General features: G+C 62.4%; 53 protein-coding genes and 1 riboswitch (1 of these 54 cut by a window edge). Of the genes, 28 read left to right on the forward strand and 25 right to left on the reverse strand.

What is annotated here, in order from left to right:
- The first annotated feature begins 338 nt into the window (after nt 1-338).
- From Q0894_RS02745 to Q0894_RS02805, 13 genes are all read left to right on the forward strand, one after another.
- Nucleotides 339-1103, forward strand: a complete 765-nt coding sequence (locus Q0894_RS02745) for an SDR family oxidoreductase (RefSeq protein WP_299231269.1) — start codon at nt 339-341, stop codon at nt 1101-1103.
- Nucleotides 1104-1141: 38 nt separating this feature from the next.
- Entirely contained in the window at nt 1142-2392 is a 1251-nt protein-coding gene (locus tag Q0894_RS02750) for a D-arabinono-1,4-lactone oxidase (RefSeq protein ID WP_299231271.1), read from the forward strand.
- A gap of 65 nt (nt 2393-2457) precedes the next feature.
- The gene (gene eutH, locus Q0894_RS02755; protein ID WP_299231273.1) at nt 2458-3702 is read left to right on the forward strand and encodes an ethanolamine utilization protein EutH; all 1245 of its coding nucleotides are present in this window, start codon (nt 2458-2460) and stop codon (nt 3700-3702) included.
- Nucleotides 3703-3852: 150 nt separating this feature from the next.
- Nucleotides 3853-3984: a hypothetical protein gene (locus Q0894_RS02760; protein ID WP_299231275.1), complete on the forward strand. Its 132-nt coding sequence runs from the start codon at nt 3853-3855 to the stop codon at nt 3982-3984.
- Between the two features lie 186 nt (nt 3985-4170).
- Nucleotides 4171-5208 carry a GlxA family transcriptional regulator gene (locus Q0894_RS02765; RefSeq protein WP_299231277.1) on the forward strand — a complete coding sequence of 346 codons (1038 nt, stop codon included), beginning with the start codon at nt 4171-4173 and terminating at the stop codon, nt 5206-5208.
- 286 nt (nt 5209-5494) lie between these two features.
- Nucleotides 5495-6814, forward strand: coding sequence for a serine hydroxymethyltransferase (glyA, locus tag Q0894_RS02770; protein ID WP_299231278.1), 1320 nt, complete (start codon nt 5495-5497; stop codon nt 6812-6814).
- Between the two features lie 38 nt (nt 6815-6852).
- Nucleotides 6853-8103 carry a sarcosine oxidase subunit beta family protein gene (locus Q0894_RS02775; protein ID WP_299231279.1) on the forward strand — a complete coding sequence of 417 codons (1251 nt, stop codon included), beginning with the start codon at nt 6853-6855 and terminating at the stop codon, nt 8101-8103.
- A gap of 11 nt (nt 8104-8114) precedes the next feature.
- Complete coding sequence (locus Q0894_RS02780) at nt 8115-8489, forward strand: sarcosine oxidase subunit delta (protein ID WP_299231280.1); 375 nt, start codon at nt 8115-8117, stop codon at nt 8487-8489.
- A complete protein-coding gene (locus Q0894_RS02785) occupies nt 8486-11533 on the forward strand; it encodes a sarcosine oxidase subunit alpha family protein (protein WP_299231283.1) in 3048 nt (1015 codons plus the stop codon). The genes Q0894_RS02780 and Q0894_RS02785 overlap by 4 nt, the downstream gene beginning before the upstream one ends.
- Complete coding sequence (gene soxG / locus Q0894_RS02790; RefSeq protein ID WP_299231286.1) at nt 11526-12176, forward strand: sarcosine oxidase subunit gamma family protein; 651 nt, start codon at nt 11526-11528, stop codon at nt 12174-12176. The genes Q0894_RS02785 and soxG overlap by 8 nt, the downstream gene beginning before the upstream one ends.
- A 165-nt stretch (nt 12177-12341) precedes the next feature.
- Nucleotides 12342-12686 carry a cupin domain-containing protein gene (locus tag Q0894_RS02795; protein ID WP_132041705.1) on the forward strand — a complete coding sequence of 115 codons (345 nt, stop codon included), beginning with the start codon at nt 12342-12344 and terminating at the stop codon, nt 12684-12686.
- A gap of 133 nt (nt 12687-12819) precedes the next feature.
- Nucleotides 12820-13686, forward strand: a complete 867-nt coding sequence (purU, locus tag Q0894_RS02800) for a formyltetrahydrofolate deformylase (protein ID WP_299231290.1) — start codon at nt 12820-12822, stop codon at nt 13684-13686.
- Between the two features lie 144 nt (nt 13687-13830).
- Nucleotides 13831-15210, forward strand: a complete 1380-nt coding sequence (locus Q0894_RS02805) for an L-serine ammonia-lyase (RefSeq protein WP_299231292.1) — start codon at nt 13831-13833, stop codon at nt 15208-15210.
- A 34-nt stretch (nt 15211-15244) separates the two neighbouring features.
- Here Q0894_RS02805 and Q0894_RS02810 read toward each other — a convergent pair whose 3' ends face one another.
- Both Q0894_RS02810 and Q0894_RS02815 read right to left on the reverse strand, forming a co-directional pair.
- Nucleotides 15245-16606, reverse strand: coding sequence for a VOC family protein (locus Q0894_RS02810; RefSeq protein WP_299231294.1), 1362 nt, complete (start codon nt 16604-16606; stop codon nt 15245-15247).
- A 169-nt stretch (nt 16607-16775) separates the two neighbouring features.
- Nucleotides 16776-17696 carry a LysR family transcriptional regulator gene (locus Q0894_RS02815; RefSeq protein ID WP_299231296.1) on the reverse strand — a complete coding sequence of 307 codons (921 nt, stop codon included), beginning with the start codon at nt 17694-17696 and terminating at the stop codon, nt 16776-16778.
- Between the two features lie 244 nt (nt 17697-17940).
- Here Q0894_RS02815 and Q0894_RS02820 point away from each other — a divergent pair, with 244 nt between their 5' ends.
- The 5 genes from Q0894_RS02820 (at nt 17941) to Q0894_RS02840 (ending at nt 23188) form a co-directional block, all read left to right on the forward strand.
- A complete protein-coding gene (locus tag Q0894_RS02820) occupies nt 17941-19284 on the forward strand; it encodes an aspartate aminotransferase family protein (RefSeq protein ID WP_299231298.1) in 1344 nt (447 codons plus the stop codon).
- Between the two features lie 53 nt (nt 19285-19337).
- Nucleotides 19338-20828, forward strand: a complete 1491-nt coding sequence (locus Q0894_RS02825; protein ID WP_299231300.1) for a CoA-acylating methylmalonate-semialdehyde dehydrogenase — start codon at nt 19338-19340, stop codon at nt 20826-20828.
- Between the two features lie 97 nt (nt 20829-20925).
- Nucleotides 20926-21057, forward strand: a complete 132-nt coding sequence (locus Q0894_RS02830) for a hypothetical protein (protein ID WP_267491317.1) — start codon at nt 20926-20928, stop codon at nt 21055-21057.
- A gap of 50 nt (nt 21058-21107) precedes the next feature.
- On the forward strand, nt 21108-22670 hold the full coding sequence (locus tag Q0894_RS02835) for a sodium/proline symporter (protein ID WP_299231306.1): 1563 nt from the start codon (nt 21108-21110) through the stop codon (nt 22668-22670).
- The gene (locus tag Q0894_RS02840; protein WP_299231308.1) at nt 22667-23188 is read left to right on the forward strand and encodes a hypothetical protein; all 522 of its coding nucleotides are present in this window, start codon (nt 22667-22669) and stop codon (nt 23186-23188) included. Before Q0894_RS02835 ends, Q0894_RS02840 begins: the two co-directional genes overlap by 4 nt.
- A 190-nt stretch (nt 23189-23378) precedes the next feature.
- Here Q0894_RS02840 and Q0894_RS02845 read toward each other — a convergent pair whose 3' ends face one another.
- From Q0894_RS02845 to Q0894_RS02865, 5 genes are all read right to left on the reverse strand, one after another.
- Nucleotides 23379-24794: an amidase gene (locus Q0894_RS02845; protein WP_299231310.1), complete on the reverse strand. Its 1416-nt coding sequence runs from the start codon at nt 24792-24794 to the stop codon at nt 23379-23381.
- 3 nt (nt 24795-24797) lie between these two features.
- Entirely contained in the window at nt 24798-26066 is a 1269-nt protein-coding gene (locus tag Q0894_RS02850; RefSeq protein WP_299231312.1) for a Zn-dependent hydrolase, read from the reverse strand.
- A gap of 108 nt (nt 26067-26174) precedes the next feature.
- Nucleotides 26175-26987, reverse strand: coding sequence for an FCD domain-containing protein (locus Q0894_RS02855; RefSeq protein ID WP_299231314.1), 813 nt, complete (start codon nt 26985-26987; stop codon nt 26175-26177).
- Nucleotides 26988-27037: 50 nt separating this feature from the next.
- The gene (locus Q0894_RS02860) at nt 27038-28564 is read right to left on the reverse strand and encodes a sodium:solute symporter family protein (RefSeq protein ID WP_299231316.1); all 1527 of its coding nucleotides are present in this window, start codon (nt 28562-28564) and stop codon (nt 27038-27040) included.
- A 12-nt stretch (nt 28565-28576) separates the two neighbouring features.
- Nucleotides 28577-28816 carry a hypothetical protein gene (locus Q0894_RS02865; protein ID WP_299231318.1) on the reverse strand — a complete coding sequence of 80 codons (240 nt, stop codon included), beginning with the start codon at nt 28814-28816 and terminating at the stop codon, nt 28577-28579.
- Between the two features lie 344 nt (nt 28817-29160).
- On the opposite strand from Q0894_RS02865, the gene Q0894_RS02870 reads away from it, so the two are divergent.
- On the forward strand, nt 29161-30093 hold the full coding sequence (locus tag Q0894_RS02870) for an ABC transporter substrate-binding protein (RefSeq protein ID WP_299231319.1): 933 nt from the start codon (nt 29161-29163) through the stop codon (nt 30091-30093).
- Between the two features lie 11 nt (nt 30094-30104).
- Here Q0894_RS02870 and Q0894_RS02875 read toward each other — a convergent pair whose 3' ends face one another.
- The 3 genes from Q0894_RS02875 to Q0894_RS02885 form a co-directional block, all read right to left on the reverse strand.
- A complete protein-coding gene (locus Q0894_RS02875) occupies nt 30105-30929 on the reverse strand; it encodes an alpha/beta hydrolase fold domain-containing protein (protein WP_366130962.1) in 825 nt (274 codons plus the stop codon).
- Nucleotides 30930-30936: 7 nt separating this feature from the next.
- On the reverse strand, nt 30937-32172 hold the full coding sequence (locus Q0894_RS02880; protein ID WP_299231320.1) for a TauD/TfdA family dioxygenase: 1236 nt from the start codon (nt 32170-32172) through the stop codon (nt 30937-30939).
- A gap of 80 nt (nt 32173-32252) precedes the next feature.
- Nucleotides 32253-33221, reverse strand: a complete 969-nt coding sequence (locus Q0894_RS02885) for a GlxA family transcriptional regulator (RefSeq protein WP_299231321.1) — start codon at nt 33219-33221, stop codon at nt 32253-32255.
- A gap of 291 nt (nt 33222-33512) precedes the next feature.
- Here Q0894_RS02885 and Q0894_RS02890 point away from each other — a divergent pair, with 291 nt between their 5' ends.
- Nucleotides 33513-33875, forward strand: coding sequence for a GreA/GreB family elongation factor (locus Q0894_RS02890; protein WP_299231323.1), 363 nt, complete (start codon nt 33513-33515; stop codon nt 33873-33875).
- 350 nt (nt 33876-34225) lie between these two features.
- Here Q0894_RS02890 and Q0894_RS02895 read toward each other — a convergent pair whose 3' ends face one another.
- The gene (locus Q0894_RS02895; RefSeq protein WP_299231325.1) at nt 34226-34900 is read right to left on the reverse strand and encodes a Fe2+-dependent dioxygenase; all 675 of its coding nucleotides are present in this window, start codon (nt 34898-34900) and stop codon (nt 34226-34228) included.
- A gap of 164 nt (nt 34901-35064) precedes the next feature.
- Here Q0894_RS02895 and Q0894_RS02900 point away from each other — a divergent pair, with 164 nt between their 5' ends.
- On the forward strand, nt 35065-36165 hold the full coding sequence (locus Q0894_RS02900; RefSeq protein WP_299231327.1) for a hypothetical protein: 1101 nt from the start codon (nt 35065-35067) through the stop codon (nt 36163-36165).
- Between the two features lie 109 nt (nt 36166-36274).
- Here the strand turns inward: Q0894_RS02900 and Q0894_RS02905 are convergent, their stop codons facing one another.
- From Q0894_RS02905 to Q0894_RS02920, 4 genes are all read right to left on the reverse strand, one after another.
- Complete coding sequence (locus Q0894_RS02905) at nt 36275-37882, reverse strand: BCCT family transporter (RefSeq protein WP_299231329.1); 1608 nt, start codon at nt 37880-37882, stop codon at nt 36275-36277.
- Between the two features lie 166 nt (nt 37883-38048).
- Nucleotides 38049-38504 (reverse strand): thioesterase family protein, encoded by a 456-nt coding sequence (locus Q0894_RS02910; RefSeq protein ID WP_299231331.1) that lies wholly within the window; start codon nt 38502-38504, stop codon nt 38049-38051.
- The gene (locus tag Q0894_RS02915) at nt 38504-39460 is read right to left on the reverse strand and encodes an L-carnitine dehydrogenase (RefSeq protein ID WP_299231332.1); all 957 of its coding nucleotides are present in this window, start codon (nt 39458-39460) and stop codon (nt 38504-38506) included. The genes Q0894_RS02910 and Q0894_RS02915 overlap by 1 nt, the downstream gene beginning before the upstream one ends.
- Nucleotides 39457-40365: a 3-keto-5-aminohexanoate cleavage protein gene (locus Q0894_RS02920; RefSeq protein WP_027960706.1), complete on the reverse strand. Its 909-nt coding sequence runs from the start codon at nt 40363-40365 to the stop codon at nt 39457-39459. The genes Q0894_RS02915 and Q0894_RS02920 overlap by 4 nt, the downstream gene beginning before the upstream one ends.
- 199 nt (nt 40366-40564) lie before the next feature.
- Here Q0894_RS02920 and Q0894_RS02925 point away from each other — a divergent pair, with 199 nt between their 5' ends.
- The 3 genes from Q0894_RS02925 (at nt 40565) to Q0894_RS02935 (ending at nt 43848) form a co-directional block, all read left to right on the forward strand.
- Nucleotides 40565-41326: a sulfite exporter TauE/SafE family protein gene (locus Q0894_RS02925; protein WP_299231335.1), complete on the forward strand. Its 762-nt coding sequence runs from the start codon at nt 40565-40567 to the stop codon at nt 41324-41326.
- 115 nt (nt 41327-41441) lie between these two features.
- Nucleotides 41442-42860, forward strand: a complete 1419-nt coding sequence (locus tag Q0894_RS02930) for a serine hydrolase (RefSeq protein ID WP_299231337.1) — start codon at nt 41442-41444, stop codon at nt 42858-42860.
- Nucleotides 42861-42972: 112 nt separating this feature from the next.
- A complete protein-coding gene (locus Q0894_RS02935; RefSeq protein ID WP_132041677.1) occupies nt 42973-43848 on the forward strand; it encodes a DMT family transporter in 876 nt (291 codons plus the stop codon).
- 40 nt (nt 43849-43888) lie between these two features.
- On the opposite strand, the gene thiE is transcribed toward Q0894_RS02935, so the two are convergent.
- From thiE to nhaD, 3 genes are all read right to left on the reverse strand, one after another.
- Nucleotides 43889-44503, reverse strand: coding sequence for a thiamine phosphate synthase (thiE, locus tag Q0894_RS02940; protein WP_299231340.1), 615 nt, complete (start codon nt 44501-44503; stop codon nt 43889-43891).
- Entirely contained in the window at nt 44493-45317 is an 825-nt protein-coding gene (gene thiM / locus Q0894_RS02945) for a hydroxyethylthiazole kinase (protein WP_299231342.1), read from the reverse strand. Before thiM ends, thiE begins: the two co-directional genes overlap by 11 nt.
- A 29-nt stretch (nt 45318-45346) precedes the next feature.
- Nucleotides 45347-45445, reverse strand: a riboswitch (TPP riboswitch).
- Nucleotides 45446-45512: 67 nt separating this feature from the next.
- A complete protein-coding gene (gene nhaD / locus Q0894_RS02950) occupies nt 45513-46898 on the reverse strand; it encodes a sodium:proton antiporter NhaD (protein ID WP_299231344.1) in 1386 nt (461 codons plus the stop codon).
- Between the two features lie 220 nt (nt 46899-47118).
- Here nhaD and Q0894_RS02955 point away from each other — a divergent pair, with 220 nt between their 5' ends.
- Nucleotides 47119-47718: a CBS domain-containing protein gene (locus Q0894_RS02955; RefSeq protein WP_299231346.1), complete on the forward strand. Its 600-nt coding sequence runs from the start codon at nt 47119-47121 to the stop codon at nt 47716-47718.
- Nucleotides 47719-47896: 178 nt separating this feature from the next.
- Complete coding sequence (locus Q0894_RS02960; RefSeq protein WP_299231348.1) at nt 47897-48049, forward strand: hypothetical protein; 153 nt, start codon at nt 47897-47899, stop codon at nt 48047-48049.
- Nucleotides 48050-48154: 105 nt separating this feature from the next.
- Here Q0894_RS02960 and Q0894_RS02965 read toward each other — a convergent pair whose 3' ends face one another.
- Nucleotides 48155-48433 (reverse strand): hypothetical protein, encoded by a 279-nt coding sequence (locus Q0894_RS02965; RefSeq protein WP_299231350.1) that lies wholly within the window; start codon nt 48431-48433, stop codon nt 48155-48157.
- 179 nt (nt 48434-48612) lie between these two features.
- Here Q0894_RS02965 and Q0894_RS02970 point away from each other — a divergent pair, with 179 nt between their 5' ends.
- Both Q0894_RS02970 and Q0894_RS02975 read left to right on the forward strand, forming a co-directional pair.
- Nucleotides 48613-50454, forward strand: a complete 1842-nt coding sequence (locus Q0894_RS02970) for a DUF3413 domain-containing protein (RefSeq protein WP_299231352.1) — start codon at nt 48613-48615, stop codon at nt 50452-50454.
- Nucleotides 50455-50562: 108 nt separating this feature from the next.
- Entirely contained in the window at nt 50563-51081 is a 519-nt protein-coding gene (locus Q0894_RS02975; protein WP_299231355.1) for a cytochrome b/b6 domain-containing protein, read from the forward strand.
- A gap of 8 nt (nt 51082-51089) precedes the next feature.
- Here Q0894_RS02975 and Q0894_RS02980 read toward each other — a convergent pair whose 3' ends face one another.
- The 6 genes from Q0894_RS02980 to Q0894_RS03005 all read right to left on the reverse strand — a co-directional run.
- Nucleotides 51090-52781 carry a phosphoethanolamine--lipid A transferase gene (locus Q0894_RS02980; protein ID WP_299231356.1) on the reverse strand — a complete coding sequence of 564 codons (1692 nt, stop codon included), beginning with the start codon at nt 52779-52781 and terminating at the stop codon, nt 51090-51092.
- Entirely contained in the window at nt 52774-53550 is a 777-nt protein-coding gene (locus Q0894_RS02985; RefSeq protein WP_299231358.1) for a phosphatase PAP2 family protein, read from the reverse strand. Before Q0894_RS02985 ends, Q0894_RS02980 begins: the two co-directional genes overlap by 8 nt.
- 94 nt (nt 53551-53644) lie before the next feature.
- Nucleotides 53645-55030 carry an ATP-binding protein gene (locus tag Q0894_RS02990; RefSeq protein ID WP_299231360.1) on the reverse strand — a complete coding sequence of 462 codons (1386 nt, stop codon included), beginning with the start codon at nt 55028-55030 and terminating at the stop codon, nt 53645-53647.
- Nucleotides 55027-55707, reverse strand: a complete 681-nt coding sequence (locus tag Q0894_RS02995) for a response regulator transcription factor (RefSeq protein WP_299231362.1) — start codon at nt 55705-55707, stop codon at nt 55027-55029. The genes Q0894_RS02990 and Q0894_RS02995 overlap by 4 nt, the downstream gene beginning before the upstream one ends.
- A 7-nt stretch (nt 55708-55714) precedes the next feature.
- Nucleotides 55715-56398 carry a hypothetical protein gene (locus tag Q0894_RS03000; RefSeq protein ID WP_299231364.1) on the reverse strand — a complete coding sequence of 228 codons (684 nt, stop codon included), beginning with the start codon at nt 56396-56398 and terminating at the stop codon, nt 55715-55717.
- A protein-coding gene (locus tag Q0894_RS03005) for an SDR family oxidoreductase (RefSeq protein ID WP_299231366.1) crosses the window boundary here: on the reverse strand, nt 56395-56485 show its 3' end. It continues 752 nt past the right edge of the window; the window shows 91 of its 843 coding nt (coding positions 753-843); its start codon lies beyond the right edge, outside the window; it ends in the stop codon at nt 56395-56397. Before Q0894_RS03005 ends, Q0894_RS03000 begins: the two co-directional genes overlap by 4 nt.

The raw sequence follows: 56485 nt of genomic DNA on the forward strand, positions 1-56485 counted from the left end.
AGGTGCATATCGCTTGGAAGTGTTCATGGCTCCATCCTCTCAAGGTTTGGAGCCTCCGGGAATCCCGGTACGGTTCACGTCACGGCACGAGCGATGGCCTGTCACCCGTCGAGTACGAACGGCGTTATATCCAGAGCCTGACGGGTGTCTAGAAGACCCGGGGCGATTCAAGCATGCCCACTGGGTACGCCTTGAGCCTTCCAGCAGAGTTTCAAGCCCACTCAAAGATATACCCTTCAGCATACAGACGACCCTGAAAGGCGTGTACTAACTTTAAATGGCAACAATAAAAAAAACACAAATCCATCAATCTCATCAATATAAGACAAAGAGGAATTATGGATAGGTTGAAGAATAAAGTGGCCATTGTCACAGGTGGAGCAGGTGGCTGCGGGTTGGCTGCTGCAGAGCTTTTTGCGAGTGAGGGCGCGAAGGTAGGAATTATTGATCTTCCTTCCAGTTCCGGGCATGAAGAAGCTCGTCGAATAATTGATAATGGCGGCGAAGCCATGTTTTCTCCGGCTGATGTTTCTGACTCGTCTCAAGTCAATAAGGCGGTAAAGGAGATCGAAGACCGCTTTGGAGCAATTACTGTTCTCATGAACCATGCTGGGACTCTTTCAGCAGGCCCCTTCTTGGAGACAGCCGAGGAGGATTGGGACAGACTTATGGAAGTCAATGTAAAAAGCATGTTCCTTGTTACGAAGGCGGTTCTTCCTGGTATGATAAAGTCGGGCGGGGGGAGTATTATCTGCACTTCTTCTATTTCCGGTGTAGTTGGAACTCCCATGGAAGTTCTTTATTGTACCAGTAAAGGCGCTTGTCACATGTTTGCTAGGGCGATTGCTGTGGAGTACAGAGATTCCAACATACGAAGCAATGCAATCTGCCCTGGGTTTATCGCCACGGCTCACGGCAGAAAAGAACTTGAACTTCTAAGAAGCTTCGGGGTCGATGCATCTGAGGATGATATTAAAAACATGCAAGGTCGTCTGTGCGAGCCCCGAGAAGTCGCTTCTGCCGCGCTATTCCTGGCAAGTGATGAATCCAGTTTCGTGAATGGTGCGCACCTCTTCGCAGACAATGGCTATACGGCGCTGTAGAGACAACCTAATGCAAAAAGTTGATGCGAGGTGAAAAGATGAAAAACAAAAACATTCTTCAGGAAGGTGGTCACTGGCGGAATTGGGTAGGTAACCAGGATTGTGTCGCTGCTGCGAAAGGACTGCCGTTAAGTGAGGAAGAGCTGTGCGAAATGGTAAGTACGGCCACGTCAATGGACATGAATGTTCGCTGCTCGGGTTCCGGTCATTCCTTCACGTCTGTTGTGCCGACCAGTGGGTTGCTGCTCAGCCTTTCTGAAATGAAGGGCATTAATAGCATTGACCATGAAAAGAAAAGAGCAACGGTAGCTGCAGGTACCACAATCAATGAGCTTGGTCGTCATCTGAAGGAGAACAACCTCTCCATGATCAACCAAGGTGATATCGATACACAAGCCTTGGCTGGTGCTTTTTCGACCGGTACGCATGGTACGGGCGCAAGGTTACCCAACCTTGCATCAGCAATCGTTGGAATGAAGATTGTTCAGCCCAATGGAGATATCCTCACGGTTGATGAGTCTAAGCCGGATCTGCTGCGTGCTTCGCGAGTCTCTCTTGGGACCCTCGGGATTATTTCTGAGATGACACTGCAGCTTATGGATTCTTATAATCTTCATGAGCGCATCTGGAGAGAGGATTTTGATGCATGTATGGAGATGCATGATGAATTAGCAGAAAAGCATCGTCATTTTGGATTTTTCTGGTGCCCGACTGAGAAGAGTCGACATTGTTACTGCCTCCCTGATACCTCTGCTACTTCAAAAACAGGGCGCACGGCCGATGTCTGTGAGATGAAAGTCATGGATATTACAGACCGCCCCCCTATGACAGCAGAGTTTGAGAAGATAGCTTATAGCTCGGATATTTACCCAATTGAATATGTGCCAAATTTTCACGAGCTGGAGTACGCAGTGCCAGTGGCTCACGGAAAAGATGCAGCCAAGGCGGTCAGAAAGCTGATATTGGAAAAATATCCAGAATGTTATTACCCGCTTGAGTACCGGTTTACTTCTGGAGACGATGCGTGGTTGAGCCCATTTTTCGAACAAGATAGTGTCACTGTGTCAGTTTCCGGTGAGCCAGGAACAGATTACTGGAATTTTCTGCGCGATGTACACACTATTTTGAGGGGGTTCGGAGCTCGTCCTCACTGGGGTAAACTCCACTTTTTAACACAGAAGGATGTAGAAGAGATATATCCAAAGATAAATGATTTCAAGAAGCTGCGTCGTGAGCTGGACCCGAAAGGCTACTTCCTGAATGAACATCTATCACAGCTTTTGAAATGATTGGGAATGGGGGGCAGCCTCCCCCCTTTCTCTCTCTTTAAAAGATAACAAAAAGAGGAAAGGAAATGGAGAATATCGGCGATTATGTCATATATGTAATAATGGTTTGCGCAGTTCTGGGAGGGGTTGCTGCGATATATAAGCCTGACGAGGGCTTGGGTAAGGAATTTATTGCTGGCCTGCATAGTATTGGACCGATATTTATCCCTGTCGCTGGGATTATGGCATCCATACCGTATCTTTCGCACTTTATAGTGATTGCCATTGGGCCGTTGTTTAGTTATATAGGAGCTGATCCTGCAATGGCAGGTACAGCGGTCATTGCCTCGGATATGGGTGGCTATCAACTGGCCAAGTCTCTGGCTGAGTCAGCTGAAGGGTGGATAATGGCAATGGTAGTAGGGTTCATGGCTGGTGCCACCATTATCTTTTCAATACCAGTTGGGCTGGCCATGTTGGAGAAAAAAGACCATAAATACATGGCTCTAGGAATGATGGCAGGCCTCTTAAGTATTCCTTTTGCGGTGATCATTACATCCACACTGATTGGTGCCTTCGGTGTAGATGTTCGTCCTGAGATTGTCGCAAGCGGAGCTGCCACGAAAGATTTGAATCTTTCTTTTACGGTGATTCTTGAAAACTCGCTTCCTATTATTATTCTATGTACTGCCTTGGCCGTGGGTTTGAAGTTTTTCCCGAACGCCATGATCTCCGGATTCCTATGGTTCGGTCGGATCATGTATGCGGCCATTACCTTGGTGCTGGTGGCTTCAATAGTGGAGTACTTTACATCGTTATTCAGCAATGTACTGGGTGGTTGGGGGTTTGATCCCATAATTGCTGATAGTGAAGATCAGTTCAGAGCGTTAGAAATTGCTGGTTATATTGGGATCATGCTTTGCGGTGCTTTTCCGATGGTTTATCTCTTGACAAAGTTTCTTGCCAGACCAATGGAGGCAGTTGGTTCTAGGTTCGGGATTTCACCCGCGGGCGCTGCCGGAATTCTCGCGGCATCTGCTAATATCATAGCGATGTTCAGGCTGATTTCGTATATGCCGCCAAAGGATAAAGTTCTTGCCATTTCCTTTGCGGTATGTGCAGCCTTCACTTTTGGTGATCACCTAGCATTTTCTGCAAACTTCCAGCCATCCATCATTGCACCCTTGATCTTGGGTAAGCTCTTGGGGGGGGGGATTGGCCTTTGCCTGGCGATGTGGCTCTCTGTTCCCAAGGCCATTGAGTTGAGCAAAAGCGATGATGACGACGAGATCGCCGCAGGTCGTCGAAAACAGCCATTGGCTGATGCTTGACACCTTGCTAGGGGTTGGGGTGACTGCGATGAGCAAGTGCAATGCTAGGCCGGATGGGTCAAGTGTTGCACTTGCTCACCTGAATTTAAGCAATAAGCGCAGCACCTGAGGTATGCAGCCCTGCTGGCCGGTTTCGGCACCAGCGGCTACATGATGCTGTTCGCCGATGTGGGCTGGTTGATCGGGCCGCTGACAGGCTGCGTGGTCTCCTCGATCTGCTACGTGGGTGTGTCGCTGATGACACCCCGTACCCGGCTGAATGGTTCGGCGGCTCGCATCTAAGCTTGCTTGTCCCAAGCCATGGCGGCGCCCGCAGACTCTGCGGGCGCCGCTGTTTGTGGTGTATTTGTGATGTGGATGCGGGTAGGGCTGCCTGGATGGTTGCCTCGTGATCTGGCGGGGTAGAGTGGAGCCTGAGCCTTGATCATCCTGGCGGCTTGTTTCACCACCCGGACCTGGACATAGCTAATGAGCACACACCTGGCAGACGAGCCCCTCACCATCGGCTTCGTTCTGCTGCACCGCTTTACCCTGATGCCCTTCGCCGCCTTCGTCGACTGCCTTCGCCTGGCCGCCGATGAGGGCGACCGAAGCCGGCAGCTGCGCTGTCGCTGGACCTTCATGGCCAGCAACAGCGAGGCGGTGCTCTCCAGCAGCGGTGCAGCCATTTCGCCCTGTGAGCCTTTCAGCAACCCGAGAGAGTTCGACTATATCGTGGTCGTGGGGGGCGTTCAGGCAGAGGGCGACCGGCAGGATAGTGCTGCCCTGGCCTACCTGCGTGAGGCGGCCGGTGCCGGGGTTCCACTGGTGGGGCTGTGTACCGGGGTGTTTGCGCTGATCCAGGCCGGCCTCATGAAGGGGCGGCGCTGCTGCGTCAGCTGGTATCACCATCGTGACCTGGTCCAGCGCTTTCCGGCCATCGAGCCGGTGGCCGACCGACTGTTCATCGATGACGGAGACCGGCTCACCTGTGCCGGCGGTGCGGCGGCAGCCGACCTGGCGGCCTATCTGATCGAGCGTCATCAGGGCAAGGCCTGGGCCATGAAGAGCCTGAATATCATGCTCCTCGATGAGGCGCGAGCCGGTACCCACCCTCAGCCTCAGCCGGTGGTGTTCGGCAAGATCGAGGATCGCCTGGTTCGCCGCGCCATTGCGGTGCTCGAGCAGCACCTGGGGGAAGCGCTGTCGATGGAGGCGCTGGCCGAGCGGGTGGGCACCTCGCGCCGTAATCTGGAGCGGCGGTTTCGCGATACGCTTGGGGTCAGTCCGCTCAAGTTCTCCCGGGACCTGCGTCTGCGTTACGGCCTCTGGCTGCTGCACTACACCGGCAAGAGCATCACCGAGATCGGCGAGCGCTGCGGCTTTGCCGATACCGCCCACTTCTCGCGCCACTTCCGCACGGCCTTCGACGCGACGCCGTCGGAGATGCGCAAACGTGCCGGTGAGCCGGGTAGTAACCGGGTCGACCCCTTCTTTCTGCATATCGACGGCCGGCCTGTGCCTTGAGCCCTCGGCCACCCTCCAGGTTTTTCGCCCCCTCACGCTTTCAGTAAACACACTGCAGCCTGCTGTTTCCCCGTTGCTCGAGTGGTGGCCAGCCTGCCTCGGCGTACAGGAATCCTGTCGCATCTGTTCAATCCCTCCCCGTCGCGGTCGTCTTTAATCGAGTGGTATGCCAGACGCGCAGCGTGGTGGTTATCCACGCATAAGGATTTCAAATTTTTCCTTCTGATGGGTAGGCGATAGATTCGAGGTACACCCTGCCCGACATCGATAACAACAGGAGCCACTCATGAACCAGGTAGGTCTCGCCAATTTCGACTCCCAGATCGCCGCCGCCATCGCCGACGAGGTGGCCCGCCAGGAGGCTCATGTCGAACTGATCGCCTCCGAAAACTATGCCAGCCGTGCGGTAATGGAAGCCCAGGGCACCCAGCTGACCAACAAGTATGCCGAAGGCTATCCCGGCAAGCGTTACTACGGCGGCTGCGAGCATGTCGATGTGGTCGAGCAGCTGGCCATCGACCGCGCCTGTGACCTGTTCGGTGCCGACTACGCCAACGTTCAGCCGCACTCCGGCGCTCAGGCCAATGCCGCGGCGTTCATGGCGATGGTCAAGCCGGGCGACACCATCCTCGGCATGAGCCTGGCCCACGGTGGCCACCTGACCCACGGCGCCGCGCCGAACTTCTCGGGCAAGCATTACCATGCCGTGCAGTATGGCCTGAATCCGGAGACCGGCGAGATCGACTACGAGGAGGTCGAGCGCCTGGCACGCAGCCACAAGCCCAAGCTGATCATCGCCGGCTTCTCCGCCTATGCGCGTGTCGTCGACTGGCGCCGCTTCCGCGCCATCGCCGACGAGGTGGGCGCCTGGTTCATGGTCGACATGGCCCACGTGGCCGGCCTGATTGCCGCGGGTCATTATCCGAGCCCGGTTCCCCACGCCCATGTGGTCACCACCACCACTCACAAGACCCTGCGCGGCCCGCGCGGTGGCCTGATCCTCTCCGCCACCGGCGATGCGGATCTCTACAAGAAGCTCAACGGTGCGGTCTTCCCGGGCCAGCAGGGCGGCCCGCTGATGCATGTCATCGCCGCCAAGGCGGTGGCCTTCAAGGAGGCCATGAGCCAGGAGTTCGTGCAGTACCAGCAGCGCGTCATCGACAACGCCCGTGCCATGGCCGGCGTGTTCCTGGAGCGTGGCTACGATGTCGTCTCCGGCGGTACCGACGACCACCTCTTCCTGGTCTCGCTGATCAAGCAGGGCGTCACCGGCAAGGACGCCGATGCGGCACTCGGCCGTGCCCACATCACCGTCAACAAGAACGCCGTGCCCAACGATCCCCAGAGCCCCTTCGTTACCTCCGGCCTGCGCATCGGCACCCCGGCGGTGACCAGCCGTGGCTTCGACGAGAACGAGTGCGCCGAACTGGCCGGCTGGATCTGCGACATCCTCGACGTGCTGGCCGACCAGGAGTCTACGGAGTCCGTGGAGGCGCAGGTGCGCGATAAGGTGGCCAAGCTCTGTGGACGCCACCCGGTCTATGGCGACTCTGCCGCCACGGATCACCAGACTCCCGCCCAGGCCGATGCCGCGTCAGCGGTCTGATCGCCTCAACGAATCAGCAGCGGATTCAGGAGAGAGACATGCAACGCTATTCAGGCTTCGGGCTGGCCAAGCACGCGCTCAGCCACCACGAGAACTGGCAGCGCCAGTGGCGCAACCCGACCCCCAAGAAAAAGTACGACGTCATCGTCGTCGGTGGCGGCGGCCATGGCCTGGCCACCGCCTACTACCTGGCCAAGAACCACGGCATCACCAACGTGGCAGTGCTGGAGAAGGGCTGGCTGGGGGGTGGCAATACCGCGCGTAATACCACCATCGTTCGCTCCAACTATCTGTGGGACGAGGCGGCACGTCTCTATGACCACTCGCTGGATCTGTGGAAGGGGCTGTCCCAGGACCTCAACTACAACGTGATGTTCTCCCAGCGTGGGGTGATGAACCTGGGACACACCCTGCAGGACATGCGCGATATCCAGCGCCGGGTGCATGCCAACCGGCTGAACGGCGTCGACAGTGAGGTGATCTACCCCGACCAGATCAAGGAGATCGTGCCGGTCATCGACACCTCCAAGCGCGCCCGCTATCCGATCCTCGGCGCCTCCTGGCAGAAGAGCGCCGGCGTCGCTCGCCACGATGCGGTGGCCTGGGGCTACGCCCGGGCGGCGGATGCCCTGGGGGTGGATATCCTGCAGAACACCGAGGTCACGGGGTTCAAGATTCGCGATGGTCAGGTGTATGGCGTGCACACCAATCGCGGCGATATCGAATCCAAGACCATCGGCTGCGTCACGGCGGGCAACTCCGGCGTAGTGGCCAAGATGGCCGGCCTCACACTGCCGCTGGAATCGCATCCGCTGCAGGCGCTGGTCTCCGAGCCGCTCAAGCCGGTGCTCGACACCGTGGTGATGTCCAATCATGTACATGGCTATATCAGCCAGTCCGACAAGGGTGACCTGGTCATCGGCGCCGGTATCAACGGCTACCTTGGCTACGGCCAGCGCGGCAGTTACACCACCGTGGAGCACACCCTGCAGGCCATCGTCGAGATGTTCCCGATCTTCTCGCGGGTGCGCATGAATCGTCAGTGGGGCGGCATCGTCGACACCTGTGCGGATGCCTGTCCGATCCTCTCCAAGACCAAGGTCAAGGGGCTGTTCTTCAACTGCGGCTGGGGCACCGGCGGCTTCAAGGCCACTCCGGGTTCCGGTCATGTCTTTGCGGCGAGCCTCGCCAAGGGCGAGATGCATCCCATCGCTGCGCCGTTCTCGATCGACCGCTTCAACACCGGTGCCCTGATCGATGAACATGGCGCCGCCGGCGTCGCGCACTAAGGAGAAATACGATGTTCTATATCCATTGCCCTTATTGCGACGAATACCGCGATGAAGAGGAGTTCGCCCCCAAGGGCCAGGCGCATATCGCCCGTCCCGAGGACCCCGAGTCCTGCAGCGATGATCAGTGGGGTGCTTACCTGTTCTTCCGTGACAACCCGCGCGGCATCCACCATGAGTTGTGGGTGCACGCGATCGGCTGCCGCAAGTTCTTCAACATCACACGTAATTCGGCGAGCTACGAGATCCTCGAGACCTATCGAATGGGTGAGCAGCCTCGCTTCAGCGCCGAGCATCCCGAGGGCAAGTCCGCCGAAACAGTGGCGGCCGAAAAGGTTGCCGCCGAGGCGGGAATGGTCGCAGGTCAGGAAGGAGTCAAGGCATGAGTCAGTCGAATCAGCCGAATCGTCTTCGCCAGGGTGGACGCATCGACCGCGCCCGCACCCTGAGTTTCACCTTCAACGGCAAGCGCTATCAGGGCCATGCCGGTGACACCCTGGCCTCGGCACTGCTGGCCAATGGGGTGGATCTCGTCAACCGCAGCTTCAAGTATTCCCGTCCGCGCGGCATCGTCGCCGCCGGCGCTGAGGAGCCCAATGCGCTGGTCCAGCTGGGCAGCACCGAGGCGGCCCAGGTGCCCAACGTGCGTGCCACCCAGCAAGCGCTGTTCGAGGGCCTCACGGCACAGAGCACCAACGGCTGGCCCAACGTGCAGCGTGATGTCATGAGCCTGGTCGGCAAGCTGGGCGGGCGCTTCATGCCGCCGGGCTTCTACTACAAGACCTTCATGGCGCCGGCCTCCATGTGGATGACCTATGAGAAATACATCCGCAAGGGAGCGGGTCTGGGTCGCAGCCCGATGGAGAACGACCCCGATAGCTACGACCACCTCAACCAGCATTGCGAACTGCTGGTGGTCGGTGCCGGCCCCGCGGGTCTGGCCGCCGCGCTTACCGCCGCTCGTGCCGGCGCTCGAGTGATCCTCTGCGATGAGCAGGAGGAGATGGGTGGCTCGCTGCTTGCCAGCCGTGAGCTGCTCGACGATCAGCCGGCCGCCCAGTGGGCCGAACAGGTGATCAGCGAGCTGGCCGAGAACGACAATGTCACCCTGCTGCCGCGCACCACGGCCAACGGCTACCATGACCATAATTTCGTGACCCTGCACGAGCGGCGCACCGAGCATCTCGGTGAGGCCGCGCCGACGGTCGACGGTTACCGGCTCACGCGCTCACGCATGCATCGAGTGCGGGCGGGGCAGGTGCTGCTGGCCACGGGAGCCCATGAGCGCCCGCTGGTCTATGGCAACAATGATGTGCCGGGCAACCTGGTGGCCGGTGCGGTCTCCACCTATATCCGCCGCTACGGTGTGGTACCGGGTAACAAGCTGGTGCTCTCCGTCAGCAACGATCATGCCTATCGTGCCGCCCTGGACTGGGATGAAGCCGGTCGTGACGTGGTGGCCATCGTCGATGCGCGCCGTCATCCGGATGGTGAACTGGTCGAGCAGGCTCGGGCCCGTGGCATCCGCATCATCGAAGGCTCGGCGGTGCTCGAGGCCAAGGGCGACAAGCGCGTCAGCGGCGCCCGTGTGGCGACCATCGATGCCGCGGCCTTCAAGGTCACCGGTCAGGCCGAACTCCTGGAGTGCGACACCATCGCCAGCTCCGGCGGCTACAGCCCGGTGATCCACCTGGCCTCTCATACCGGTGCGCGGCCCACCTGGGACGAAGAGATCCTCGGTTTCGTGCCCAGCCTGGTGAAAGGGGTGCACGCCGCCGGCAGCGCTCGCGGCGTACATGACCTGGCCGAGGGCCTGGCCGATGGTGCGGCCAAGGCGACTGAGGCGCTTGCCGCGCTGGGCAAGTCTGCCAGCGCCATCGAGCCGCCCCGAGCCGAGACCATTCGCGAAGGCGAGGCCTGTGCTCTCTATCAGGTGCCCCACGAGAAGCCGACCCTGCGTGCGCCCAAGCAGTTCGTTGACATGCAGAACGACGTCACCGCGGCGGCCATCGAGCTGGCCACCCGCGAGGGCTTCGAGTCCATCGAGCACGTCAAGCGCTACACCGCCATGGGCTTCGGCACCGACCAGGGCAAACTGGGCAACATCAACGGCATGGCCATCGCCGCGCGCTGTCTCGGCAGGTCGATTCCCGAGGTGGGCACCACGGTGTTCCGGCCCAACTACACGCCGGTCACCTTCGGCGCCATCGTCGGACGTCACTGCCGTGAACTGTTCGATCCTGAGCGCTACACCGCCCTGCATCAGTGGCATGTGGAAAATGGTGCCGAGTTCGAGGACGTCGGCCAGTGGAAGCGCCCCTGGTACTTCCCACGCAAGGTCAACGGCAAGCTCGAGACCATGGATGAAGCCGTGGCACGCGAGAGCCTGGCGGTGCGTACCGGCGTCGGCATCCTCGATGCTACCACCCTGGGCAAGATCGATATCCAGGGGCCGGATGCTCGGGAATTCCTCGGTCGCGTCTACACCAACAAGTGGGCCAAGCTGGCGCCTGGCCGGGTGCGCTACGGCCTGATGTGCAAGGACGACGGCATGCTGATGGACGACGGTACCACCAGCTGCCTGGGTGAGAACCACTTCCTGATGACCACCACCACCGGCGGTGCCGCTGGCGTGATGGAGTGGCTGGAGCTGTGGCACCAGACCGAGTGGCCGGAGCTGCAAGTGTATTTCACCTCGGTCACCGATCACTGGGCGACCATGACCGTGACCGGCCCGGATGCGCGCAAGCTGCTGTCCGAAGTGACCGACATAGATTTGGACAAGGAAAGTTTCAAGTTTATGGACTGGCGCAACGGCAAGGTGGCCGATGTCCCGGCGCGGGTGTTCCGTATCTCCTTCACCGGGGAGCTGGCCTACGAGATCAACGTGCAGGCCAACTACGCAATGCATGTCTGGAAGACCCTGTTCGAGCACGGCAAGAAGTATGACCTGACGCCCTACGGCACCGAGACCATGCACGTGCTGCGTGCCGAGAAGGGGTTGATCATCGCCGGTCAGGATACCGATGGCTCGGTGACCCCCGAGGATCTGGGCATGTTCTGGGCGATCGGCTATGACAAGCCCTTCTCCTGGATCGGCAAGCGCGCCCTGACGCGTCCGGATACGGCGCGCAAGGACCGCAAGCAGTTCGTGGGGCTCAAGCCCGTTGACCCGAAGGTGGTGCTGGAAGAGGGCGCCCATATCGTCGTCGACAAGGACCAGCCCATTCCCATGGATATGCTGGGTCATGTGACCTCGAGCTATTACAGCCCGAACCTGGAGAGCGGTTTTGCTCTGGCAGTGATCAAGGGCGGTCGGGACCGCATGGGCGAGAAGCTCTATGTGCCGATGCCGGACGGTCAGGCCCATGAGGTCGAAGTCGTCAGCCCCGTATTCATCGATCCCAAGGGAGAGCGTCAGCATGTCTGATATCACTTACGGCAGGGTTGCGACCTTCAACACCCATCCGGACGCCTCGATTCCCAAGGAGTCACCGCTGTCCGTGGCGTACAACACGGGCAGTGTGCCGGCCGCGACATCCGACAGCCGAGTGCTGTTCAAGGAGCAGGCCTTCCTGGGCCACCTGATCCTGCGCGGCGGGGCCATCGTTCTCGATGAAGCCGTGCGCAAGGTGCTGGGCATCAGCCTGCCCGGCCAGCCCCTGGGGCTGGCGTTGGACGAAACCGGAGAGCGCAGCGTTCAGTGGCTGTCGCCGGATGAGTGGCTGGTGATCGTGCCCGGTGGCGAGGAGCTCGATGTCGAGCAGCGGCTGCGCGACGCCCTGGGCGATGCTCACTATGCCATCGTCGATGTCAGTGGGGGTCAGACTCTGGTCTCCCTGGAGGGGGAAAAGGCCCGCGAGCTGCTGATGAAGTCGACCAGCTACGATGTCCACCCGAGCAACTTCCCGGTGGGCAAGGCGGTCAGTGTGGTGTTCGGCAAGTCCAGCCTTATCCTGCGCCGTCCCAGCGAGGAGCGCTATGAGCTGGTGCTGCGCAGAAGCTTCGCCGACTACCTCTATCGCTGGATCCTGGACGCCGGCGCCGAGTATGGCATTGGTGTGCAGCGTTAGGAGCCGGGCGGTGAGCAAGGCCGCTTCTCTGCTTGTTCCGCAAGGAGGCTTGTTCTGCAGGGATGCCTGTTGTTCAAGCATGCTGCATCACGAGCCGAGGAGCGGCATAGGGGCATGTCTCCATGATGTGCAACAAGATCAACAATATCGCTTAAAGGAAGAATAATGACCGACAAGATCAAGGTACTGCGTGACGCACAGCCGGACGTGCTGCTGGACGCCAGCTCCTGGGAAAAGCTCTCTGGCGATCCTCATACCGTCAACCTCAACGCCTACGCGTCGGAGGACGGGACCAAGACCATGGGCACCTGGATCTGTACCCCGGGAAGATGGGCAGTGAACTACGACAAGTGGGAATACTGTGACTTTCGTGAAGGGTACTGCATCCTTACCCCGGAAAATGGCGAGCCGATTCACCTGAAGGCGGGTGATATCTTTATCGTCGAGCCGGGGTTCAAAGGCACCTGGGAAGTGGTTGAAACGGTACGCAAGTATTTTGTTTTTGCCTGAATCAATCTTTCGCATTGAGTTGATATGGCGGTGTATTGGCGGTTGATGCCAGCCGCTGTACCACTCGTCAGGGTTAGGCCGGGGGCGGGATGTTTCCCCCTCCCGGCTTTTCGCCATCACAGGAGTCAGGCTCATGGGGCGTCATTCAGATAACTGGATCATGACCGCGCAGTGCCCGAGTCGGTTGGGTACCGTGGATGTGGTCACACGCTTTCTCAAGGAGAATGCTTGTTACATTACCGAACAGCACTCCTTCGATGATCGGCTGAGCGGACGCTTCTTTATCCGCACGGAGTTCAGGCCGGAGGCAGAAGGGTTTGAGGCCGCAAGCTTCGAGACCGGCTTTGCCGAGCGTGCCGCCGAGTTTGGCATGACGTTCGAACTGACACCGCCAGACCGTCGGATGCCGGTAGTGATCATGGTCTCCAAGGCCGATCACTGCCTGAACGATCTGCTCTATCGCTATCGTATCGGCCAGTTGCCCATCGATATTCGCGCCATCGTCTCCAACCACCCGGATCTGGCCAATCTGGCGGAGTGGCACGGCATTCCTTACCACCATTTCCCGATCACGCCGGATACCAAGCCCGAACAGGAGGCCCAGGTGTGGCAGGTGGTCGAGGAGAAAGGGGCGGAACTGGTGATCCTGGCCCGCTACATGCAGGTGCTCTCGAGCGACCTGTGCGAGAAGCTCAGCGGCCGCGCCATCAATATCCATCACTCGCTGCTGCCGGGCTTCAAGGGGGCCAGGCCCTACCACCAGGCCTATGAAAAGGGCGTCAAGCTGGTCGGCGCCACCGCCCACTACATCAACGATGACCTCGATGAGGGGCCAATCATCACCCAGGGGGTCGAATCGGTGAGTCACACCGATTACCCCGAGGACCTGGTGGCCAAGGGGCGCGACGTCGAATGCCTCACCTTGGCACGCGCCGTGGCCCTGCATGTGGAGCGCCGTGTCTTCCTGCACGCCAGGCGCACCGTGGTCTTCGACCGTTAACGACATCGCCAGTCACCAGTCAGTTCACTGCAGGCCTTCATAGCAAGGGCGCCGGGGGCAGCACGACGTGGAACCGCCACGCACGCTGCTGCTTCGAGGCGATAAGCCCTGACGTACAACGATTATTCTGCAAGGACAACAGCCATGCCAATCAGTGTCTTCGATCTTTTCAAGGTCGGTGTCGGGCCATCCAGCTCGCACACCGTGGGCCCGATGCAGGCCGCCTGCAACTTTGTCGCCGAACTCGAGGCCAGGGAACTGGTTGAGCATACCCGCCGCCTCGAGGTCGAGCTCTATGGTTCGCTCTCCGCCACCGGCATTGGCCATGGCACCGACCATGCGGTGATCATGGGCCTGATGGGCGAGCGGCCTGACCAGATCGACCCGGATGTCATCGCCCCGCGAATCGAGGCCCTGAAGTCGTCGGGTACCCTGCAGCTGGCCAGCCGCCACGCTGTCGCCTTCGACTGGCAGCGCGACATGCGGTTGCTCGAGGAGAGTCTACCCCAGCATCCCAACGCCATGCGGCTGCTCGCCTATGGCGACGAGGGCGAGCTCTACCGCAATACCTACTACTCGGTGGGCGGGGGCTTCGTCATCGATGAGGCCCAGTCTGCCGAGGGGGTGCTGGATACCGACCACACCGAGATCCCCTACGACTTCCAGAATGCCGAGGAGATGCTGCAGATGTGTCGCGACAGCGGCCTGCGCATCAGCGAGCTGATGTTGGAAAACGAGAAGGCGTGGCGCAATGAAAAGGAGATTCGCGCCGGGCTGTGCGAGATCTGGGAGGCCATGAAGGACTGCGTGGGCAAGGGGCTGGAGGCCGAAGGCGTGCTGCCTGGCGGGCTCAATGTCCGTCGGCGGGCCCGCTCATTGCATCAGCGGCTGCTCGACGACCGCGACGACGACTCGCTGATCGCCACTACCATGTCCGCCATGGACTGGGTCAACCTCTATGCGCTGGCGGTCAACGAGGAGAACGCCGCCGGTGGCCGCATGGTTACCGCACCCACCAACGGTGCGGCGGGGATTATCCCGGCGGTGCTCCATTACTACATGCAGTTCCGCAAGGGCGCCTGCGAGCGCGACGTGGTCGACTTCCTGCTCGTTGCCGCCGCCGTAGGCATCCTGTGCAAGAAGAATGCCTCGATCTCGGGGGCCGAGGTGGGCTGCCAGGGTGAGGTGGGCTCGGCCTGCGCCATGGCTGCCGCCGGCCTCACCGAAGTGATGGGCGGCAGCATCGACCAGGTGGAGAACGCCGCGGAGATCGGCCTGGAGCACAACCTGGGACTGACCTGCGACCCGGTGGGGGGCCTGGTACAGGTGCCCTGCATCGAGCGCAACGCCATCGCCTCGGTGAAGGCGATCAACGCCGCCCAGATGGCGCTGCGCGGCGATGGCGAGCACTTCATCTCGCTGGACAAGGTGATCCGCACCATGCGCGATACCGGTGCGGACATGCAGTCCAAGTACAAGGAGACCTCGAAGGGCGGACTCGCCCTCAACGCCATCGAGTGCTGATCCTTGGCACCGTCGTGCTGCCGGCGGGCCTGGCTCAGTAGGCCAGCGCCTGCAGCACGGCGTCGTGACTGGCACGTTCCCGCTCGGCGTATAGCGCCAGCTCGTCGGCCACCGGGGCGCCCAGTGCCGCCTCGAAGGCCGCGCGGTTGGCGTTGCCGGCGTAGGCACCGTTATCCCCGCCGCCCAGGTTGGACTGGAAAATGCCCGCCGCGCTGACTGGCAGGAAGTCCTCGTAGGTGATCGGCCTTGCGCTGACCAGTCCGCGTTTGATCAGCGTCTCGAGGTCCGGTTCGGCAACCTTGCCCGCGGTACGGCCGGCGTCGGTCAGGCGGTATTCGAAGAACGCCAGCCCCTGGCGGCGCAGCGCGCTCTCGCTGTCGGGGAAGTCGGCGAAGACCTCGGCCAGAACCTGCTGATGCGCCGCATTGTCGAGGCCCTGGGTCCGCTCACGAGACGCCGTCAGCAGACGGTCGTAGAGCTCGCGTCCCTTGGCGGTCAGGGCCACTCCGCGCTGTTCGATCTCGCCGAAACGGGCGGTATGGGTACCCTGACGCTCGCCCTGGAAGCGGGTCGGCTCCTCCAGCGCCTTGAAGCTGGTCTGGCGCAACAGGGTCGGGCAGTCGCGGCGCGGCGGGCCCTCGATCACGGCCTTGGGATTCATGCCGGCCGCCGGCATGCGCCGCTGGACTTCGTCGATATCCAGGGTGCGCGGCGTCAGATGGTTGATATGCGGCCCGCGGAAGCAGACCACGTCGGCGATCAGTCGATGCTCGGCGTGCAGAGCTTCGTAGGTGTCCAGGTCCACGGTAGCATCGCGGTGCCAGCGGAAGGTCTCCAACGCCTCGGCCACGAAGCGCTCGGCCTGGTCGTCGTCGAGTCCACCCTGCTGTTCATGCAGTGCGATCAGCTCCCGTGCGCCGGGGGTGAAGATGTCGCGTTCGGCCAGGATGGCCGCCGCTCGCTCGCGCAGCTCCTGACTCTCGATCAGCTCCAGGCGCAGCAGCGAGGTGAAGATGCGAAACGGGTTGCGTGCCAGGGCTGCGTCGTCGACGGGGCGAAAGGCGGTGGAGTGCACCGGCACCCCGGCCTCGGAAAGGTCATAGTAGCCCACCGGGTGCATGCCCATCACCGCGAACAGGCGGCGCAGCATGCCAAGCTCCTCGGCGGTGCCGACACGGATGGCGCCGTGACGCTCGACATCGAGCCGTGCCAGCTCATCGGCCTCGGTCAGTCGTTCGGCCAGCGCCGGGTTCGCCTCCAGCGTCTCGCGGTTCACCTGCTCCACCAGCTCCAGCAGGGTGGTGTACTGCGGCACCTCGCTCTGGTACATGGCCGACATGGCGGCGGCGAAACGGTGACGGATCTCATCGGGGGAAATCAGGGATGCTTGGATCATGGAGTCTGTATCTCGGGTTGTGGGTCAGGGGAGTGGGGCATGTTCGAGGTGCGGTAGGGTGAAACTATCCATTCTTGCACTGGAGCGGGGGGCTTTGAAGGCTCGGACCCTGTGCTCATCTACGCCACCCCATTAACCCTGCTCGCGAGTGCAGCGCATCGCCCTCCGCTTATGTCTGCACTAGACGAGTCAGCTCCTCGAGATAGCTCTCCAGCACGAGGTTGGGCGGTGCGCCCTTGCGCGTAATGGCGCTGTAGTGGGTGCAGTAACGCCATCTCTCGGTGCACAGGGCGCGCATGCGCCCCTCGCGGACCCAGCCTTCGGCGTAGTGTGTCGGCAGGTAGCCGATAAAGCGGCCGGAGAGGATCAGGAAGGCGATGCCTTCGCGGTCGCTGGCCGAGGCTGCCTCCCTCAGTGGCTCATGAACTTCCTTGATCTCGGGGGTCTGGGCGTAGGCGGGAACCACGGCATCGTGGTTGGCCAGAGCCCCCTCGTCGATGTTTTCCACTTCGAACAGCGCATGCTCATTGGAACAGTAGAGGCGCGACTCCTCGGCGTAGAGCGAGAGGTAATGCAGCCCCGGTAGCACCTTGAGGTCGGGAATCACCCCAGTGTGGAGTCTCCCATCGAGCACCGCCATCTCGATATCGCTGGGGGGAATCATGCGGATGTTGATGCGCACCTCGGGGCCGCGCTCCTTGAGCGCGCTGAGCGCATCGGTGATATGCATCTCGGGCATCGTCACCAGGTTGTCGGTGATGCCGATGTTGAGCTCTCCCTTCAGCTGGGCATGCAGGCCGTTGACCCGGGTGCGAAACCCCTCCACGGCGGCGAGCAGCTGCAGGGTCGACTCGTAGACCTCGGCTCCCTCGTCGGTCAGGGCGAAGCCGCTGCGTCCGCGTTGGCAGAGGCGCAGGCCTAGCCGCGTCTCCAGGTCGTGCATGGCCATGCTGATGGCGGCGCGGCTGATGCCGAGAGCCACCTCGGCGGCGGAAAATCCCCCGCACTCCACTACCTTGCGGTAGATTCGCAGCAGACGCAGGTCGGCGTCACCGGGCTGCCCCATGGGCGTACTCCTGCGCCGTGTCATGGTGTCTCGTCTCCTCTTGTTTGTCTTGTTGACGTGGATGTCGAGTGCCGAATATCTCGGCGCCTAATTAGGTAAGTGATTGCTTGCATGAGATTAAACAACTTGTAATTTAATTGATGCAAGCCAGGGGCTAGCTTGAGGGTGGTAATGCACATCGACACCGACAATCGATACTTACAACCGATAGCAACAATAGATCGCCATTGCAGCACGGCAGATCGTTACAACAGGGGAGGTCAACATCATGACCGCACAGCAGTTTCGCCACGCCGCCGGCTTGAGCGCCGAGCAGCTGGATGCCTACTGGATGCCCTACACCGGCAACCGTCAGTTCAAGCGCGACCCGCGGATCATCGTCGGTGCCGAGGGTAGCTATCTGATCGATGCCGATGGCCGTCGGGTCTTCGATAGCCTTTCCGGACTATGGACCAGCGGTGCCGGTCACTCTCGCCCCGAGATTGCCGATGCCGTCAGCCGGCAGCTGCGCGAGCTGGATTATGCGCCGGCTTTCCAGTTTGGCCACCCCAAGGCCTTCGAGCTGGCCCATCGACTGCGTGAACTGACGCCGGAAGGGCTGGACCACGCCTTCTTTACCGGCTCGGGCTCCGAGAGTGCCGACACTTCCCTGAAGATCGCCCGTGCCTACTGGCGCAAGAAGGGCAAGCCCACCAAGACCAAGTTGATCGGCCGGGCCAAGGGCTATCATGGGGTCAACTTCGGCGGCATCAGCCTGGGTGGCATCGGTGCCAACCGAGCGCTGTTCGGTCAGGGCGTGGACGCGGATCACCTGCCACATACCCTGATGGCCGAGAACGCCTTTACCCGGGGCATGCCCGAGCGCGGCGCCGAGAAGGCCGAGGATCTGCTGGAGCTGATCGCGCTGCATGATGCCTCCAATATCGCCGCGGTCATCGTCGAGCCGCTGGCCGGTTCGGCTGGCGTGATTCCTCCGCCCCAGGGGTACCTGCAGCGTCTGCGTGAGATCTGCGATGCCAACGATATCCTGCTGATCTTCGACGAGGTGATCACCGGCTTCGGGCGCATGGGAGCCATGACCGGTGCCGACGCCTTCGGGGTGGTTCCCGACATGATGAACTTCGCCAAGCAGCTCACCAATGGGGCGGTGCCCATGGGTGGCGTGATGGTCACCGGCGAGATCTACAACACCTTCATGGAGCAGGGTGGACCCGACTATATGCTCGAGCTGCCCCATGGCTACACCTACTCCGGTCATCCGGTGGCCTGCGCCGCGGCCATGGCTTCACTGGATATTCTGGAGCAGGACAATCTTATCGAGCGGGTGCGCCAGATGAGTCCGCTCTTCGAGGATGCCCTGCATAGCCTCAAGGGGACTCGCTATATCAGCGATATTCGCAACTACGGCCTCGCCGGTGCCCTACAGATCGAACACTACCCCGGCGAGCCGGCCCGCCGCCCCTTCGAGATCGCCATGAAGTGCTGGGAGAAGGGCTTCTATGTGCGTTATGGCGCCGACACCATCCAGCTGGGCCTGCCCTTTATCGTTGAGAAAGAGGAGATCGACCGGGTCGTCAATGTGCTTGGTGAGGTCATCGGCGAGCTGGATTGAGCCTTTCTCACGGCGGAATTTTCCCACAACAACGCAACAGCAAGAGGTAATACATGACAGCACTCGGCCACCTGATCAACGGCGCTCGTGTCGATCGCCAAGGGCGCAGCCAGGATCTTTACAACCCCTCCACCGGTGAGGTGAAGGGCCAGGTCAGCCTGGCCAGCAAGGCGACCGTCGAAGAGGCCATCGCCACGGCTCAGGCGGCCTTTCCCGCCTGGCGCAACACCCCCCCGGCCAAGCGGGCTCGGGTCATGTTTCGCTTCAAACAGCTGCTGGAGGAGCATGCAGAGGAGATCGTTCGCCTGGTCGGTGAAGAGCATGGCAAGATTTCCCACGACGCCCAGGGAGAGCTTGCCCGCGGTATCGAAAATGTCGAGTACGCCTGTGGCGCGCCAGAGCTGCTCAAGGGGGAGCACAGCAAGAATACCGGGCCAGGCATCGACTCCTGGAGCGAGCATCAGCCCCTGGGGGTAGTCGCCGGCATCACGCCGTTCAACTTCCCCGCGATGGTGCCGCTGTGGATGTACCCCATGGCCATCGCCTGCGGTAACACCTTCGTGCTCAAGCCCTCGGAACGCGATCCGACCTCGGCACTCTTTATCGCCGAGCTGGCGCTGGAGGCGGGCCTGCCCGCGGGCGTGCTCAATGTGGTCAATGGCGACAAGGAGGCCGTGGACACCCTGCTCGATGACGAGCGCGTCCAGGCCGTCAGCTTCGTCGGCTCCACGCCGATCGCCGAGTATATCTACTCGCGGGCCAGTGCCAACGGCAAGCGTTGTCAGGCACTGGGTGGCGCCAAGAACCACGCCATCGTCATGCCCGATGCCGATATGGAGAATGTGGTCAACTCGCTGACCGGAGCCGCCTTCGGTTCCTCCGGCGAGCGCTGCATGGCGCTATCCGTGGCGGTGGCCGTGGGGGATGAGGCGGCCGATACTCTGGTCGCCAAGATGCAGGAGTCGATGGCGACCCTCAAGGTCGGCCCGTTCTCCGACAAGAGCAACGACTTCGGTCCGGTGATCACCAAGGCGCATCAGGAAAAGGTTTGCGGCTATATCGCCAGTGCCGAGGAGCAGGGCGCGACCCTCGTGGTCGACGGTCGTGATGTCAAGGTCGAGGGTTACGAGGGGGGCTTCTATGTCGGCGGCACCCTGATCGATAATGTGACGCCCGAGATGACCTGTTATCGGGAAGAGATCTTCGGTCCCGTGCTGCTGGTCATGCGGGTCGACAGCATGGAAGAGGCCATGCGTCTGATCGATGAGCATGAGTATGGCAATGGCACCTGCATCTACACCCGCGATGGTGAGGCGGCACGCTACTTCAGCGATAATATCCTGGTCGGCATGGTAGGGGTTAACGTGCCGCTGCCGGTGCCCGTGTCGTATCACAGCTTCGGCGGCTGGAAGCGCTCGCTGTTCGGTGACCTTTCCGCCTATGGCCCCGATGCAGTGCGCTTCTACACGCGTCGCAAGACCATCACCCAACGCTGGCCCTCCGCCGGCGTGCGCGAGGGGGCGCAGTTCTCCTTCCCCTCCTGAGGCCAGGTGGGTCGGCTTGAGACCAGGTGGCCCCGCTTAGGCGGGGCCATCGTGATTGAGACGTCAAAAATATCAACAAAAAACAGTGGAGATAACGATGTTCGGATTACCCGTATCCACCACCTGGCTGGTCATCGGTGTGCCAGTGTTCTGGGTGCTCTACACGCTGGGCTTCCTCTGGGTAACTCGAGGCTGGCCGGGACTCAAGAACTCGGAGTCCGGTCGCTGAGTCGAGGCGGCTGGTCATGAAAACAAGAATCGCGTGACAGGAGAAAATGAGTGAACTCAACGGTATTGATGTTTCTTGCCCTGTACTTCATCGGCATGTTGGCCGTAGGTGTCATCTCCATGCGTCGAGGCGGCTCGAGCAGCATGGAGGGCTACTACCTTAGCGGTCGCAATGTGGGGCCTCTGGTGACCGCCATGACGATGCAGTCCACGTCCATGAGTGGCTACATGTTTCTGGGGGCGGGGTCTCTCGGCTATACCCAAGGGTATTATGGTTTCTGGTATGCCGCGGGAGATATCGGTGGCGGGGTGGTGAACCTCTCGGTTCTCGGACGGCGGATGCGAAAGCTCTCCCAGATCATGGGGGCACTGACCTCCATCGAGTATCTTGAGAAGCGCTATCCCAGCAAGTGGGTCCGCCTGATCGCGGCGGTGCTGTCGGTCTCCCTGCTGGGCGCCTATGTACTGGCGCAGTTCATCGCCGGTGGCAAGGGCCTGGAACTGGTGACAGGACTGCCCTACGAGGTGGCGCTGGCGATAGCCGTGGGCGTCATCCTTGCCTATACCCTGATGGGCGGCTATGGCGCGGTGGCCTACACCGACCTTCTGCAGAGCTTCGTGATGATCATCGGTATCGTCTGGATCCTGGTCGCCACGCTTCAGGAGGTAGGTGGCCTGACGGCAGCCAACCAGGCCATCGCTTCCATAGATCCGACGCTGCTCAGCATCTGGGGCAAGGATCTTGTCCATGAAGGGCAGTGGGGAATCGTGCTGGGTGCCCTGTTGATCTTCTCCATCGGCTATATGGGCTGGCCCCACGTCGTCACGCGCCACATGGCAATGCGCAACCCATTCCATGCGCGTCGCGCCGGCGTCTACTCGACTCTGTGGAACCTGGTATTCGTCAGTGCCCCCTATATTCTCGGCACCCTGGCCATCCTGGTGCTGCCCGATCTCGATGATCCCGAGCAGGCCATCTTCGCCCTGGCCCAGAACCTGCTGCCTGCCGCCGTGGTGGGTATCGTGATGGCTGCCATCATGGCAGCCATCATGTCCACGGCCGACTCGATCCTGCTTCAGACGGGGAGCATTGCGGCTCGCGACCTCTATGAGCGGTTTATCAATCCGAACATGGAGGAGAAGCAGATGGTGAGGGTGTCCCAGCTGATCGTTCTGTTGCTGGGAACCGTCTGCGGTGTCGTGGCTGTCTTCGAACCGCCGGCGATCTTCTCCATCGTTGTCTTCACGACCTCGGTACTGGGTAGTGCCTTCCTGCCGGCGTATGTGGCCGCGGTGTGGTGGCGAAAGGCCAATACGCCTGGTGCCCTGGCTTCGATGATTGTTGGTAGCCTGGTGGCGTTCTTCTGGCAGTATCTGGCCCTGGACGGGGTGACCGGCCTGCACCCCATGTTGGCCGGCGTGGTGCTCTCCAGCCTGGCGATGGTCGTCGCCAGCCTGATGACGCAAGCCAGCCATCCCGTTCCCGAGCATATCCTGGAGGCGATGGAGGAAACCGCCGAACTGCGCCCCTTGCCGAGGCCACTGAAGGCGCAGCAAAGCTTCGAGATGGCACATGAGGCGCTGACGCTCAAACTCAGTGAGCGCACGGCGTGATCGATCCCTTGGAGAGTCCCGTGGTGGACGCCGCCGGTGATCAGGAAGCCTGGCTCAAGGCCAGGCTTCCCCTCGACGGCCTTGAACGGCGTGTCGCCAGCATCGACGCCGAGCTCACGATTGATAGGGTCGAGCCGATCGGCTTCCCGTATCTGCTTTGCCTCTATCGCTGGAACACTCGACGCTGGGGCATGTCGCGTGAGGAGCTGATGAACTGTCTGGTCGATCGTTGTCAAGGGGTCAGTACGACAGTGGAGGGCGTAGAGTTCGGTACCCCCCTGAGCGCTGCCACGCTGCCTGCTCCCGAGCTCGAGACTCCACCCCTCGAGCGCAAGGCCCGCCAGCATGTGATGCAGGTGCGCCGCCATCGTTTGAAGCGCCGAAGCGCCTCGGGGCTAGAGTTGATGCGCTGCCAGCCCGTTCGCAAACCCTTGTGGCGCGTTACTGCTCACCATGAGCGGCATGGGGGGCTCGACCTGCTGATCGATGCCCTCAACGGCGGCTATTACCTGCTGTAAACGGGCGCATTTGATCATCCGGGACCCCACAATAAGAAAGAGCAATGGGCCTTTGAACAGGCCGGTTTGGCTCATCCCCCTGTCGGTGCCTTATCCGTACCACAGCTTCGAGCCTTTGTCGGCTTGTTTTAGGCGGTAGGCCGGGAGATTGGAATGGGGAGTGCCGGGAGCCACCCCGGCACCATCCCGGTTAAAGGTCGAGATTGGGATGATTCGGCAGGTGTTGCTCTAGAAGCCGGGCAACCTGCAGGACCTTGAGGTCCTGGAAGCGTGGTCCGACCAGGTGCAGACCAACTGGTAGTCCCTGATCGTCCAGGCCGCAGGGCAGCGAGGCAGCGGGCTGTTGGGTCAGGTTGAACGGGTAGCTGAAGGGAGTCCACTCCATCCATTCCCTGTAGGGGCCGCCGGGGGGAACATTGTGCCCTGCCTCAAAGGGAGAGAGGGGGAGGGTGGGTGTGATCAGCAGGTCGTAATGCTGATGAAATAGCTGCATCTGCGCGGTAAGCTGCTCCCTGGCGCGACAGGCAGCCAGGTAGTCTCTTAGCGATATGTCCGCGCCACGCCGGGCAATATCCAGGAATCCAGGGTCCAGCTTTTCTTGTTGGTCCATATCAAGGCGCTCCAGCACCTGACTGGAGCCGGCAAACCAAAGGGTATTGAAGACTTCCAAGGGGGAGTCAAACCCAGGGTCTATCTCTTCAATTGTGGCACCTAAGTCCTGCAGCTTCTCAACTGCCTTTCGGGCGCACGCCGCAATATCCGGCGCCACATCTACATAGCCAAGGTCAGGGCTGTACGCGATCCTCCACCCTTTCAGCGACGTAGGTGGCGGCGTCAGCCAATCGTCGGCGCGGGGGTTGCCTAAATACCCGTCACGAGCATCGGGTTTGGCCATGACGCTGAGCATCAGGGCGCTGTCATTCGCGGTGCGGGTCATCGGTCCCAAGTGTGAGAGCTGGCTCATGGCGCTGGCCGGCCACTGTGGTACCCAGCCGAAGGTGGGCTTAATGCCGAAGGTGCCTGTGAAGCTGCAGGGAATCCGAATGGAGCCGCCGGCATCACTACCCTGATGAAGCAATCCCAGATTGAGGGCCGCCGCCACCGCTGCCCCTCCCGAGGAGCCACCTGGTGTTAGACGGTGATCCCAGGGGTTGCGAGTGATGCCGTGCAAGGGGTTGTCGGTTACTCCTTTCCAGCCGAATTCCGGTGAGGTGGTTTTACCGAGGATTACCGCGCCAGCCTGACGTAGGTGGTGACTGATTGGTGCATCGGTTTCCCATGGGCCACCAGAGTCGCTGGTAGCTGAGCCGAACCGCGTCGGCATACCAGCCGTTAGCGTCAGATCCTTGATGGTGGTGGGGATGCCGTCCAAGGGACCGCACGGGGTGCCGGCATGCCAGCGCGCCTCGGCGGCACGAGCAGCGGTCAACGCCTGAGTAGTATCCACGTGGGCAAAGGCATTGATCGTCGGATCATGCTGCTCGATACGTGCCAGGCAGTCCTGGGTTAGCTCCACCGGTGATAACTGTCGTTGGCGGAAGAGCTCAAGGGCTTGCACAGCGGTCAGTTCGGCAAGACGAGCTGGAAGAGAAGTCTGTGGGGGCATGAATCACTCCTCGCTTACGCCGGCTTGCTCGAGCATGGCGTGAAGCAGTACATTGCAGCCGTCGTGAAGGTCGCTGGGAGTGGCGTTCTCAATCTCATTGTGACTGATGCCATTCTCGCAAGGTACGAAGATCATGCCAGCCTGCGTGATGCGGCCCATGAAGATAGCGTCGTGTCCCGCGCCGCTAACGATATCCATATGCGAGCAATCTAGCATCTCGGCTGCTCGCCGCACGGCACCGACGCAGGTGTCGGCGAAGTGCTCGGGGGCAAAGTCTGCAGTGGCAACCAGCTCAGCTTCGAGTCCATGTCGTTGGCGCGTTTCCTCAACTGCCACGCGAAGTTCGGCTGCCATCTTCTCTAGCGTATTGCTGTCAAAGTGGCGCATATCGACGGTCATCTTTACCTGCCCGGGAATGACATTGCGCGAACCGGGATGTAGCTGCATTACGCCCACCGTACCGCGGCCATGTGGCTGATAGGTTTTGGCGATACGATTGATTGCCTGCGTGATCTCGGCGGCGCCAAGCATGGCATCGCGTCGCAGCGCCATTGGTGTCGGGCCGGCATGCGCCTCCAATCCGGTAAGAGTGAGGTCGAACCACTTTTGTCCCAGAGCTCCCACCACCACACCAACGGTATTGCCGGTGTCCTCAAGGATTGGCCCCTGCTCGATATGGCACTCGAAGAACGCCTTGATATTCTCTGGCGTTACATGATCGGTGCCGCGATAGCCGATGGCCTCTAGCGCCTGACCGGCGCTGACGCCGTCCTCGTCAGTACGGGCAAGCATTTCCTCAAGTTTCAGTTGACCGGTAAATACACCGGAACCCATCATGCAGGGAGCGAATCGACATCCTTCTTCGTTGCTCCAGGCGACGACCTCAATTGGGGCGAGGGTTTGGATATCGGACTCGTTTAAGGTCCTGATTACTTCTAGCCCGGCCATCACACCATATACGCCGTCGAATTTGCCACCGGTGGGTTGGCTGTCGAGATGACTTCCTGTCAGTACTGCGGGACTGCTAGAGTCCTGCCCTTCGCGACGGGCGAAGATATTACCGATGGCGTCTATGCGGATGCTGCACCCTTCGGCGCGACACCACTCGATAAATAGTTCTCGTGATTGGCGATCGAGCTCGGTGAAGGCTTGTCGATTAACACCGCCCTTGGGGGTGGCGCCGATTCTAGCCATCTCCATCAGTGATTCCCAAAGTCGTTGCTGGTCTGTACGTAACTCTGTTATGAGATGCTGGATATTAGCTGTGGTCATGAGATAGCCTCGTTGTGGTTGTTTGTAAGAGAGCTTATTTCTTACTAATGGTAAGTATTGAAAAATGTAATGCAGTTGGCCGTGCCAAGGAATCTGCAACGTTATTGCCTAGTGTTCAGACTGGGTAAGTCGCCGAAGAGGCGAGGCTGTATCGTCGTAAGGTGTATTATGAGTAACCAACATCTGATCAGCCATCTCAGCTTCGAGTGCCGACATGTTGTCTTCAGCGTCACGCATATGCTCGTCCATCAGCTTGGCTACTAGCTCGCGATCTTCCTCACGGAAGGCCTCGACTAGCTCGCGGTGGTAGCGATGATTGGCCTTGTCGAACTGCTGCCGCTCAGGGATATAGGCTTTTTTGACTACCACGAGATCTCGTAGCATGTCGTTTAGGAAGCGGCACATGAAAGCCAGTAGTGGATTGGGGCAAGCGCGGGCCAGTAGATTGTGAAACTCCAGCTCGAGGAAACGCTGGCGTCGTTGATCCTCCTCGCCAGGATGGCAACACTGGCAGGCATCAATGTTGGCAGTCAGGCTTTCCAGATCCTGCTCAGAAAGTCTCCCTACAACGGAGACGGCCAGCTCTACTTCCAGCAGGCGACGTAGCTGATAGACATGATGGCCATCCAGCGATCGAAAGTGTAGAAAGCTCCGCAACATTCGGCTGGCAGGCTCCATGCTGGGTGTATGCAGGATTGCCCCACCACCCGGACCTGTTTTAAGAGTAATCAATCCCTCCACTTCGAGAATCTTCAGGGCCTCACGAACTGTCCCTTTGGCGCAGTCGTAAAGCTCCATAAGAGCTTTTTCATTGGGGAGGCGGTCACCCTCAGTCATTCCCTCAGTCGCGATCCAACGCTTGATATCATCACTTATAAGTTCAGCTAATTTTTGCCGACGCCGGGGTGGGATATTGGTCATGGACCGCTCCTTGTAATAAGCGGGGCCTGTGGGCAGGCCCCGCACTGTACTTATCGGGACGTAGCCGCTTCACCTACAGGTCTAGCTTCACCTTCCAGACGCTCAGGATGATACTCTGCGTCGTATTCATGACGCGCTTGCACGAAACGCTCGACTACATGGTGGTCCTTGCGCTTGAGCACTAGGCTAAGGCATACGAAGAGCCCTCCGTTCAGCAGTAACCCCCAAATACCAGCATGCAGGCCAAATGGGTTGCTGACTGTCGGACCGTAGGTGAGAAACAGCACGCACAGTATGCCAGCAATCAGTCCCCAGAATGCCGCCGTCGGGTGAGCGCGCCGCCAAGTAATCGCGCCGAGGGTTGGTACGATAAGCTGGGCGGTGCCGGCCAGGGCTGCGATACCAATGGTCACCAAAAGCCCAGGGACTGTCAGTGCCAGGATGTAAGCAGCCAAAGAGAACCCGACCAATGAGAGGCGGCCGATAGTCACAATGCGTGCCTGACTCGCTTCGCGGTTCACATAGCGCTGATAAATATCCATGGTCACCACTGTAGAGACGGCATGGATCTGTGAGTTTGCTGTAGACATTGCCGCAGCAGCTCCAGCAGCCATTATAAGTGAGGCGATCATATATGGTGCATAGTTCATCAGCATGACGGGCAGAATCTGATCAGCATTCTCCAAGCCTGGTTCAAGCAGAACACCACTGTAACCAGTCAGTACGGAGCCGAAGTAGCCAAAGGCCGCGAGCCCAAGGAGGAAGGGCATAAGATTGAACAGTCGTCCACTTTTTACCGAATACATGCGAAGCCAGATCTGAGGGCCCATAAATGCCCCAATCGCCACGATGACGAACAGGGAGAACCACATGCTGTATCCCATGTTGCCATTTGGCCCTGGCATGGTCAGATGCTCAGGGGAGCTTTGGTGAAGCTGTGAAAACAGTGCCGCTGGGCCTCCCAGTTGGTGGGAGATGTAGTAGCCGGCAAATAGCATTCCGAAAAATAGCAGTGCACCGTAGATTACATCTGTCCAGGCGATTGCTCGAATGCCGCCAATCCATACGTAGACAATAATAATGAAATAGAAGAGGAGAGCCGCCAGCCAGAAGGGGATAACGCCACCAGAGGCAACTTCGATCAGGTAGGCGCCTCCGGTGAGCTGGATCTGGAGGTAGGGGACCGTGAATACCAAGGTGATCACCACGACCAGAAGACGCAGCGCCTCGCTGTTGTAGAAGTCACCCATCAGATCGGAAGGTGTCAGGTAGTTGAAGCGCTTGCCCAGGAACCAGACCCGCTTTCCGACCCAGTAGTACATGAAGCCGAACAACAGGTTCCACGCCAGCGCGGTGAGGTAGACAGGTCCACTGGTATAGAAGGTGGCATTGGAGCCCAGGAAGGCAAACGCGCTCCACCAGGTGGCGGCCACCGTGAAGAATACGGCAATGCTGCCCATTGCTCGTCCTTGAACAAAAAAGTCCTCGCTGGTGTCCTTCGATTGTCTCGCGGAAACCACTCCCACGAGCAAGGGAATGATCATGAAAGCTGCAATAATGAAGATGCTACCAGTCATGGCGTGACCTCCTTAGCGGCTGCGTTGGGGGGCGGAGGCGCTGCCGCTACCCCAGTTGGTGAGATAGGCCACCAGGAAAAGGGCGGTGATGAAAGCCCACCATCCCAGGTTCCATACGAGCAGGAACGGTGCACCCATGATCATGGGCTCAACCTTGTTGGCCACCATGACTATGGGGCTTTCGAGCATAATGAATCCGAGTAGCATGCCGCCGTAAAGGGCGAGCTTCGTCGGTGGGAGGGTCTTTCTCATTGTGCATCCCCTTGTTTTGGTTGGTGGGGGAGAGGAATCTCCGTCTGACACAGGCCATCTGGAGAAGGTGGTGATCGAGGTGGATCTAATTGTTGTATTTATGCGAATAAATATACCAATAGTCGAGAACGTCCAGACCGTCAAGCTATGAGGTGGAGTGTTAGCGGGCTTATGGCTTCGGTCGATTTGCTGGAAGCGCAAGCTCACCTTGCATCACCTCATAAGTTACTCATGTAATTTAGCTGCAGGAGTGACGCTTTTCGTAAAATATGCTTCGCCTTGCGTATAGCCCCCCCCGGGTCCCTGGCGTAAGCTGTGGAGATATTTTCCACAGGAGGCGTCAGATGAGTGCTTTTTCCCGGAACCTGAGATATTCCGCCGCGTTGGTGCCGATGCTGCTGGCGGGGCCGGCAATGGCCGAGCTCGATGAGGTGCGCTTCGGTGTACCGCCCTGGCCGGGCGTGACGGTGAAGTCCGAGGTGGCTGCCCAGCTGATCGAGGCGATGGGCTATGAGACACGTCAGAACGATCTGGCGGTAAGTGTCATCCTGGAAGGGCTGACCCGCAACGATCTGGAGGTCTACCTGGGGGGCTGGTACCCGGTACAGACGGAAATGGTCGAGCCGCTGGTGGAGCAGGGCAAGGTCGAGAAGCTGGTCTCCAATATCCGTGGGGCCAACTCGGGGCTGGTGGTGCCGCAATACGTCCATGATGCCGGCGTGACCTCGGTGGCGGATCTCGACGCTCATCGCGATCGTTTTGACGGCGAGATACAGGGCATCGAGGCAGGCACCGGTATCAATACTGCCATTCTAGAGGCTATCGATAACGACCTTGCGGGTCTCGGCGACTGGGATCTACGCGAGAGCTCAACGGCGGCCATGCTGGCCCAGGCCGAGCGCAAGATGGCCGACGGCGAGTGGCTCACCTTCGTCGGTTGGGAGCCGCACTGGATGAACGTCAGCTTCGACCTGGCCTACCTGGAGGACGCCGACGGCGCGGGTATTGCCGAGATCGGCAGCACGGTGTGGACGGTGGTGCCGGCGAGCCTGGCGGAGGAGGACCCCCAGCTGCACCGCTTCCTGTCACAGTATGTGGTGGAGATCGAGGATCAGAACGCCTGGGTCCACGGCTACAGCTATGAGGATCGGCCGGCGGACGAGGTCGCCAGCGACTGGATCGGTGAAAATCTCGATACCGTGGCCGGCTGGCTGGGAGGCGTCGAAGCACGCGACGGCACACCCGCCATCGAGACGGTACGCGCCCTCTACCAGTAAGCTCGACGGCGTTACGCGCCGAGCCGATCCTTCAGCGCCTGGCAGAACCCCTGCCAGGCGTTGTGCATTTCGGGAAGTCGCGCATGGGCGTGCAGCGCACCGTGAACCATGCCGTCGGCACAGCGATAGCCGATGTTGGCCCCGGCCTGGCGCCAGCGCGCTACAGTGGCCTCCAACGGTCGGGTGAGCGGGTCATGTGCTACCGCCAGAACCTCCATCTGCTGTGCGGGTGGCTCGGCGTTCGTGTCAGGGGGGAGTGCCTCGAGGCAGTGCACGGCGATGCCGAACACCTCTTCCCGGGAGAGTAAGGGCGCGGAAGCGCCCAGGCTCGACTCATCGATTCCATCCACAGGCGGATAGATCAAGCCCAATGGCAACACTGTGGGTAACTTGCTGGCCAGATCCAGTACCAGTCGGCCACCGGCACTGTCTCCCACCAGGGCGAGCGGTTCGCAGGCGTTGGCCACGGCAATACAGTCGGCCAGCATCTCGGCATAGCCAGCCTCGGGGGCCAGGCGGTAGTCGACGCTGATCACCTCGCGGCCCAGACGTTCGGCGAGGCTGGCGGCGACACCGTGATGGCTGCGCACCGAACCGATGGTAAAGCCGCCTCCATGCACGTACAGCACCCTGCCGGAGCGAGCCTCCGCGGGCAGGAAGCGGCGAACCCCCACGCCCCTTAGTCGCGCATCGGTGATATGCATGCCTGGCGGGTCGGGTGGGGCGAAGGATTGGCACAGCGCATCATAGCGCTCGCGGGCCTCTGGCCAGGGCTGCCCGGTCATGCTGGTCAGCCCTGCCTCGAAACGGGTGATGAAGTCACTGACCGTCATCATTGACCTGTCACGATTCCTGTTGCCCCTTGGCTGCCACGCGACGCTCACGACGACGACGCTCCATTATGCGGTAGCGCGAGCGGATCTCGTCACGCTCCATGTAGCAGCCCTGTAGCCAGCGGTGGCCGCTTGAGCCCTCGAAGGCGTCGCGGGCATGCAGCAGGCGACGGTTGTCGAAGATCACCAGATCACCGGGCGCATAGGTGAAGCGGATGGCGAACTCGGGTTCACGCAGCATCGCCTGCAGGGTCATCAGGGCCGCATAGGCGGACTCCACCTCATCGAAGTCGGCCTGTAATGGGCCGCGCAGGAAGTCGGCGATGCGTACCTCGAGCAGTTCGCCGCGATCATCCAGGCGTATCATCGGCGAGTACCAGACGTAGTCGGTGGTCCGGGCGGTGTTGGCGAAGCACCAGTGAACCCGGGTCAGGGTATCAAAGGCTTCGGGATCGCGCTGGCGCAGCGCCTCGGCCACGGCGAAACCGTCGAGCATTACCGCCTGGCCACCGGCGACGCTGTTCTCCAGGCAGTGCAGCATCTGCAGGCCCGGATGATACTCGCGCGTCGGGAGATCGGTGTGGGGTGGCAGGGCGATGGAGGTATAGGCGTTGGAATCCGGGTCCGGCTTGGCCTTGACGTCGAACAGCAGGCCGAAGTTGGTGGGGCGTACCGGGCCGATGCGCCGTGCGATGGCTTCCAGCGAGCCGGGCTCGGTGGGCAGGCCACGAAGACGCACCAGTCCCTTGCCCAGCACGCTTTCCAGGGCGGGGGCCAGGATCGTCTCCTCGGCCTCGCTGTCAGGCGTGGTATCGAGCAGGCCGCTGGCATCGAGACTCTCCGGGGCCGCCTCGGGGCCGCCATGCCAGAGCTGTACCGCTACCAGCGGTGCCTCGGGATCCTCGGCATTGTCGTAATCGTGGGCACGCAGCCAGCCTGGGTGAAAGCGCAGGCGCAGTTGCTCCGGGGCAAAGTCCACGCATAGTGCGCCGGCCGCATCGATCTCGGCGCCGGCGATCTCCGGCCATCCGGGCAGGGCGGAGAGATCGAGGATGCGCTCCCGGGTAGCGGGATTGATGGTGGAGTCGTCGGCGGCATTCTCACGCAGCCAGATGCTGTGGTAGCGGCTCTCGCGGCCATCGCTCCAGCGTACGGTCACCAGGCGTGGCGAGAAGGTTAGCGTCTCGAGATGCGCCTCGATGGGCCAGGCGTCGTAATCGGGTGTCGCTGGAAGTGCGGTGGTCATCTTGGCCTCCTCGGAGAATTCGTAACGCCGCCTAGAGTGCCAGTGAGGAGGCCGTGACGCCTGGCGGAGTTCGACACCGACTATGCACGATTCGACAGTTCCTGCCGGCGCAGCTCACTGGGAGTGAGGCCATGCTGTCGCCTGAAGGCGCGAGAGAAGCTCGAGGGTGAGGCGAATCCGCAGGCCAGGGCGATCTGCATGACGCTGTGCGGTGTCACGCGCAGCAAGCGGTGGGCATGATCCAGGCGCCGGGCCAGATAGGCTTGCTGGGGGGAAGTGTCCAGGTGACGCGCGAACAGCCGGTCGAGTCGGCGCCAGGAGATATCGAGTTCGTCGGCCAGCTCGCCGATGCCCAGGGGCGTTTCGAGGTTGGCCTCCATCAGCGCGATGGCGCGTTGCAGCAGCGGCTCCTGGGGGATCACAGGGTCGCGCTGGCGGCTGGCAGGCCGGCGCCCCTGGTCGTGGACCAACTGGTCACGCACCCGGGTTGCCAGGTCCTCGCCGTGCCGACGGAGGATCAGATCGAGGCTCATGTCGATCGCGGCGCTGCCGCCGGCGCACGAGAAGCCCTCGGCGGTCACCTCGTAGATCGACTCGACCGCATCGACCCGGGGAAAGCGGGAGCGAAAGTCGGGCAAGCACTCCCAGTGCAGGGTCACCGTCTGGTCGTCGAGCAGGCCGGCGGCGGCCAGGATGTAGCAACCGGTATCCATGCCCCCCAGCACACAACCCGTCGACGCGCGCCTGCGAAGCCAGGCAACCAGCTCGTCATCGATGGTGCTCTGTGGCTCGAAACTGGCGCATACCGTCAGGCTGGGCAGCGCTGGGGCCTCGTAAAGCGAGTAGCTGACGTTCAGGGTCATGCCGTTGGAGGCTATTACCGGCTCACCATCGCGGCTGATCAGGTCCCACTCGAACAGCCTCTCGCCACTGATGCGGTTGGCGATGCGCAGCGGCTCGATCGCCGAGAAGAAGGCCACCATGGCGAATCGCGGCAGCAGCAGGAAGCCGATGCGTTCTGGGCGGGTATCGGGGGGCTGAATTATCATGATCAGGGGCGCCGAGGTGGTGGCCTGTTGCCGGCCGTTTTTCTTCAGTACCTTGCTGCAAGGGTGCGTGCGGAGTAAATGATACTACTTTCTCGATAGTTTTGGCGATTCTTCCTGGTTGCGAATTTTAAATAACAGGTTTTGGCTATCTTTTCTGAGGAAGTCTTCTGGCTTGCCTTTTGTTTTATACCGGGTATGGTTGTGAGGTTTGGCGGTAACGATCCCATATGCAACATGGCTGCTATGGCAAGCTATTTATCTTGAGGCGTGAAAGTGGCTTTGAGGTCTAGAGTGATTTATGCAAATCGTTCGGTCGGCAAGATTTTCTCCAAGGGTATGTGTCACTCCTTCTTCTTTCGAGGGCGCCCAGTCGATTACGCATCTGTCGTGGAGAAGATCGAAGAACTGGCGGCCGGTGCGGGAGGGGATCCGAGCGTGGCATCGATTGACAAGATGATACGTATCGTCGACCTGTCGACGGGTGAGCGGCGTACCTATACCTTGACAGAGCCCGGCAAGGCGAATCCGAGACGGGGGCTGGTGTCGATATTCTCGCCTCTCGGCGCGGCGCTGCTCTCCTCCAAGGTGGGAGAGGTCGTGAAAGTGGTGATGATGGGGTTTGAAAAAGAGGTGCGCATCATTGAGGTTCAGTAAACAATCAACTCCTGTACAGCCCCACTGATATTGGCTTTAATTATGAGAGGGTGGCGCCTTTCTACAGTGTTATTGAGTTATTGGTCTTTATAAGTTGCTTTCTGGGAGATAAAGCCAAGAGTCTGTTTTCAGTTTAAACTGATGAGTCAGATGAGTAGTTGGGTTGATAGTTGGGTTGATAGTTGGGTTGATAGTTGGATTGAAAGCGGGGCTTGAGGATTAGAATGAGAGATGTGTCAGAGTAAGTTGTTCAAGGTAAAACCAGAATTCATGGAATAAGAATGCCCGCTAAACAGCGGGCATTCTTCTATACGTGTCGGGTCCCAAAGAGCTGGTCCACGGTAGCGTGGTTAAATTTCGGCCCACATTCGCAGCAGGTTCGCCAGGCTCTTCGACAGCATATCGAAGGTGCGGGTCTTGCCATTAACCTCGAACTCCTGGCGGCGAGTGCTATCCAGGTCGAACAGGATCTCGCGCTGCTGGGGGTCACGCACCTGGCTCTGGACCCAGCCTACGACGGCCAGACGCTCACCGCGGGTGACCGGCACGACTCGGTGCAGGGTTGAGGAGGGGTAGAGGATCAGGGCACCGGCCGGCAGCTTGTAAGTCTGCTCGCCAGCGGTCGAGTCGATCAGCAGCTCGCCGCCGTCGTAACTCTCAGGGTCGTTGAGAAACAGCGTGAACGACAGGTCAGTGCGCATCGCCCCCTGGGGGGTGGCCATGATCGCATCGTCGACGTGGTTGCCGTAGCTCATGCCTTCCCGGTAACGGCTGAACAGTAGCGGTTTCATGCGCCTTGGGCGTGCCGCCATCTGAAACAGCGGGTTGGCCTGCAGGCCCTTGGCCACTTCCTTGTGCAGTTCGGCGATATCGGGGTGACGTCCGTCGGCCTGCTGATTGTGTTTGACCGTGCGGGCATGCCAGCCGGCGGTCTCGCGACCATCGCGGAAGGCGGCATCGGTCAGGGTGGTCCGGACGCGGGAGAGCAGCTCGGGGGAGATGGCCTGGTCGATGCAGAGGATCACGGGGTGCTCCAGTCGGTCGAGAAATGAACCACGATTATAAACAACTGGGAATCGTTTGCATTGAGCTTTCCGAGCCGGCACTCTACGCTCGTGCTCCTATCGGCCTGTAGGGCCACTCCCTGTCAAACGTATAAGCTGTCAAATGTATAAATATGGAGGTCTGCATGACAAACAGCACCCGCACCAAGCTTTGGGTCGGCGTCGGCGCCAGCGTTCTGCTCGGCACCAGCGCTGCCGGCTGGGCAGAGGCCGAGCCCGCTGCCGACTATACCCAGGGTCCCGATAGTCTGTTGCTGGCCCAGGCCGATCACGGTGGCGAAGGTGGTGAAGGTGGCGAGGGCGGTGAAGTCGGCCACCACCACGAAGGCGGTGAGGGTGGTGAAGGTGGCGAGGGCGGTGAAGCCGGCCACCACCACGAAGTCGGTGAAGGTGGTGAGGGCGGTGAAGGTGGAGAAGGCGGCCACCACCATGAAGGTGGCGAAGGTGGCGAAGGTGGCGAGGGCGGTGAAGGCAGCGCTTCGACCGACCCCTATGCGGTCTTTGACTATCTGAACGTCTCCGCCGGCGGTGAAGGCGGCGAAGGTGGCGAAGGTGGCGAAGGTGGCGAAGGTGGCGAAGGTGGCTATGCCATCGACGTCAGCAACCCCGGGGTGTATTACACCAACCTGGCGATGATGAAAGGCCATCTTGCCGTGGCCCGCGAGCTTTACCAGGCCGGTGAGCAGACCGCCGCCCAGCCACACTTCGGCCACCCCATCCATGAGCACTATGAGATGCTGGAGCCGGCCCTCGAGGCGCGAGGCGTGAAGGGCATCGAGTCGAATCTGAAAGCGCTGGTCGAGACGATGCGTGGTGGAGGCAAGTGGGAAAGCAAGGCCGATGCCTACACGACCGCGCTCGAGGCGATCGATGACGCCATGCATGACGTGGAAGGTGAGCTGCGCGACGATGTGGCCTTCCAGAGTCGTGCCCAGCTGGCGCTGCTGCGCCAGGCACTGCACGAGTACGAGGAAGCCGTGGATGACGGCCGCTTCGTCAACGTTGTCGAGTATCAGGACAGCCGTGGCTTCGTGCTGACGGCCAGGTCGCTGCTCGAGAAGCAGGCCGGCCTCTATGAGGAGGCTACCTATGACGAGTTGCTCGCGGCCTATGAGTCGACTCTCGAGGCATGGCCGTCCGCGGTGGCTCCGGAGACCCCGGTGATGACGCCGGGTGAGCTCTCTGCACGGCTGTTCAAGCTGGAAGCGACACTCAGCCGCTACTGAGCAGACAGACGGGCCCCGGCAAGCCGCCGGGCCGTCAATGACAAGGCCCGCCCCGAACGTTCCGGGGCGGGCCTTGTCACTGGGGCAGGGTGTCTTGTGCCCCGAGGGGTCAGCTCTGCTTGATGGCCTGCCTGGCTCGGCGCGTCTCGCGCAGCAGCGAGACCAGCACTCCCACGGTCATCACCAGAATGACGGCACTCAGCGGCAGGGCGGCGGCGATCAGCGCCGTCTGTAGCGCCGTCAGGCCGCCGGCCACCAGCAGCACCGCGGCCACCAGGCCGATGACGACACCCCAGAACACCCGGAAGCGTGCCGGCGGCTCGTCGTCACCCAGCGACAGGATGGTGGTCAACACCAGGGTGCCGGAGTCGGAGGAGGTGACGAACCAGCTCATCAACAGGAAGACCATCAGTGCCGACAGTATCCAGCCGAACACGCCGGTACCCACGATGCCGTCGGCCGTAGCAAACAGCGCGGCGGGGAGCTGCCAGGCGTTGACCAGCTCGATGATGCCGGCGCTACCGGGGCCGCCACTGGCATTGAGCTCCTGATACATGGCGTTGCCGCCGAAGATGATCAGCCAGACGAAGATGATCAGGGTGGGGACCAGCAGGACACCCAGCACGAACTCGCGCAGGGTGCGGCCCTTGGAGATACGTGCGATGAACAGCCCGACGAAGGGCGCCCAGGCCAGCCACCAGCCCCAGTAGAAGATGGTCCAGCCCTGCTGCCACGTCTCCGTCGCTGGCTCGTCCGCGAACCACAGCCCCATGGGGATGAAGTTGATCGCATAGTCGAGCAGGGTCTCGCCGAAGGCGGTGATCAGCCACAGGGTGGGGCCACCGATCAGAAAGACGCCGACCACGAACAGCGAGGTCCAGATGTTCATCTCCGAGATGATGCGGATGCCGCGGCGTACCCCGGTAACGGCGGATAGGATCGATATCAGCGAGATCAGGGCGATCAGGAGCAGCTGCGTCTGCAGCCCTGAGCCGATACCCACCAGGCGCTCCAGGCCCACGGCCATCTGGCTGACGCCCAGGCCCAGGGAGGTCGCGACGCCGAAGACACAGCCCAGAATGCCGAGGATATCGAACAGATGCCCCAGTGGGCCGAAGATCCGCTCACCGATAAAGGGATAGAGTGCCGAGCGCAGCGCCAGGGGTAACCCCTTGCGATAGGCGAAGTAGGCCAGCGACATGCCGACGATCACGTAGATGGCCCAGCCGTGCAGCCCCCAGTGGAAGACGGTGACTCGCAGCGCGTCGATGGCCCGCTCATAGCCGATGGCGGTGGCCCCGGCCATGTCGGCGTGGGGGTTGTTGGGGTAGCCGAAGGCACCGGTATCGTCGAGATAGAAGACGGGCTCGGCGACGCCGAAGAACAGGATGCCGATGCCGACGCCAGCGGAGAGCAGCATCGAGAACCAGGCGAAGTTGCTGAATTCCGGGCGGCTGTCATCGGGACCCAGTCGTACGCTGCCGTAACGGCTCAGGACGATGAACGCACAGACCACCAGCAGCAGCATCACCGTGATCAGGTAGTAGCCGCTGAAGGTGCTTTCGATCCAGGTGCGGGTGGCACCGAACAGAGTGTTTGCGGTCTCCGAGCCGAAGCCGGTGAAAGCCACAAATACCAGCACCAGCAGCGCGGAAGTAATGGTCATGCCTCGGTGCATGCCCTGGAAAAATCCACCCTGGGCCAGCTCGGTGACCATGTAGTCGGTGTCGAGCTCGACATAGGGGGAATCATCCTTGGGTGGGGATGAGGGACGAATGGGGGAAGTGTTGTTAGCGATGGTCTTATCCTCTTTAACCGGGCAACGGGCCGGCGATCCCGTAGTGCCGCCCGAAGGCGGCACCGTCGTCGATCAGCCGCAAGCGTTAGCGCCGAATGCCGATGGTACGGCCCGCCAGGGCCGGCCAGGCCGAGGTCTCTGCCTGGGGCAGGGTGGCGATGGCCTCCACGACCTCCGGCGGGAAGGGCGAGGGTCGGCCGCTCGCCTGATTCATGCCCATCAGCATCTGCTCGCTGGTGGCCAGCAGGTTGCCCTCCTCATCGTGCATCTCCAGGAAGGCATGCAGACGCTTGGCATCACGATCCAGCAGGGTCACGGCGACGCTCAGTGGCTGCCCTTCGTGGGCCTCGCGACGATAGCAGAGGTGGGTCTCCAGGGTGTAGATCGTATAGCCGTGGCGCTCGCGTCCTGCGGCGTCCAGGCCGATATGATCCATCAGCGCCTCCAGCGCCAGGGAGAACACCCGGGCATACTCGGCGTCGTTCATATGGCCGTTGTAGTCGACCCACTCCGATGCGACACGGCTCTCCAGGATCACCATCAGATGCGTCCCTCGAGGCCTTCGGCCTCGGGCCAGTACTTCTGCACCAGGTCGAGCAGCTCGACCAGGAAGTCATCGCGACGGCGATCGAGCTCGGCGACCGGCCGGCCGGCGGCCTGATGCTCGCAGCCATCGACCACCTTGTCGATCAGCTCATCGGTGAGCTCGGGAGCTTCCAGCTTGGTCCACGGCAGCTTCAGCGCCGGGCCGAACTGTTCGAGCATATGTCGCATGCCCTGCTCGCCACCGGCCAGATGGAAGGTCAGGAAGGTGCCCATCAGTGACCAGCGCAGGCCGCAGCCGTAGACCACGGCGGCATCGATCTCCTCGGTGGTGGCCACGCCATCGTTGACCAGGTGCAGCGCCTCGCGCCACAACGCTTCCATCAGGCGATCGGCGATATGCCCCTCGATCTCGCGACGCACCACCAGCGGGCGCATGGCCAGATCCTGGTAGAGGGCCTGGGCCGCATCGATCTGGGCGGTCTCGGTAGCCTCGCCGCCGACCAGCTCCACCAGCGGCAGCAGGTAGACCGGGTTGAAGGGGTGAGCGACGATCACCCGGCCGGGCGCCTTGGCGCAATCCTGCTGAAGATCGCTGGGCTTGAAGCCGGAGGTCGACGAGCCAATGATGGTCTCCGTCGCCGCCGCGGCATCCAGGGCCGCGAGGATCTCGCGCTTCAGCTCGAGGCGCTCGGGGACATTCTCCTGGATCAGATCGGCGCCTTCGACGGCTTCTTCCAGGCTTGCGACGAAGCGCAGCCGCTCGGGGCTCGCGCCGTCGGCCAGGCCGAGCTTCTCGAGGGAGCTCCAGGCGTTGTCGACGAAGGCGCGGGTGCGGGCTTCGGCTTCGGGCGCTGGGTCGAAGGCGACGACATCCCAGCCCTGGGCCAGGGCCCGGGCGATCCAGCCGTTACCGATGACGCCGGTGCCGATGACGCTCAGTTGCTGGCTCATGCTTCACCTCCCACGATCTTGCCGGTGCTCGGGTCGCGCAGCTTGAGATGCGCGCGAGTCTCGGCCGGGGTCATGACACGCCCGCCCAGGGTCTCGATAAGGTTGCCGGCCTTCTCGACCAGGCCGCCGTTGGTGGCCAGCACGCCCTTCTCGAGGTAGAGGTTGTCTTCCAGGCCGACCCTGGCGTGGCCACCCAGCATCATCGCCTGGGCCACCATCGGCATCTGGTGACGACCGATGCCGAAGGCCGCCCAGTTGGCGTTCTGTGGAAGCTTGTTGCGCATGGCCAGCATGGTTTCCGGGTCGGCCTCGGCGCCCCAAGGGATGCCCAGGCAGAGCTGGTAGAGCGGGTCCCCGTCGATCAGCCCCTCCTGCTGCAGCTGGCGGGCGAACCAGACGTGGCCCAGATCGAAGCACTCCAGCTCCGGCTTGACGCCGGCCGCCTGCACCAGGCGGGCGTGCTCACGCAGCCAGTCGGCGGTGTTGATATAGACCATGTCGCCGAAGTTGAGGCTGCCGCAGTCCAGAGTGCACAGCTCGGGGAGCAGTTCGCCCACCGGCTCGTGGCGCTGGGCCGGGGTCTGGATGTCGGTGCCCGGGCCGCCGCGGGTCGGGTCCTCGACATCGGGGATCCAGTCGCCACCGCCGCCGGCGGTGATGTTCATGACGATGTCGACGTCCGCCTCGCGAACGCGCTCCATCACTTCACGGAAGTGGTCCAGGGAGTGGCTGATGCCGCCGGTCTCCGGGTCGCGCACATGGATATGCGCAATGCTGGCGCCGGCGCGAGCGGCCTCGATGCAGTTATCGGCGATTTGCTGCGGGGTGACCGGCACATTGGGGTTCTTGCCGGTGGTGTCGCCGGCACCGGTGACGGCGCAGGTCAGAATAACGTTGCGGTTCATGCTCCGCTCCCTGTGTTGGAGGATTTGACCCGCATAGTGTGGCCAGCCATCGATGCACGTTGTTGGCGTTAAGCGACATTTGATTGATTAAAGGCGACGGTTGTGGGGGCTGACGCGGAACATGACTAATAAACAGGGGCCTGCGGAGCGCTTTATCGCTACCCTTGAGCGCCGTAATAAATCCTAACCGGGAGCCCCAATGCTGCTGCTTGACCTCCTTTCGCCGCTCTCCGCCGGCATCAATCTGTTGCTGATCGTGATCTCCGTGTTTACCTCCGCCTTTACCGCGGCGGTAGGGGTTGGCGGCGGGTTGCTGCTGATAATGGCCCTGGCCCAGGTGATGCCGGCGGCGGCGCTGATCCCGGTGCACGGGATGGTGCAGACGGGCTCCAATGTCGGACGGGTAGCGCTGACCTGGCGTCATGTCGACCGCAAGGTGATTGCGGCCTTCCTGCCCGGGGTGGTAATGGGCGCCCTGGCCGCGGCCTGGCTGCTGATACGCCTGCCTGCCGGTTTGCTGGAGCTGTGCATTGCCGCCTTCGTGCTCTACAGCTGCTGGGGACCGGGCTTGCCCAAGCGTGCCCTCGGGCGTGCCGGGGTGCTGCTGGCCGGCGCCCTGACCACACTGCTCTCCAGTCTGGTGGGTGCCAGTGGTCCCATGGTTGCCGCCTTCATCAAGCAGGGTCAGGTTGACCGGCTGACCAAGGTGGCCACCTTCTCGGCCTGCATGAGCGCGCAGCACCTGACCAAGGCCTTCGTGTTCGGCATGGCCGGCTTCGTGTTTCGCGACTGGCTGGGGCTGATGCTGGCCATGATCGCCTCGGGGTTTCTTGGCACCTGGCTGGGGCTGCGCCTGCTCAGACGGCTTTCGGATCACCGCTTCGATACGCTGTTCAAGTGGGCCCTGACGCTGCTGGCGTTGCGACTGGTCTGGCTGGGGGCGACCCGGCTGATGGGATAAGGGGATAGTGGACGCCTCTTTTTTGACGGCTGACACTGTAAACTGGTGTCATGCTGGCCATAATGCCTTTAGAAACCTCAAAAAAAGCGCTTCGGGACATTCGAGGGAGAAGACTATGGTGACCGCGATCATGGCCATGGGCCGCTCACGGCTATTGGCGTTCGGGCTACTGATGAGCCTGGCGGTGGTGCTGGCCGGGGTGGCGCAGGCCAACCCTCGCTATGCGGCCATCGTCGTCGACGTGGAAAGCGGCGAGATTCTGCATGCCGCCAACGCCGAGGAGACGCGTTACCCGGCCTCCTTGACCAAGATGATGACCCTCTACCTGCTCTTCGAGGCGCTCGAGGGGCGTAGCCTGAGTCTGCATCATGCGCTGCCGGTCTCCTCCTATGCGGCTTCCAAGCCGGCCTCCAAGCTCTATGTCAAGGCGGGCTCGACGATCCCGGTGGAGACCGCCATCGAGGCGCTGGTGATCAAGTCGGCCAACGATGTGGCCGTTGTGGTGGCCGAGTCACTTGGTGGCAGCGAGGCCAACTTTGCCCGCATGATGACCGACAAGGCGCGTGAGCTGGGCATGACCCGCACCACCTTCCGCAACCCTCATGGCCTGCCCGATGCCAACCAGACCACCACCGCCCGTGACATGGCGACCCTGTCGCTGCGTCTGATGCAGGACTTCCCCCAGTACTACCACTACTTCTCGCGCACCAGCTTCGACTGGAAGGGCAAGACCATTACCGGGCATAACCGCCTGCTCGACAACTATGCCGGTGCCGATGGTCTGAAAACCGGCTTTATCCGTGCCTCGGGGTTCAATGTGGCGACCTCGGCGGTGCGCAACGGACGTCGGTTGGTGTCGGTGGTCATGGGAGGCTTTACCGCGGCCTCCCGCGACGCTCATATGGCGGACCTGCTGGATCGCGGCTTCGTGCGGGCCTCGCTGTTCGGACGCGGTGACTGGGTGGCCCAGGCCGACTTCTCCGGCGAGCGCATGGATCTGCCCCGGGCGGCACCGGTGCCCAACCGCACGCTGCCATCGGCCCCGCCGGCCGTGCAAGTGGCAAGCCGCCAGACGCCTGAGCCAGCCACTCGGGTGACACGTCGTCTGACGCCCGAGCCGGCGGTCCAGGTGGCCAGCCTGGAGGCGCCCGAGTCGCTGCCCCGCGCGGCCTCTGCGTTGCCCGAGACCGCACAGGGCTCTGCCAACGACCCGATCCGCGAACTGATCAGTCAGGCCGATGCACCGGTCAGCCGTACCACCCAGCGCCTCGAGCCGCTGGGGCGCAGCGGCGGCTGGGGTATCCAGGTCGGCGCCTTCAGCAGCCCCGACAACGCCCGCAACCTGGCCGGCCGTGCCGCCGACCGGCTGGCCAGCGATCTGGCCAATGCCCGCGTGGATGTCCATGAGGTACCTGGGCCGCAATCCCTGTTCCGCGCCCGCCTGGTCAACCTCGACGAGAACCAGGCCTATCGCGCCTGTCGAAGCCTGGTTCAGGATGGCATCGACTGCATGGTGGTCAACGCCACCCTCTAGTGCTTGCCGTTCGTCTGCGAACCTTCTAGCCTGATCTCGATACCACCCCGTCGATCCCTGATCGGCGGGGTGGTGCTTTTGTCACGCTTGAGGAGCGGGAAGGGGAGTCGCGATGTCTGAGTCGTTCAAGGGAATCGGCTTCATGTGCCTGGGGGTGTTCTGCCTGGCGCTAGGGGATGCCATCACCAAGTGGCTGGGTGAAGTGCACTCGCCGCTGCAGATCATCTTCTTTCGCACCCTGGTGTCGTTGCCGCTGATTGCGCTGATCGCGCGTTTCAATGGCGGCCTGCGCACCCTGACTACCCGGCGCCCCGGTGTGCATCTACTGCGTGGGCTGATTTTCACCAGCACCATGATCTGCTTCATGTGGGGGCTGACCCTGCTGCCCCTGGCCGAGACGACCGCCATCGCCTTCGCCGCCCCGCTGTTCGTCACCCTGCTCTCGGTGCCGCTGCTGGGTGAGCGGGTCGACCGGCCGACGCTGCTGGCCACCACGCTGGGCTTTGTCGGCGTGCTGGTGGTGGTGCGACCCGGTGGAGAGAGCTTCCAGCTGGGCGCCCTGGTAGTGGTGGGCGCGGCGGTGTTCTACGCGCTGATGATGATCACCGCACGACGCTACGGTAGCCGCGAGCACCTCTGGGCGCTGGTGTTCTACAGCACCCTGGTGCCGCTGCTGGTCTCTGCCACTACGCTCCCCTGGGTGTGGCAGATGCCAGCCCCGCTGCACTGGCCGGCCTTCCTGGTGGCGGGTTTCCTCGGCGTGGGCGCCATGACCGGACTGACCCTGGCCTTTCGCTACGCACCGGCCGCCCTGGTGGCGCCCTTCGACTACACCGCGCTGCTATGGGCGGTGCTGCTGGGGTGGTGGTTCTGGGGCGAGGTGCCGGACATCTGGGTCTTCGTCGGCGGCAGTCTGATCATTGCCAGCGGCCTGGCGATCGCCTACCACGAGCGGCGCACCTCGCTCGAACGGCGTCCGACCGCCTGACTCAGGCATCAGGCGGGGCAGGCTTCAGTCGGGGCATGATTTAGTTGGGATTGAAGGCACGTGCCGCGGCCTCCGGGTCCGGCATGCCGCAGATCGCCGAGATCACCGCCAGCCCCTGGGCACCGGCCTGGCGCACCGCCTCGGCGTGCTCCGCCTTGAGCCCGCCGATCGCCACGCTCGGCAGGGGGCTGGCCGCCACCAGGCTGGCCAACCCTTCGAAGCCCAGGGGAGCCGCATGGTCGTGTTTGCTGGGGGTGGCGAAGACCGGGCCGAGTCCCAGATAGTCGAGACGCTCGACGTCGAGGCGGGCCATCTGCTCCAGGGTCTGCACCGAAAGCCCCAGGATCGCCTGTTCCCCCAGTGCCGCTCGAGCCGCCGCTACCTCGCCGTCGTCCTGACCGATATGCAGGCCATCGGCGCCACTCTCCACCGCCACCGTCAGACGGTCATTGATGATCAGCGGCACGCCGCTGCCGGCAAGCGCTGCCTTCAGTCGCCGGGCCTGGTCGATCAACTCGCCGTCATCGGCGTGCTTGTCGCGCAGCTGGATCACCGTGGCGCCACCGCGCACCGCGGCCACGACGGTCTTCTCCAGGCCATGGTCGGCACATAGGCTCGGGTCGGTCACGAGGTACAGGGAAAGATCAAGGCGCATCGGACACCTCCAGAGTGGGCAGGGTGACAAGCTGATCGTGGTCGAGGGCGTAGAGGGCATCGAGGAAGGCCACCGCAAAGCTGCCGGGGCCTGTTGCGGTGGTACCGGCGCGGCGCCCCGCCTCGCCGTAGCAGGCCAGCGCCGCCGTGGTGGCGGCAAAGGGATCCTCGGCGTCCACCAAAAAGGCGGCGACTACCCCGGTGAGGGCACAGCCCAGGGTGGTGACCCGGGGCATCAGGGGGTGGCCGCCCGAGATCCGGGCCAGGCGCCGGCCATCGGTGACCAGATCGATCTCTCCGGTGACCGCCACCACCGCGGCGGTACGGCGCGCGAGGCTAATCGCGGCCTCCTCGGCGGCCTCTATGGGGTCGCTGCTGTCGACCCCACGCCCGCCACTGCCCTGGCGCTCCAGGGCGAGGATTTCCGAGGCGTTGCCGCGGATCACCGTCGGCCGGCGTTCCAGCAGGCGCTGGCCCGCCTCGCGACGATAACGAGTGGCGCCCACCGCTACCGGGTCCAGCACCCAGGGCCTGCCCGCCAATTGTGCGGCCTCGGCGGCCTCCTCCATGGCATCAAGCCAATGGGGCGAGAGGGTACCGATGTTGATCGTCAGCGCATCGGCCAGTGCCGCAAACTCGGCGGCCTCCTCGCGGGCATGCACCATGGCCGGCGAGGCGCCCAGCGCCAGCAGCACATTGGCCATGGGGTTCATGGCCACCAGGTTGGTGATGTTGTGAATCAGCGGCGCCCGCTTGCGCAGGCGCGCCAGGTGGGCGGCGGGGTCGATCGATCCGCGGGTGGCGGTAGTCATCATTCCTCCCGGGCGTGGGAGGTGCAGCCGCTGGAGCGGGCTGCACGACTCCCTACGCCGGCATGATCCGGGTCAGGTTCCAAGGGTACGTCTCAACCGCGGTGGATGCCGCAGCGCCCCTGTCGTGGGCATCACTATCCCTGCCCCGGATAAGCCTGTAAAGCCTGGGTATCGAGCCTAGAGCCTGGAACCTGGAACCTAGAACAGGGAGTGATTGATCATCAGGTGCGTCGCCACGCTGGCCGCATAGCCCAGGGCGATGGCGGGGGCCCAGCGTAGATGACCGGCAAAGGTGTAGATCCCGCGAGCCTGTCCCATCAGTGCCACGCCGGCGGCGGAGCCCATGGAGAGCAGGCTGCCACCGACACCGGCGGTCAGGGTGATCAGTAGCCAATGGCCCTCGGACATGTCGGGTGCCATGGAGAGCACGGCGAACATCACCGGAATGTTATCGACCACCGCCGAGACGATGCCCAGCACGATATTGGCCCACAGCGGGTTCCAGCCACCGTAGAGCGTCTCGGAGAGCAGCGCCAGGTAGCCCATGAAGCCCAGTCCGCCCACACACATTACCACGCCATAGAAGAACAGCAGGGTATCCCACTCGGCGCGGGCGATACGGCTGAAGATATCGAAGGGCACCACGCTGCCGAGTTGTTCGAGCTTCTTCCAGTCGCCGCGTTGAGCATAGCGGGTGCGCTTTCTATCCAGCGAGCGCGGCAGGCTGCGGCGCAGGAAGTAGCCGAAGAACTGGAGCATTCCCAGGCCGAACATCATGCCCATCGCCGGCGGCAGGCTGAGCATCGAATGGCACAGCACCGAGATGGCCACGGTGAGCAGAAACAGCAGGATGATGCGTCGAGCACCGCGCTTGAGCCATACCTCCTCGGTGAGCACAGGCGGCTTGCGGTTGCGGATGAAGACGTTCATGACCAGCGCCGGCACCAGGAAGTTGACCAGTGAGGGCGCCAACAGCTGGAAGAATGCGCCGAAGGGCAGCTGGCCGGCCTGCCATACCATCAGCGTGGTGATATCGCCGAACGGGCTGAAGGCGCCCCCGGCATTCGATGCCACCACCACATTGATGCAGCACAGCCGAATGAAGCGGTCATCGCCTTCGGCCACCTTGAGCACCACCGCGCACATCAGCATGGCGGTGGTCATGTTGTTGGCGACCGCTGAGATCCAGAAGGCCAGGAAGCCGGTGATCCAGAACAGGCTGCGATAGCTGAAGCCCTTGCGCACCAGCCAGGCGCGCAGCGCATCGAAGACTCGGCGCTCCTCCAGGGCGTTGATGTAGGTCATCGCGACCAGCAGGAACAGCAGCAGCTCGCTGTACTCGAGCAGCGTCTCACGGAAGGCGGTTTCGGCCTGCTCGGGCAGCCCGGCGCCGGTATAGGCCCAGGCCACCAGCGCCCAGATCAGACCGGCGGCGACCAGCACCGGCTTCGACTTGCGCATATGCAGCACTTCTTCGGACATGACCAGGGCATAGGCCAGCACGAAGAGGGCCACCGAGAGTACGCCGACGCCTGATCCGGTGAGATCGAGGGGGCCGGCGTTGGCCATGGCCAGCGAGGGCATGGCCAGGCAGCAAAGACCAAAAAGGAGAAACGCGCCGAGGCGAGAAGGCGCTTGGCGAAGGGTGTATCGGGAAGATGTCATGGTGGTAGTGAGTCGTTGAGGAAGAGGGGGGGCAGCAGGATAGGCACCGTAGCCTTAAGACTGTCTTAAGGGAGCTCTGGGAACGTTGGCGCAAGGGTGACAGATGGTACCCACTCAACTCCGCAAAAGGAATAGTCCCATGAACCAGTTACACACGCTCTACAAGCCTCTCAAGACAGCCCCGCTACTGGTAACACCTGCCCGCGATGGATTTAATACATCGAATCCCGCCCTCGAGATGCTCACCGACTTCTCGCGAGTGCCACCCCGCACCATCCAGGCCCATGTCGGAATCAACGAGGCGCACTTGATGATGCGTCACGGTGGTTTTCGGCTACTGCTGGTCACGGATGAACAGCAGCACTGCATTGGTGTGCTGGCGGCACGTGAAGTCATCGGTGGTCGTCGCATTACCCTTGCCCAGCAACAGCATGGTATATCGAGCGAAGAGGTGACCGTAGGCATGGTCATGACACCCTGGCAGAAGCTCTCGGCCATGCCGCTGGAGCAGCTTGCCTCTCTGACTATTGGAGACCTGCTGCTGTCATTGGAGTCGATGACCGATCAGCATCTGCTGGTGACCGAACGTGATCCACAAGGTGGCTTGCGAATTCGCGGTCTCGTCTCGGCGGCCGATATTCGTCGGGCGGTCGGGCTGGCGGAGAAGGGAGCCCCTGAGATCGCCTTGGCAAATAGCTTCGCCGATACCTGCAGGATGATGATGGGGCATGATCTGTGAGCCAATGGATGACTCGGCACAGCTCATGTCGCGAAAAGCGTTGTCAGTGTGTCAGCGCTGTAATCTCGAAGATGTTCGGGACGCTGTTGAGTTCTTGACGGCGAAGGTTATTTTTTTGTTGGCGGCGTAATCGCTATCACATAGATGGGGGGCTTTAAGCCTTCAACAGGGGATTTACATGATCAAGGCACTGTTCTGGTGTTTCCTGGTGCTGATTTCTCAGCTAGGGCTGCTGCACTATGTCGACAGACGAGTGCTGGGGATGACGTTCGGTGGAGGCGATACGGCGGCGGACGAAATAACGCCTCAATCGTCCTTAACCGAAGAGTAAGTGAAGAGCGAGGGGTAAATCGAGGCCTCTTCCTGCCTCTTTTAGCCTTGTAAGGGCAGTACCAGGCGGGCAAAGCTAAAGACGAGGTGCTCGAGTTGCCAAGGCTCATGTCATTACATGGAAGCCCGACAAGGTAATCAGGCTGGCTAACACTAGACTGTTGAGAATGTCCCTTGTTTCATCATCCTGCCAGAGACTTGGGGTAAGCAGGGCGAGGGCCATGGTGCCCAGGGCAATCAGCCCCAGCGGCAGCTCAATGGGCTCCCAGCCGGCGGCCAGCACGCCCGCGGCCAACAGCCCCAGGCCGATGAGTATCAGCGGCGCGATGGCACGGTTCTCGGCAAAATGCGTGTCTTCGAGTGTCACTATCGGGCTCTGGGTCATGATATTGCCTCGGGTTGCGGCTGTATCGGCATGCACCATGACTGTGGCGCCCTTTCCTTAAGGGTTTCTTAAGCTGGCATGACCAGAGTGTGACGGCGCCGATCCCGGTATTTTTTCACCACCCGACAGGTTGTTCATCGAGGCTTTGCATCGGGCCCATTCAAGGTCGTGACCCTCATATGCTTGCATCCCTTATTCATCGCTGGCGCTGGCTGGGCGCCTGGTCCCTGGCCAACCTGCTGCTCGCCTGGCTGATCGCCCTGCGCTACCTGCCCTATATGGCCCCCGAGGGTGCCGAGCAGTGGGGCTACCTGGTGCTGGTGTTCCTCGGCCATGTCGCGTTGCTGGTCTGGCTGGGGGCCCTGCCGCTGCTGCTGCTGGCGCCGCTGCTTCGCGCGCCCTGGCTGTGGCTGGTTACCACCCTGTGGGCCAGCCTGCTGCAGCTGGTACTGCTGCTCGATACCTTCGTCTACGCTCAGTACCGCTTTCACCTGAGCGGCTTCATCCTCGACCTGCTGGTCAATGCCGGTGGCGATGTCTTCAGCTTCTCCTGGCTCGCCTGGAGCCTGGCCATCGGTGGGGCGCTGGCGATGCTGGCACTGCAGGGCTCCCTGGGGCTGTGGCTCAGGCGGCGCCCGCCTTCGCGGCCGGTGCTGCCGGTACTCGCCATTGGCCTGCTGGCCCTGTTCGGGGTCCACGGCTGGCACGCCTGGGCGGACGCCCACTACGACCGCGAGATTACCGGCATGACCCGCCATGTGCCGCTGTTCTATCCCGCCACCGCCAAGCGCTTCTTCGTCGAGCGAGGCTGGGTCGACCCCCAGGCGGTGCGTGACCGGGTGGAGCTGGAGGTGGCGGCTGGCAAGGCGCATGACCTGGCCTATCCCTCTGCTCCGCTGAGCTGCTCGCCGCCGACCGCGCCCCACAACCTGCTGCTGGTGGTGCTGGACAGCGCGCGCCATGACCTGCTGACCCCCGAGGTGATGCCGAACCTGAGCCACTATGCCGCCCGCCCCGGCTGGTACCGAGCCGCCGAACACGTCAGCGGCGGCAACTCCACCAAGGCGGGGGTGTTCAGCCTCTTCTACGGCCTGCCGGTCAACTACTGGGACGCCTTCACCGCCGGCCAGACGCCGCCGGTGCTGATGGAGAGGCTCGAGGCCACCGACTATCGCTTCCAGGTGCTCTCTTCGGCGACCCTGGTGAGCCCAGCCTTCGACCGCAACGTCTTCGCCGGCCTGACGGACGTCTCGCTGACGCCGGCCCAGGGCGAGCCCTGGGAGCGTGACCGCCAGATCACCAATGACTGGCTGGCCTGGATGGAGACCTCGGCGGAGGCACCCGAGGCCGCACCATTCTTCGGCTTCCTGTTCTATGACGCCATCCATGGCTACAGCCATCCCCCCGACTTCCCGCGCTTCACCCCCTACTGGGAGCAGATCAACCATATGGCGCTGGGCGCCGAGTTCGACCCCGAGCCCTACTGGAACCGCTACCGCACCGCGGCGCGCTACGTGGATGCGCAGCTCGGACGGGTGCTCGATGATCTCGAGCGACGCGACAGGCTCGACGATACCGCCGTGGTGATCACCTCGGACCACGGCGAGTCGTTCAACGAGCACGGTCGGAACTACTGGGGTCATGGCAGCAACTACACCCCTGAGCAGGTTCAGGTGCCGCTGGTGATGCACCTGCCGGGGCGCCCCGGCGGCGTGCTCGAGGGGCGCACCCAGCATGCCGATATCGCCCCGACACTGCTGGAGGAATTGCTGGGCTGCGAAGCCGTCCCCGAGCGCTATACCCTGGGGCGCAGCCTGCTGGCGCCCGCTGCCCCACGTGACTGGCTGCTCTCCGGCAGCTACATGGGCTACGGCATCCTGCTGCCGGATTACCAGATCGCCGTGCACCCGACGGGTGCCTTCGAGGCCTACGATTACCGTATGAACGCGATCGAGGCGGTGCGCCCATCTCCCGAGGTTGCCGGGGAGGTGCTGCAGGCGCTGTCGCGCTTCTATCGGTAAAGGCACGCCCTGTGTGCAGATGAACGCTCCATGAAGATCGCGTTAAGGCTGGCGTCAGCCGGGGTGGAGTAAAACGGTCGTCGTACATCAACCGAGGAGGATGACGACATGAATTGGCTGGATTCCGAACACCGTTACGGGGCCGTCTCACGGGCCATTCACTGGAGCATGGCCACGCTGCTGATCCTGATGCTCGGCACGGAGTGGCTGGCGGAGCTCGTCGGGATGAGCGAGCGGGAGGCGATGGGGCTGCACAAGAGTGTCGGGGTGCTGCTGCTGGGGCTGCTGGTGTTCCGGCTGCTGTGGCGCCGGGTCAACCACGGCAGGCTTGAGGCCCATGCGCACTGGCAGTGGGCGGCCCGGCTGGGCCACCTGGCGCTCTACGCGGCGATGCTGCTGCTCCCCGTTAGCGGCCTGCTCGCTGCCCTGGGCAGTGGCCATGGCGTGGAGCTCTTCGGCCTGCCGCTGATCGTCCCCGGCGCCGAGGTCGAGTGGCTGGAGGAGGCCGCCGAGGAGACCCACGAGGTGCTGGCCAACCTGTTGTGGTTGCTGATCGGCGGGCACGTGCTGGCCAGCCTGGCGCACCAGTTCTGGCTGCGTGACCACACCTTGAAGCGTATGGCGTGAATGTCCTGCTACTGCTGCGTGATAATCGCCCCGGGGGCTTGCGCCTCCGGGGCGCGGCAGCTTGCCGTCAGGTCGAGGGCGTCATTCCGGACCTCGGACTCCACGCCGAGCAGCCCCAGCAGCGAATGGAACAGGTAGTCGTGGCTCAAGGCGCGATCGCTCTGGGCGGCCAGGCAGTCGTCATTGAGTCCGGCGGTTTCAGCGAAGTCATCGGAGGCCCACCACACCATGGGCACGCGGGTCTGTTCACGGGGAGCGATGGCGTAGGGCAGGCCGTGCAGATAGATCCCCTTCTCGCCCAGCGACTCCCCGTGGTCGGAGACGTACAGCATGGCCGTGGCCAGGGATTGGTTCCTCTCCAGCACGCCGATGATCCGGTCCAGCACATTGTCGGTATAGAGGATAGCGTTATCGTAGCCGTTGACGATCGCTTCCCGATCACACCGGGCCAGGTCGGCCGTATCGCAGGTAGGCGTGAAGGCCCGGAAGTCCTCCGGGTAGCGCTGGAAGTAGCTGGGGCCATGGTTGCCCAACATATGCAGCACGATCACCGTATCCTCGCGTATCTCGCCGAGGCGTCGGGCAAGTTTCTCGACCAGCACACCGTCGAGGCAGCCCTCCTCCCCACACAGCTCGGGATAGTCATCGGAGGAGGGTGCTGCCCGCTCCACGCCGTCGCAGACCCCCTTGCAGCCCGACTGGTTATCGATCCACACCACGCGATAGCCGGCGCGCTGCACCACGTCCAGCAGCGACTCGTGACTGCGGGTGAAGCGCTCGTCGTAGTCGTTTCGTCCCTGGGGGGAGAACATGCAGGGCAGCGAGACCGCGGTGCTGGTGCCGCAGCTGGCCACTTCACTGAAGTTGACCACGTCACGCTCGGCCAGCCGCGGGGTAGTCTGCCGGTCATAGCCGGAGAGCCCCCAGTTGGCGGCGCGCACCGTTTCGCCGACCACCAGCACCAGCAGGCGCGGGTTATTCTCGGCACTCGGCAGCCGCCGCGCATCCTCACCGATGGGCAAGCGATCCTCGGGCAGTGGCGGGGAGGCCGCCATCACCTGGCCGGTGGAGACGATGGCATTGCCGGGGGTGATCAGGTAGCGCAACTCGTGATGATTGCGCATCAGCGAGGAGAGGCTCTGGAAGGAGAGCAGCAGCGCCCCGACGAGCACGACGACACTACCCAGCCACCACAGTGCACCGGCCCCCAGGCCGCGCCGCCAGCTGCGGCGGCGCAGCGGCCAGCCCCACACCAGGGACAACGGCAGCAAACCGAACAGCAGCAGATTGAATGCCAGACCCGGGGTGAGCAGCTCACCGGCCTCCCGGGTGTCCGTCTGCAGCACGTTATCGATCATGTGGGTATCGAAGTAGGTGCCGTAGTGGCCGGTGAAATAGCTGACCGAGGCGGCGACCAGCACCAGGGCAGTCAGCAACGGCTTGACGGTCGCGCGGCCGACCAGCGGCAGGAAGACCACCAGGTGCAGTCCGGTCATCACCACCCCATAGCCGACCAGCTGGCCCCAGTCGCCGAGCCCCGTGGGTGACATGGCCTCGATCACCGCCGCCCAGAAGCGCTGGTTGTAGAAGAGTGTGAAACCCAGGCAGGCCAGCAGGGTCAGGGCCTGGGGAGAAAGTGCCGGCAGCCGGGAGCGGAACCGCCGGAGGCTGTCCAGGGGAGAGCGAGTGAACTCAGGCATGGGTGGAAGACTCGTGAGCAGAGTGAGTGACGGTCGTGAGCTCGCGCGCCGGCGATGGCAGTAGCAGGCTCGCCAGCGTGGCGCTGATCGTCCAACAGAGCATCAGCGTCCAGAGGTCGTGGGAGAGGAAGTGGGCGCCGCGCAGCTGCTGGGTGACACCGAAGAGGAGCCCGAGGCCCAGTCCGGTGGCCAGCCCCAGCCAGCGCAGACGTGGCCGCACGCTTCGCAAGCAGAAGTAGAGCGCGATCCAGGCGTAGCCGGCGCTAGCATGGCCGGCAGGGAAGCAGGCGGTATCCGGCATCCCGGCGGGCCGCCGCGTGAGCAGGCCGATGAAGGGCCAGTCACCGCCATAGCGGGCCAGGTCCCAGGGACACTCCATGGGCACCAGGTGCTTCACGGTCGAGACTGCGATCGTTGAGCCGGCTACCGCCAGGAACAGATACAGGAGGGGGCAGCGCCAGCGATGCAGAGGGCGGGCCATGAGACTGGCCAGCAACATCAGGATTACGCTGCCCCCCATCCACTGGCTGAGGGTTCGGCCACCGCGATGCAGCCAAGTCTCGAACAGCACATGCTGCTTCAGCGTCCAGCCCTCGCCCTGAAGGCGATAGAAGATATCGGCGAGACGGAAGTCGAGTCCCAGCCGGTCGATCACCAGCATCAGTGCCAGGAAGCCGGCCCAGGCCAGTGCCAGCCGCCGCAGGAGAATTACCGCGGTCAGCGGGCCGACATCTTGGGAGGGTGAGAGGGCGGGTGTCGGAGGTGTCATGGCAGCGTCCGGAAAGGCAACGCGGCCATGCTGACGGGTTCGCCTTAACGAACCCTTATGTCAGCGGTGAGCCGGTGGTGGGAGGGGTGAAGGCTTAGGCGTCTCGGGGCAGCATCGCCACGACACGCAGCCCACCCCCGGGAGCGGGGCCGAGATCGAGCGTGCCGCCGTGGCGGGCCAGCAGGCGCTCCACAATGGAGAGCCCCAGGCCGGCACCGGCTCCGGGGCCGACGCGATGGAAACGCTCGGTGACGCGCTCGAGCTCCGCGGCGGGGATTCCCGGGCCCTGGTCATCCACCTGCAGCATCAGACGCTCCGTACTGGCCTCCAGGGCCACCGTCACCCGGCCGCCATCCGGGCTATAGCGCAGGGCGTTGCCGACCAGGTTCTGTACCAGGATACCGATGGCGCCTGGCTCGGTGGCCAGTTGCCAGTCATCCGCCTCATCGGCGACAAGGTCCAGGGTCTGGTTTCGCTCGATGGCCAGGGGCGAGAGCTCGGCCAGCGCCTCGCGTACCTCGATCAGCAAGTTGCTCGCCACACGTGGCGCCGCCTCCTGCTCTACCTCCTCGGGCTCCAGGCGTGCCAGGGTCAGCAGCTGGGAGACCAGCCGGGTGGCTCGGGCCACGCCGCCGCGTAGCTCCTGCAGCGCCTCGTGGCGGTCGGCGGGGTCCTCGGCGGCCAGGGCGTTCTGGGCGTGCAGGTCGAGCACCGCCAGGGGAGTGCGCAGCTCGTGGGCGGCATCGGCGATAAAGCGCTTCTCGCGCACCCGCAGATGCCGGATGCGCTCCAGCAGACGATTCAGGGCGCCGACGATGGTGTCCAGTTCCCGGGGCAGGGGGTGCATCAGCAGCGGCTGCAGGTTGTGAGGGTCGCGCCGATGGATCGCCGCGGCCAGCCGCGATAGCGGACGCAACCCCCGGCCGGTGGCCCACCACAGCAGCAGCGCCAGCAGGGGCAGACCGATCAGGTCCGGCAGCAGGGTGCGCAGGGCCACGGCGCGGGTCAGCTCACCGCGCACGTCGTCGCGCTCGGCGACCATTACCCGCCGCGACGACTCGGGCAGATCGAGTATATAGACCCGCCAGTCATGACCCGCCTGCCGGCTGTTGGCATAGCCGGGGGGCGCATCGGTGAACGGCTCGGGCGGGGCGCTGGCCGACCGCAGTACCAGCCGATCATCTTCCCACAGCTGAAAGGCCAGCCTGCTCTCGTAACGGTGGCCGGCCAGGCGCTTGTCCGACTGCTCGGCTCGCAGCAGGGCACTCTCGAGGCTGGCCAGCAGTGCCTGTCGCTGCCCCTCCGGCAGTGGTGCCTGGATCAACCCTTCCAGCAGGCGGGCATTCTGGGCCAGGCTGGCATCATAGAGCTCCTCGATCTCGTGGGAGGCGTAGCGGTAGCTGACCAGACCGATGGCCAGCATGCTGACGCCGAATACCAGCAGTACCAGTCCCAGGGTACGGCGACGAATGGAGCTCACGCCCCGGCCTCCTGAGGCGCATGGTCCAGCACATAGCCGATGCCGCGTACCGTGCGGATCAGGCCGGGGAACAGCTTGCGACGCAGATGGTGGACATGCACCTCGATGGCATTGCTTTCCACATCCTCCTCCCAGCCGTAGATCAGGCGGGTTAGGGTATCGCGGGTAAAGACCCGCCCCGGATGACTCATGAACTCCTGAAGCAGGGTGAACTCACGGCGCGACAGGGTGATCTCCTGGCCCTGGTAGCTCACCTGTCGTCTGGTGGCGTCGAGCTGGATGCCGCGGCACTCCAGCAGCGGTGTGGCCTGGCCCTGGCTGCGGCGCAGCAGGGCGCGCAGCCGCGCCTTGAGCTCGGCGACCTCGAAGGGCTTGACCAGGTAGTCGTCGGCGCCGGCATCTAGGCCTTCGATACGGTCATCCACGGCATCCCGGGCGGTGAGCACCAGCACCGGCACCCGGTTGCCGCTTCGCCGCACGGCCTCCAGCACCCGCATGCCGTCGAGCCCCGGCAGGCCAAGATCGAGAATCACGGCATCGAAGGGCTCGTCGCCCTGCAGGGCGGCGAGGGCCATGGCCCCATCGCCAAGATGGTCCACGGTGTAGTGTTCTGGCTTGAGGGCCAGGCGGATGCCCGAGGCCAGGCTCGGGTCATCCTCGACCAGCAGGATGCGCATCGGTTGTTCATTTCTCCAGTTGCGACAGCAGGTGGCGGACTTCCTCGCGGCGGCCGGCATCGGCAAGCTCGCGGGTGGGCCGGGGCGGTGCCTGCAGGGCTTTCTCCAGGGCCTGGCGCGCCTCGGCATCGCGACCCTGCTGATGTAGATAGTCGCCCCAGAAGTAGAGGCTGTCGAGACCGTCGGGGTTGATCGCGAGGGCTCGCTTGAGGTGCCACTCGGCCTTGTCGTCGTCACCGAAGCCGATCGGCCAGCCCGGCACCTGGTAGTAGAGGGCTCCCAGGCTGGTATAGGCGGAGCCGTTCAGTGCCATCGGGTCCCGCGACAGGGCGGCCTCCAGATAGCCGCGGGCCTGCTTGACCAGGCCGAGTGCAGCCAGCCCGCCTTCGGCGCCGGCCTGGGTGGAGCGCACGATACCGGCCCAGATCAGCAATTCGGCAGAGTCGGGATAGTCGGCCAGCTGGCGCTCGGCCTCCTTGCCCAGTTCGTCCAGCGCCTTCACCTGCTGGTCTTCGGGCAGTTCGTAGCGGATCTCGGCCCAGCGGCCCTGCAGTCGAGCCACGCTTCTGTCGGCGCCACCGTCATCGCTCGCGGCAAGCAGGGCCATGCTGGGCAGCCCGCCGAGGCTGGCTACAAGCAGCGTGGCGGCAAGGTGGAGGCGGGGTAGGCGGGAGAGTCGTCGAGTGTTCATGGTGTGGTCTCCGAAGTGCCGAGGAAGCGGCGGATGACGGGAAGCTGGCGCGCCAGGGCGTGGTCGACCACGCTCGGTAACAGGGCA

The sequence above is a fragment of the uncultured Halomonas sp. genome (assembly GCF_947501415.1).
Classification (GTDB): domain Bacteria; phylum Pseudomonadota; class Gammaproteobacteria; order Pseudomonadales; family Halomonadaceae; genus Halomonas.

Bases quoted from the DNA above. Each gene is read 5' to 3' on its own strand.
- Q0894_RS02745 (WP_299231269.1), top strand. From the start codon at position 339: ATGGATAGGTTGAAGAATAAAGTGGCCATTGTCACAGGTGGAGCAGGT.
- Q0894_RS02750 (WP_299231271.1), top strand. From the start codon at position 1,142: ATGAAAAACAAAAACATTCTTCAGGAAGGTGGTCACTGGCGGAATTGG.
- eutH (WP_299231273.1), top strand. From the start codon at position 2,458: ATGGAGAATATCGGCGATTATGTCATATATGTAATAATGGTTTGCGCA.
- Q0894_RS02760 (WP_299231275.1), top strand. From the start codon at position 3,853: ATGATGCTGTTCGCCGATGTGGGCTGGTTGATCGGGCCGCTGACAGGC.
- Q0894_RS02765 (WP_299231277.1), top strand. From the start codon at position 4,171: ATGAGCACACACCTGGCAGACGAGCCCCTCACCATCGGCTTCGTTCTG.
- glyA (WP_299231278.1), top strand. From the start codon at position 5,495: ATGAACCAGGTAGGTCTCGCCAATTTCGACTCCCAGATCGCCGCCGCC.
- Q0894_RS02775 (WP_299231279.1), top strand. From the start codon at position 6,853: ATGCAACGCTATTCAGGCTTCGGGCTGGCCAAGCACGCGCTCAGCCAC.
- Q0894_RS02780 (WP_299231280.1), top strand. From the start codon at position 8,115: ATGTTCTATATCCATTGCCCTTATTGCGACGAATACCGCGATGAAGAG.
- Q0894_RS02785 (WP_299231283.1), top strand. From the start codon at position 8,486: ATGAGTCAGTCGAATCAGCCGAATCGTCTTCGCCAGGGTGGACGCATC.
- soxG (WP_299231286.1), top strand. From the start codon at position 11,526: ATGTCTGATATCACTTACGGCAGGGTTGCGACCTTCAACACCCATCCG.
- Q0894_RS02795 (WP_132041705.1), top strand. From the start codon at position 12,342: ATGACCGACAAGATCAAGGTACTGCGTGACGCACAGCCGGACGTGCTG.
- purU (WP_299231290.1), top strand. From the start codon at position 12,820: ATGGGGCGTCATTCAGATAACTGGATCATGACCGCGCAGTGCCCGAGT.
- Q0894_RS02805 (WP_299231292.1), top strand. From the start codon at position 13,831: ATGCCAATCAGTGTCTTCGATCTTTTCAAGGTCGGTGTCGGGCCATCC.
- Q0894_RS02810 (WP_299231294.1), bottom strand. From the start codon at position 16,606: ATGATCCAAGCATCCCTGATTTCCCCCGATGAGATCCGTCACCGTTTC.
- Q0894_RS02815 (WP_299231296.1), bottom strand. From the start codon at position 17,696: ATGACACGGCGCAGGAGTACGCCCATGGGGCAGCCCGGTGACGCCGAC.
- Q0894_RS02820 (WP_299231298.1), top strand. From the start codon at position 17,941: ATGACCGCACAGCAGTTTCGCCACGCCGCCGGCTTGAGCGCCGAGCAG.
- Q0894_RS02825 (WP_299231300.1), top strand. From the start codon at position 19,338: ATGACAGCACTCGGCCACCTGATCAACGGCGCTCGTGTCGATCGCCAA.
- Q0894_RS02830 (WP_267491317.1), top strand. From the start codon at position 20,926: ATGTTCGGATTACCCGTATCCACCACCTGGCTGGTCATCGGTGTGCCA.
- Q0894_RS02845 (WP_299231310.1), bottom strand. From the start codon at position 24,794: ATGCCCCCACAGACTTCTCTTCCAGCTCGTCTTGCCGAACTGACCGCT.
- Q0894_RS02850 (WP_299231312.1), bottom strand. From the start codon at position 26,066: ATGACCACAGCTAATATCCAGCATCTCATAACAGAGTTACGTACAGAC.
- Q0894_RS02855 (WP_299231314.1), bottom strand. From the start codon at position 26,987: ATGACCAATATCCCACCCCGGCGTCGGCAAAAATTAGCTGAACTTATA.
- Q0894_RS02860 (WP_299231316.1), bottom strand. From the start codon at position 28,564: ATGACTGGTAGCATCTTCATTATTGCAGCTTTCATGATCATTCCCTTG.
- Q0894_RS02865 (WP_299231318.1), bottom strand. From the start codon at position 28,816: ATGAGAAAGACCCTCCCACCGACGAAGCTCGCCCTTTACGGCGGCATG.
- Q0894_RS02870 (WP_299231319.1), top strand. From the start codon at position 29,161: ATGAGTGCTTTTTCCCGGAACCTGAGATATTCCGCCGCGTTGGTGCCG.
- Q0894_RS02875 (WP_366130962.1), bottom strand. From the start codon at position 30,929: ATGATGACGGTCAGTGACTTCATCACCCGTTTCGAGGCAGGGCTGACC.
- Q0894_RS02880 (WP_299231320.1), bottom strand. From the start codon at position 32,172: ATGACCACCGCACTTCCAGCGACACCCGATTACGACGCCTGGCCCATC.
- Q0894_RS02885 (WP_299231321.1), bottom strand. From the start codon at position 33,221: ATGATAATTCAGCCCCCCGATACCCGCCCAGAACGCATCGGCTTCCTG.
- Q0894_RS02900 (WP_299231327.1), top strand. From the start codon at position 35,065: ATGACAAACAGCACCCGCACCAAGCTTTGGGTCGGCGTCGGCGCCAGC.
- Q0894_RS02905 (WP_299231329.1), bottom strand. From the start codon at position 37,882: ATGGTCACCGAGCTGGCCCAGGGTGGATTTTTCCAGGGCATGCACCGA.
- Q0894_RS02910 (WP_299231331.1), bottom strand. From the start codon at position 38,504: ATGGTGATCCTGGAGAGCCGTGTCGCATCGGAGTGGGTCGACTACAAC.
- Q0894_RS02915 (WP_299231332.1), bottom strand. From the start codon at position 39,460: ATGAGCCAGCAACTGAGCGTCATCGGCACCGGCGTCATCGGTAACGGC.
- Q0894_RS02920 (WP_027960706.1), bottom strand. From the start codon at position 40,365: ATGAACCGCAACGTTATTCTGACCTGCGCCGTCACCGGTGCCGGCGAC.
- Q0894_RS02925 (WP_299231335.1), top strand. From the start codon at position 40,565: ATGCTGCTGCTTGACCTCCTTTCGCCGCTCTCCGCCGGCATCAATCTG.
- Q0894_RS02930 (WP_299231337.1), top strand. From the start codon at position 41,442: ATGGTGACCGCGATCATGGCCATGGGCCGCTCACGGCTATTGGCGTTC.
- Q0894_RS02935 (WP_132041677.1), top strand. From the start codon at position 42,973: ATGTCTGAGTCGTTCAAGGGAATCGGCTTCATGTGCCTGGGGGTGTTC.
- thiE (WP_299231340.1), bottom strand. From the start codon at position 44,503: ATGCGCCTTGATCTTTCCCTGTACCTCGTGACCGACCCGAGCCTATGT.
- thiM (WP_299231342.1), bottom strand. From the start codon at position 45,317: ATGATGACTACCGCCACCCGCGGATCGATCGACCCCGCCGCCCACCTG.
- nhaD (WP_299231344.1), bottom strand. From the start codon at position 46,898: ATGCCCTCGCTGGCCATGGCCAACGCCGGCCCCCTCGATCTCACCGGA.
- Q0894_RS02955 (WP_299231346.1), top strand. From the start codon at position 47,119: ATGAACCAGTTACACACGCTCTACAAGCCTCTCAAGACAGCCCCGCTA.
- Q0894_RS02960 (WP_299231348.1), top strand. From the start codon at position 47,897: ATGATCAAGGCACTGTTCTGGTGTTTCCTGGTGCTGATTTCTCAGCTA.
- Q0894_RS02965 (WP_299231350.1), bottom strand. From the start codon at position 48,433: ATGACCCAGAGCCCGATAGTGACACTCGAAGACACGCATTTTGCCGAG.
- Q0894_RS02970 (WP_299231352.1), top strand. From the start codon at position 48,613: ATGCTTGCATCCCTTATTCATCGCTGGCGCTGGCTGGGCGCCTGGTCC.
- Q0894_RS02975 (WP_299231355.1), top strand. From the start codon at position 50,563: ATGAATTGGCTGGATTCCGAACACCGTTACGGGGCCGTCTCACGGGCC.
- Q0894_RS02980 (WP_299231356.1), bottom strand. From the start codon at position 52,781: ATGCCTGAGTTCACTCGCTCTCCCCTGGACAGCCTCCGGCGGTTCCGC.
- Q0894_RS02985 (WP_299231358.1), bottom strand. From the start codon at position 53,550: ATGACACCTCCGACACCCGCCCTCTCACCCTCCCAAGATGTCGGCCCG.
- Q0894_RS02995 (WP_299231362.1), bottom strand. From the start codon at position 55,707: ATGCGCATCCTGCTGGTCGAGGATGACCCGAGCCTGGCCTCGGGCATC.
- Q0894_RS03000 (WP_299231364.1), bottom strand. From the start codon at position 56,398: ATGAACACTCGACGACTCTCCCGCCTACCCCGCCTCCACCTTGCCGCC.